Genomic DNA, 55,320 nt, shown 5'->3' on the forward strand with positions numbered 1-55,320 from the left:
TCGCATCCGCTTTCCGGTTGGCCGTCGCCTGGGCAGCATCCGCCGCCTCTTTTGCTGCAACGGCCGCTGCAGCCGCATCGGTGGCTGCCTTATCCGTCACCGCCACCCAGGCACTGCCATTCCAGCGCTTTGGAGTGTTGGCGTTGCTCTTGGTGTCAATCCACAGGTTCTGAGCCAAGCGCTTAGCGGCAGGCGGAGCCGTAGCACTAAAGATCACCTCCCCTTTAGCACCTGCCGCATCGGCTGCCGTCGCCGCTGCCTGCTGAGCTGCCACGGCCTTAGCATCGGCACTGCTTACGCTCGTTTTTAGTTGGGTGATGCTGGTCGCCTGGGCATCGAGCTTACCCTCAGCAGTCTGCACTCGTGTGCTGAGTTGGCTAACCGCCGTCGCCAAACCACGTTGAGCCTCGTCCAGTCCGTCGACTTTACTGGATAAAGTAGTGGTAGCTTCAGACAACGCCAGCAGGCCAGACTCCAGTTGGCCAACCCGAGTGCGCATTGACTGAACAGCAGAGCCCAGAGCTCCCAAACCCGTATTCGGGTCATTGACTTGGCCAGCAACCGTGTTGATCTGTTCAGCATTGGCCCGAATCTTCCCTTCAGCATCGTCAACCCGGCTGATCGTCTCCTGCGACTGTACGGCCAGGGCGGCCAGGCCGTCCGTGATCGAAGCGTAATCCCCGATCAGCTCCCAGTGCTCGGTGCTGGCAATGGGCGTGCCGGCCGGCACATCAATTTTGGCGCGGTACATCTTGCCATCGGCAAAAACCACGGCTCCCTTGGCATAGGCAGCGGAAGGGCTCCATTCGTTCGCATTGAGCAGCTCCGCAACCTGGTCATTCACTTCATCAACACGTTGATTCAGCTCGCCCAGCTCAAGCGTCAGGTCCCCGACCGCATCCTTGATACTCGGAATCTCGCGAATGTTGCCCATCAGGAGCCCGCCAAGTCCGCCTTCAACAATCTCTTGGGTGATGAGGTCGTTATAATCGCCAGCCACCTGGCTGGGCGTACCCCTAACCCCAGAACCAGACTCTGACGGATACCATGGACCGAGGGTGCCGTTCTTATCGATCAGACGAGCCCAGAAAAAGTGCTGCGTCGTGACCGCCAGCCCTACCTGCTCAAATGAGTCTGTAGGGTAAGCAAAGCCGCCTGCAGCGCGAGATTCATTAAAGTCTGGCGTCGAGCTATAACGAATCTCAGTCCGTTCAATAATATTTGGCCCAGAGGGAAACCCCCACTGCACACGAACCCCCCAAGGGATTGAGGCCGTGGCCAAGTGCGTGACCGGCAGCGGCGCTGACACATCCCCATTCAGTTGCGTCAGCGCGGACGTGACCCATAAGCTCGACACGTCCAATACGTTAATGGCGCGCACGCGCACAACGTACCCGCCGGCGTAGATGTTAGGCACCTCTACGCTAGTCGAGCCGGCCCTGGGCATGCTCACCCACTCAGAATTATCGCGGCGCCACTGCACCTCATAGGCCACGGCATTGGCAGCCGCATCCCAAGAGAAGACGGCATTGTGCCGGGCCTGTCCTTGCGCCAAAACGTGGTACGAGGTAATCACCACATTGGCTGGCAGACCCTGCACTGGAGGCGGCACCACGCTGATGGGTGGCGTCTCAACTCGGGTTTCGTAGTCAATAGCCGCATGTTTGCCGTCTACGTACTGCAGCGCTGTGATGGTGTGCTGTAGCCCATCGCCCTCGCTAACAGTCAAAACACGATACTTCTGCGTCGCCAGATCAGGCGAACTGATCGACCAAGCCGACTCTGCCTGCGGGGTTTGACTAAATGGCGGGTCCACAAAGAGAGTTTCGGCCAGCCCATTCGGCCCCTGCACGGTTGATACCAGTCGGCTCTGCGATACGCCACTGGGCAGCACCACGGTCAAGCGGTCGCCGGTAGACACGATCGCAGGCGCATCCAGTGTCACGGCATCGGCGGTGGCCGATTGGATCAACCCGCCAATCCGACGCCCGGCCAGATGAGCATCCGCAACTTCGATCACCTGTCCAGGCTGGGCGAGCGTGCCTGCTAGGCCCACCGCAAACGTCACGCTTTCGGTTTCCATTCGCGACGTAAACAGTGCGCTGCGCCCGATACGTTGCGCTTGGCCCTGCGACGTACAACCGAAGGCGGTCAGTTCAACTTGGCGCACGCCGTAACGAGCGATACCCTCGGGGTCCTCAACCACCTCCACCTTGGCCCGGCCCATGTCCGTCTCGTCGTTCCAGGACACAAGAGCGACGGTGTAGCGGGTTTTCAGGCCTGAGCCAGTGTAATTAAACTGCCCATCCACTACGTTGGCGTTCGAGTAGGTATAGACAGCATCGCGAGGCATATCAGCTACGGCCAGCACCGAACCATGGGCGTAGTAGGCCAAGCCGCGAAAGACGGAAGCCAGATCTTGCAGCACCTTCCAGGCTTCGGCCTTCTCCTGCAGATACACGTTGCACGAAAAACGCGGCTCGGTACCACCTTTGCCATCTGGAACCAGCTCATCACAGTACCGGGCAATCTGATACAGCGCCCAGCGGTCAACCCAGCCGGCGGGCAGCAGCCGGCCTAAGCCGTCGCAGGCGTTCGTAGCGAGATCGTAAAACACCCAGGCAGGGTTATCCGTCCACGACATTTTAAACGTGCCATCCCAAGTACCCGAATAGGTGCGCGTCCAAGCGTCGTAATTGCTGGGCACGCGCACGACGCGCAGGTACAAGTGATAGGCGCGCGTCGGGATCGACTGAAACTGCTTGGCATTGACTCGAATCCCCACGCAGGCAGACATGGGTCGGCTCAGCTTAGCATCTGTCACCTCCGTGATGGAGTCCACATAGGTCACATCACTGATAGTGGAGTTACTACTGCTGGGCGTGATCCGACGTACGCGTACGGACCAGCCAGTGCTCGCGCGCGGCAGGTCGATGCGGTGCGAGCGGGAATACTGCTGGGTGGTTTTGCCATCAAACGCGGCACGCAGCACCTCGGCAAAGGCCGAACCATCGGTGGACAGCTCGATCACGTATTCGACGCGGTAGCCGGTAATGTCGCCAGTCTCCGTCGATTGCTGTTTCAGGCCGCGCACGGACAGCCCAACGCGAACGCCGGAAATGTGAACATTCTGAATGGCCCGAGTAAAAGGTTGATCCGAGCGCAGTTCGACATTCACAGCGGTAGTGGACTCAGCCGCCGGAAAGCCTGGAATGTAGCGCTGGTCCTGAGTGCCAGCGCGAAACTCCAGCTGCACATCCTGAAAGTTCAGGCTGCCATCATCGTTCTGTATAGGCGTGTTGTCCAGATAGACCGAACGCAACGGGTCCGCCTGGTCGACAAACCCATGAATGGGCCCGGCGCTAACCAAATCAATCACAGACGCATAGGCGATGGAATGCAGATTGTCCTGGTCCTCGGTAGGCGTGCGCGTGGACCCGCCACCGCCCTTCCCGCCCTTGTACCCCTGGATGCTGTAGCCACCAGATACAGAAACGGCGCCCTCTGGCGCCGCAATGTTGTAGTCGAGAAGCCGCATTACATCTGATCCTCTGAGTAAATTCCTGCCGACACCACGGCGCTACCAACGATTTTTTTGCCGTAGCCGAGCGGCACGGGGTTGCCCTGGGCGGTCGTATTCACTGGGCCGTTGAAGTTGTAACTCGCGCCGTTCTCAGGTCGGTCGGCCGTGCTCAGGCCCTGCTGAGTGGGGGCCATCATCTGGAACACGCCACCGATTGCCATGCCGGCACCTGCAGCCAAGACGCCCATTGCTATAGCAGTTGACCAGCCTAACGGGTTCCACCAGGCCACGGCCACCAGCGCCACTCCAAGGACGGTCTGGAACAACCCACCACGCTTAGCACCACGAATAACCGGTGCAATCCTAATCTCGTCCTGACCAGCGGGCGCATGCAGGGTTTCCTCGTTGATGTTGGTCTTGGCCAAGAAGCATGCATAGGACACGCCCCGATCGCCCGAGGTCATCATTTCCCGCTCAAACCCGGGAAACAGCACACACAGCGCACGGATAGCCTCCGCTACCGAGTTCACGGCCAGACGGTGTACGCGCCCGAAACGAGCGCCTAACTTCCCGTATAGGCGCACAGTGCGCAGCTCGTCATCAAGATCAGTAGCGACAATCACAACAGCTCCTTGTGTCGAATGATTTTGCGAGTGATTTGGGACCAGTACCCACCGTACGGAATGCGCTCGGACAGGTACCCATAGGCGTGGTGCAGCATGGCGTCAGGCACCGGGTGGGCGTGGGGCGCCTCAGCCAGCGGAACATCGCCCAAAAAGACGGCCGCATGGTTCACGCGATCGCTGCGCAACTGCATCAGGATCACATCGCCCGCCCGCGGCCCATCGTCCACCTCAATAAAGCCCGCTGCGGCGAAGTTCTCCAGGTACAGCTCCTGCTCGCCTTCCCACCAGCCGTCTTCGCGCTCAAAGCTGGGTAGCTCGATGCCGCGCTCGCGCCGGTAGTAGTCCTGCACCAGGGTGTAGCAATCCAGTACGCCGTGGTAGAACTGGCGGCCAATCAGCGGCGCCTGGTAGCTCTCTGGACAGAACGATTCGATACCGGCCACCTGTGGTGCGGCCTCACCAGGCATGACCGACACAATCAGCCACTCCAGCGGTTTGACATGCTCGGCCATGGCTTCACACGCGACCCGGTCCGCTTGGCTGGGGGTGGCAGGCATATTCGGATGGGAGTGCACGAATGCGATGATGTCACCAAGCTGCTCAGCAACTGCCCAATCCTGCGGCCGGGTCTCAAAATAGTCTTCCGGCTTGGCTGCCACGTTCACCCCAGGCATGTACGCCTCACGCCGCCCAGCGGCCACTACAAACCCTACGGCTTCCCGTGGATACTCTGCCAAGGCATGAGCCTTGATCGCCTCAATGGTTTTTTTCTGCATACATCACCCATAAAAAAACCGCCCAAAGGCGGCTTAGATTCTCAGCTCTGACTTATAAAACCCAAGTTGATGAAGGTCTAGCTGCATCAATCCCCACAACACCCGCCCCAGCAAGCACTGGAAGAATGTACGTAATACATCGCACCCCCGAATTTGCGCGCTTTGCTGCCAAACACAATGGCCCTGAATCTGAGTCTGCGTTGGCCGAACGTATCTCACACCTATTGTCCTCACCATGGCCATTGCGTAGAAGGTACTGAACTGCATCGACAAAGGACTCTCGTGCAACTCTAACCTCGGTACCTCCAGCCAACACCTTTATCAAACTATCTGTTTTGTCGAGCACGAGGAATTCACGGCTTCCAGAAGGCGTTCTGTACGTTAAATTCAAATCAATCTTTGACCAAATGCACTCGATTAGCATTTCAGCAGCTTTTTTCATGAAAACTCCTAGAAGAGCTGCGATAGTATCGAATTCCTAAAATCAAAACAATTTCATCGGAGTCGGTCAGCGGCCGGTTCGCCGCCAAAGTTAATTTCCGCCTCCGTCGGCGTACAGCCCTGCTGGGCAGCAAAGCGGAGCTGACAGCTACGCACAAACCCAGGACAGCGGTCCATGGCTGGGTCGCTAACCGGATTGTCGTTCTTATCGAACATTGCATACCCCGTGTAACCGCAGTACGGCCCTCGGTATCCGCCTATTCGGGTCCAGGCGCACTGCGTTGTAATCTGGCGCGCTGGCAACTGCTGACCTTGAAAATCCAAAGGACTGGACAGCTCAAACTCCACAATCTCCGCATTGCTGGAGGTGCGCTGCTCGATCAACCAGACCTCATCTGGAAAGGACTGAGCCGGGTCTGCCGTAGGATTGCCCGCTTCAAAGTTTTCCGCGTCCAAATATTTGGTCAACGTCCGACGTCGGATGAACTTCGCGCCCACTAGGTCTCCGTACATACGGCACATGGCGGAGATCACTCCTGGAATGCGTTTACCTTGAGAATCCAGACCGATGTTTCCTACGCGCACTGTCGGCGCAGGCTGGCGACCTTCTCCATTACGCTGAAAGCCGGTTGCCTCAATCGCCCACGGTCCGTAGCGCTTGCCCTGCCACCAGATAGGCTGGTCCTGCGGATAACCGTGAAAGCGCAGCGTGCCAGCGCCAATATCCTCAGCATCCAGCTCGAAGACCTGAACAATCGCGCCGGGCTCGAGTTTTTGAATTTCGCTGTTGATCGTCATGGCCGAAATCCTCGCTCAAACGTGGCAGACAGTCGCCAGGCCTGACCGCCCCCATGAGGCCGGGAGTAGGCCTTGCACTTGACCACAATGGCCGTACTCTGCCCTGGCGGCGTCCAAAGAAAGGAGCGCCATCCGCCATGGCTGTCTAAAAAATCTTGTATTTCCTTGATCCGCTCCTCGCGCCCGAAAAACGTCAGAGGCCAGGTCGACTCACGGGTATTAAGTCCATCTCCGGCATTCTGTTCATAGCCGTCACCAAACTTTGCAGACAACACACGGAACTGCACCTCCTCGGAGATGTTCTGCTGCTCCGGGGCCCAGGCGAATGTTTCCATCATCGTGAGTACCCATTTCGTTGATTCCACAACAAGCCGCCCTGGCGCATCTCACGCACAAGAGCCTGCTGGACATAACCGCCTACCGCCTCAGCCAATTGCCGCCCCTGCTGTACGCCAGCCCCGTCAACCTGGGTCTGAGCGGTGCCGTCATTGGCGATATTGACCTCGACGTTGATCTGGATTGGCTGGCCGCCGCCCCCAGCGCCTGCCGGCACCGTGTTGGCTTTCTTGAGATAGGAGGTCAGATCACTGTTCTGACGCGGGCTTAGGACCCGCTCGCCCTTGTCCAGAAGCCAGGTGCCCTCGCGCGGGATCTGGTCTATGCCGCTGTGGGCCATGCCGGTTAAAGAGGTTGCAGCCATAACACCCACAGACGCATAGCCCAATCCGCGAATCCACGGGGCCAATGCCTCACCTCCTGGCGTAGTAAGTGCCCGTGTATAAGCAAGTTCAGTATTAACAATTGCTTGGGCGATGCTCGCTGCCTTACTTGCTATAAACATAGCCTTGTAGATTGCTGAGCCCTCCATGCCAAGACCTTTTAGCATCTCTGCAGCATCACCCGTAACTGAAGCAAAGTTGGCTAAGGTGACGGAACGCCAAGCATCGGACAGATTTCTCTGCTGCTCATTGTGTTGCTGACTAATGCTTAGAACTGCATCCGCATAAGCCTGCTCATTAATTTGCTTTGTGCTCAAGTACTCTTGATGCTTCTGTATTTCCTCTGCTCTCCACTGATCAAGCTCAGCTCGGGCCTGGGCGACACGAATTAGCTCACCAGAGGCACCGCCGACACTAGCATCTACTCCATCGAACTTCGGCGCAACACTGATATTGCTCGTGACCAACTTGTTCAGCGAGGCTTGGTATTGCTCTGCGCTTAAGCCCGCTTCGCGCAAAACTTTTATCCTCTCTTTAAATTGATCGTTAGTCCGCTCCTCTTCAGTCCGAAGATCCAGCATCAAAGACTGGTAAGCCTCCTGGGCAGCTTTCGTTTTTTCAAAGGCCTCTTTAGTCGCCAACAAAGAGTCAGCCATTTTTAGCTGCTCTGGTGTCGCGCCAGCGACGCGCAACTGATAGCGCTGCATCTCGCTCTCGGACATACCAAGAACAGCCACTTGATCGCGCAGTGTTTGTAGCAGACGCGCAGACTCCTTAGCCGCGTTTGCGCCGCCTTTAGTGCTGTCGCTAGGATTGGTGTTGGCATAGATATTCTTGATCTGTGCTTCTGCTTCCTTGCTAACAGCTATCGCAGCCTCGGCTTGGGAAAAACCTTGCAGCATGTTCTGCAAAATACCGCTTGCCACATCACCCGATACTTCCCCACGCGCGAAGGCATTTGTTGCAGCGATAAGAGCCTGAGTCTTAATCGCCAGCAGCTCAACCTTCTGCCGCTCAATGTCTAAGGCTCGGATATTATTCTGAGCCGCTTCAATGGCCTTCTTGTCCTTATCATCAATAGCAGACTGAAGTTTTTTGAACGCATCAGTCTGAGCCGTGACGATGCCGGCCATTTCCTGCTGAAGTGAGTTCGCGCCAGCCTGAGCTGCTTCAAAAGCCCCTAACTGCTTGGCGTTCATGCCTATTACGTCACGCGCATCAGTCAGCTTCTTCAGGTATTCATCCCATTTCTCAATGCCCATTGCAGCATTAAGGCTGGTTAGGTTGCTCGCACTCTCCTGAGCTGCTACCCCCAATTCCTCGTATAGTTTTTTTACGGCAGCAAGTTTTTCGGAATCATCATTAGCTTTCTTTTGGACTTCAGCAAAATTCGCGGCCGCCACTAGCCACTTATTTAGCACGCTCTGGGGAATGTCTAACTTACTCCCCATTCCATTGATCACCGCATCAAGCTCTTCCCCTTTTTTCTCCGCTTGATTCAGCGCCTCAATCATCTCAAACAGCCCATCTTTAGCGGTACGGAATTGTGGCAAATCAGAGGTTTCAATACTCCCCAAAAGACTTATAAACGCCCCCTCTGCTTTCTTTGCTGACTCCTCTGCTATCTCTGCGTACTCAACCAGCTTTCCCGCCATCTGGGTTCTGCCAAGCTCTTTAAATTTCCCCACAACATCATCTAGTGGCTGAGCCATTTCCTCTAGAGTCTTTTTTACTCGCTCTGAACTGCCTTGAAAATAAAAAAATGCAGAAGAGGCCAGCCCCGCAGCAAGTGTTATGGCGCCGATTGGACCGCCCACCAAGCCGAGCATAGAGGTCCCTAGCGCCCTATTGGCAGTCGCAACTGACGTAGACGCTGCCGCAAGATTCCTTTCTGCATTTGCCAACAAAGAGGTGGCCACCAATTTTTCTTTTTCACTGACTGCCGCAGCCAGGGTCGCTCTAGCCTGCTCTACACGAGCTGCTGCTACTGAACGGGCTGCAAGGGCGGCAGCACGGTCTGCATTAGCACCGGCAATTCTTGCTACTGTTAGCTTGCCCGTCTCTATTCGAGCCAGACCTGTTTTAACGGAGTACGCGGCTAAAGCAGCCCCGCCCACCACCAAGCCGGCATTCAAAACACCACTTAAGTTTTCACCCAGAAGCCCCAACCCTGACGCTAATGCGGCAGTGGCACCACTGGCCTCATTTTGCCAGCCAATGTACTCCCCAAAGGCAGTATTCAAGTTCGTGAGAGCATCTCGCACCGTAGTAGGCATACCCTCAACCTGCTTGATGACAGGCTCATACGCGGACACTAAGGCCTTAGCCATCATTTCGGCGGAGATCTTTCCTTCAACGCCCATTTGACGGATTTCTGCAGCTGTTTTCCCCGAGCTTTTAGCCAAATGCTCAACAATGGTGTCTGCTGTACTGTAGATCGTCATCCAGGCCTGAGCGTCCACTCGACCGCGCTGGAATGATTTGGCCAACGCTTCCATAGCTGCCTCACCGCGCTCGGCATTAGCCCCGTTTACCACCAGCAGACCTGAGAACGCATCAACGGCGTCGATGCTCTGGTCCAGGCTCAGCCCCATTTCACGCAGCACGGGCGAGAGCTGGATGAAAGCCTCGCGCGTCTCATTGATATCGCGAAATGTCAGTTGAGCCGACTGCGCCATGCGCTGCTGGGCACGGTCGTATTCGTCGGCCGTCTCTGTCGCCATGCGCATGCGGCTGGCGTACTGGCCCCAGTTGTCAGCTACATCAATCACATGCATCGCTGAGAAACCGGCTAGCGCTGCCTTCAGCACACGATTGATCGTGGCTGCCGAAGCTGCGGCCTGACGCTCAGTGTTAGCCAGCTCTTTATTTAGGCCATCTACGCTAGGTATTGCGGCGCGTGCGGCACCGCCAATTCCAACCATCCCGCTACTGGCCCGACGAGACGATCCGACGACACGGATGCCCGCAGCCTCCATCGCGGCTAAAGCCTGTTCCAAATCTTTGGCTTTCTGCTCAGCAGATCGGCTGTCAATGGTGATAGCCAGGCGAGATTCTTGCACCATTCAAATTCTCCAGACGAAAAAAAACCCGCCTAAGCGGGCTACTCTAATATGAGCTTCAATCAAACACTGTACTGCGTTCAAACTTCTTGCACTTACCCAAAGTCTCTCGAATCAAAGATGGCCTAGGCGCGGTCTGTACCCTGATACTAAAAATCTTGAAGGCTCCAGAATGAGGGTATAAAAATAGATTGGCTTCTTTCGCATAAAACCCTTTCTGCTGACCATTCGTTAATTCAGACGAGAAAACGTAGCGGGTAGCGTCACGCGGCTCACCTCCTTCCACCACCTCTACAAAATCTGAGCCAACATCAAGCACAACCCGAAATGGTGCCGAGCGCAACTGCCTCTCCCCGGAAGCCCTAAAGGAATACCATGACAGAGGGAGCTATCTTGACTACGCTCTTTCTGTGATATTAGGTAAAGCTTTAGACTCAGAAGACACTCCTGCAACGAGAAAGTCCGCTACACCGTCCATCCCAGGCGTGAACGCTCCAAAGCGCGGCCTGGGTGCTGCGCCAAAATCAGAGAAACCTAAGCGAGAGCGAGTACAAACGACCAAAAAAAGGATCTTTGTAAAGACAGATAACACCAAGGACGATCATTCTTAATTAGAGCTGGACCGCCCATCAATCCTTAGCTTAAAAAAAAATAGCCGCTTAAAAGCGGCTATTTTTTAAAAACCCGAAGCATTCGTGTCACATTATTTCTTTTTTACAGGTGCAGTCTTTACCGACTTTTTACTTTTCGAGCTTGGATTAAAACCGCTAAATCCCGTAACACTACTACGCACCGATATACGAGGCCCAGACAAAGCTAGTTGGCGAAATTTATTTAAATTCTCAAGACTTATTTCCAAGCCATTTCTTTTGAGATACTCTAAGATTCGTTTCTCATCATCACTCACAAAAATCTCCGCTACCTCAAACTAGAGGACACATAAATCACTAAAAAAAACACTCCAGAAACAAAGCTTAAAACTCCCGCCCAATCAAAAAAAATCAAAGCGAAATCGTGATCACTATGATCTTCACTTAAAAGCATGCGTTTTATATACACTCTATTTCTTTTGAATTCAGCCAAAACTATAAAAATCCCTAAGACAAAAGAAGTCAAGCAACCGTAAATCATCCACCTCTTCTCAGCAACAACCACGAATTCCTGTTGCACCAAAATTGCTATCAGAAGAGCAAGCCCGGCAGAGGAAAAAGCAAGAATTTGCTTACTCGTCTCTTGTCCGTAGTTAAGCCATGCATTTATGGAGGCCGCATAGAACTCTACACTCTTCGCACCTGCGAGCTCATCATCTTCTATTCCGATAATTTTTCTCTTAACATGCTCAAACTCATCGACAGTGAGTAGCCCAGCCTCTTTTAGCTCTGCAAATTTTTTTATTTCCTCTGCATCACTCACATGTCTCTCCACGAAAGGTAGCGCAACGATCATAGCACCGTAACTTTTTTTTGCAAAGCCGGCTAAACTTAGGACGACTTCACTCTCCGTCTAGACCTACCGTCCCATGAATACTCTCTTTAAGTGGCTCAGCCTCGATCACCGCTCTCTCGCCAAACAGCGCCTTTTCTGGATCTTTGTCATTGGGCCTACCATCATCTCTGTACTTCTATTAAGCGTTTGGTTTTCATATCCCTGGGACCTGAGCCCAGACGGCTATTCATATTTTTTTGAGAAAAGCAAACTTCCATTTGGAATTTTAGCCGCCGGCGTCGCTGGCGCAGCATTTATAGCATCTATACACCGATCAATACAAACAGAAAAGCAAATAGAAGAAAGCTCAAAAAAATCAAATTTCGATATTTATTCGTCACACAGAAAAGAATTTCTTGAAGCAGCAAAATCATTAAAGCTAAAAAACGGAATAAAAATTTACAACGAACTCTACCCCAACTCAATAAAAATACTAAGTGTAGTAGACACAAACGAAGAATTCATTAAAAACACGAATAAAAAAATATCCGAAACCAACGATCTAATAAAATCCCTAATTAAGGCAATACACACAGGAATCAACAGAACAGATATATTTTCAAGAGGCGATATAAATTACAAATCAAACCTAAACAAAGCAATCAAAGAATGCAATACAGAAATAAGAAAAATAAATAACAAAACCAAAGAAATAGAAGAAGTAACTGAAGAAATACTAATAAAAGAAATAAAAAACAACGAAGCCGATTTCAAAAATATAGCAGATGAAAAAAATAAAGAAATAGATTATTTTATAAAATCAATAAATGATAAAATTAAAATAATAAATTCAGCAACAAATGCCGACATAAAACTATTAACAAAATAAAACAATAATATTTCGAAAACGAAATTAGTTACCAGCTTGATTTTTTGAATGATCGCTTCGAAACTTTCTCTTGATCACACACCTTAGGATCTAGGCTGGCCATTGAGGCGGAAGATGTCATCTTCTGCCCCTTTTTCATGCCCACCAAACATACCCACTCCTTCGCGGTCACTCCCGCTCTAAACGATCAATCGCAAATACCGCCACATCCAGCTCTCTCCTGGTTAGTGGCGTTCCATATGCCTCGACCACGGCAGTGATGTTTGCTGTGGTGAGGGGCAGCGGCATGGCCCCGGCCGCCCCCACCACCATGCCCCGGCACCGATCAGCCGCGCAGTACACGCTGATGATGTGATCGGTGATAGGGTCGGTAGGCGGCTCATCGGGTACCTCAGCGCCCAAGGCCGAATAGATCAGCTTTCGCTTTTGGCTTTGCCCGGCCCATTCTTTTTCCCATTGGAACCGGGCGACGGCTTTTCCACGGTTTCCTTCACCTCCTTCTGCGCACCAGCTGCCACCTGGGCGGCAGTGGCAATCACCCATACGAACAGGTCCGTGTTGCTGGACAGTAGCTTGGCGGCACCCTCTGGCGAATAAGGGACAGCATCGCCGGCGTCATCCAGGATCTCACCCTTCCAGTCCTTAATGATGTAGCGGCCCAGTAGCTGGCACTGCACATCATGCTCGCGTACATCGTTGCCAGAGACACTGATCGCTGTCAGACGCTGGCCCGCGTCCTCTCGTGCGATCAGGCGGCGAGCACGCTCTAGAGCGATCTGATAGGCCTCGGTGTCCAGGCCCGCGAGCTTAAAAGAGACGTCCTCGTCGTAGTCCTCCCAGCGCTCATTCGTGGCTGCAGGCTCTTGCCGGTTAATTCTCAAAGCCATGAATGCTCCTTATGGTCCTGGCGCCGCAGCTGGCGTGCGCGTGATGGTAGGGGCCTGCTTGGCCACTGTGTAGTTCAGCTGGATCTGCAAAATGTCGGATTTGCCGCCACTGGGCAGCTCGCCGTCGATTTCCACTGCGGGTAGCGAGATCTCGTACTTGTTGCCCAAGCTATCGGTGACTGGAAAAGCAACGGCAATCGGCGTGCGTGTGAACTGATTCTTCCACAGCTCCCACGCCTTCTTGGACCAAGCCAGATTGACGGTACCGGTAATGGCTGCCGTCGTTTCAATCAGGGCCCCCGGCCCCAGGCGCTCGGCACCGAAACAGCGCTGCGTCTGCAGGTTGTTATCAATGTTCAGCGTGAGGCCAGAAACGCAGGCTTGTCCAGCCAGCGAGACACCATTGGCTTTCACGTCGCCTACGCTGATCGAAGACATGAACGGCGTATCCGTGGGCGCTGCCGGCGTGGTCGCAAACGGCGTGTCCTTGTCCTCGTAATCCAGACAGGACATCGAGAACGTGACGGTGGCCTTGCCCTCTTCCGGCACTTCCAGGGCCATAGAGCTGACATGTGCGCCTTTGAACAAGGCATAGACGCCGACGTCGCGGTAGCCCTTGGCCACGCTGAATGTGGTACGCGTCTCGCCCACGGTCAGCTTATTGGCCGCCCAAGCGCCATAGAAGGCGGCAGCCAGCAGGTCATCAAACGTGCCGTACGACAACTCGCCGATGATGTCGCCGGCGATATCCACGCTAGTGGTGATGGAACCCTGACCGATACGCGAATCCGTGATTTCTTCGGATTCCTCGGTGTTGGGCGTGGGGGTCAAGGTGTTGCCGGTGACGCGCAGGGTCTGCCAGCCAGAGCTAGGCGTGACGCCGGGCGTGACCTCCTTGACGATGTGGGTTATGACTTTTGCACCGCTGGACATAGCGTACTCCTATTGATGGCGTAAAAAAACCGGCTCTAGGCCGGGTCAGTTCAGGGTTAGAGATGGCTGGATTTCATGCTCCAGCCGTTCGCTCCGCTTTCGCAACTCTGGGATGGCGCGTTTTCGCTCCAGCATCAAGCGGGAGCCGAAGGATGCCTTCACCTGTGTTTCCACTTCTTCGGCTACCAAAGCCTGAAGCTGCTGATAGAGATTCTGCGCTCGCTGATTCAGTGCATCACGCATGCGATAGAACTCTCGAATCAACCGCACTTTGAAGGCAACCACGTCGTCGCTGTTGCGCATGAGCGAGATCAGTAATGCGGCTTGCTGCTCATTGAGCATTGCGTATTCAGTTGGGGGGCCTCCTCCCTGGGGACGCTTTACCACACGCATTTCAAATGCCAGTGGCCCGAACTCCTGCAAAGTCGTAGCATGCTGGCGCACCAGCTGAATGACGCTCTTGTGTTTGGCTCTCATGCCCTGAGCAATCACTAGGCTGGATGCCAGCGGCTCGCCGCTGACGACAGAAACAAGCGGTTCAAATTGATTCATTTTTTAGATCCCAGAAAAGAAAAGGGCCGCCCGCAATGGGCAGCCCCGGACTTTTCAAAGCTCTTCCACCATCTCAGGCTCGGTATCTACCGATTTAAGGTTGCCAAGAAAACAAGAAACCGGCTCGCGTCCGGCAGTACTTTGATTGATGATTCTTATCCAGCCCTGAACCGGATATTGACGTTGATCTGATAGAAGCCCAGGCCCTGCGGCCGGCCAACAGAGTCCCCGGTGCCAACGTCCACCTGACTGGCCTCCAGGCACTCCAAATCGCCCTGGGACCAATAGGAGAAGTGCTCCTCCAAAGAATCCGCCAAGCGATTGAGCGCGCCCAGGCCGGCGCCGATGCGGTCGAAGCACTGGATGGTCACCATGCCGGGCTTGCGGCTATGTGGTCGGTCGGCCATGCCTGCCATGAAGGCCTGTCCATGCTGGATGCTCAGGCGACACCACAGACCTGACTCGGGCGGCGTGAATGCCGTCAGGGCGTTGGGATAGTCGATACGCACCTGGTCGATACCGGGAAAGACTGACATCCGCGCAGTGATAGCGCGCCGAATCTGTTCAAAGGTCATTTGGTGTGTTTCTCCACAACAGCGGCGTAAGCCACGCCATATACGCCAGCAGGCGCTTGACCGGAATGACCGTGTTCAAGGGCCTCGCCATAGGGGACATTGTTCTGGATGACGGTTTCGCAATATGGACTGGCGGCAGAGCCGATAGCTTCATTGCCAGCTTGTAGCGTCTCAGCTCCCGATGGGTCGATTTTCTCCAGGTCACAGCCCAGATCCACCCCGTCGATGCTGACGCGGTGATTTGCCCGGTAAGCACCAGAGTCCACAGGCGAGCCCGCGACAACGGCGGCCAGGGTTTCTACGGCGACCTGATGCCGCTTCTGCCCGAGACCCTGCTCCACCACCTTGATGAACGCCGTGGGCGGTTTGCTCCAGCCAGTCGCCATGTCACACCTTCCGTAGCTGAAGAGTCCAGGACGCACCGGCCGGATCCTGGCCGACATTCAGCACTTCCATGCCGTTGATCATGTCGCCCACCTTTGGCGTTCCGTCCACATCACCTTGCAGCGCAGTCAATTGGGAATCCGTGGCCAAGATCCGGATACCATCGACCAGTTCCAGCTTGTAGCCCCCGATGACGCCTCGGCCGGTATAGGTGATCTCAACCTCTGGCCAGACCTCATTCACCGGGTCGTAGGCAGGCCCGCGCTCGATGCGCCGGCCAGTGAACTCCGATACCGCATCTGCCAGGTCTGTATCGAAAGCCTCGGCAATATCGGCCATCAATTCGTCACGTAGTCCCATATCAATCCACTCCTTTGCGGCACGGATCCGGCTTCCACGGCATGCGTTTCGCTTTAATGGTTCGCTTACCTTGGGCCAATGCCTTAATGACCCTGTGCCGCCCATCTGCTATCCGGCCGTTCCAATCCAGCAAGATTGGCGCATCCAGATCGGCACGCATGACTTTCTTCACATGCCACGCCAACGAATGCATATTGCTGCCTTGCCAAATCTCCCCAGACAGGTCCAGGGCAGCCAGCGGGCAATCAAAAACCGGCAGGTCATCCGCACCGTCCAGGAGGCGGGCCACCGAATATTCGTTACCCTCACCGTCCGAGTAATAGTCCTGTAGTGGATATGCCTGACTAAACGCGACTTTGGGCGCCTTATTTCCCTTGGCCATACACACTCACGCCCTTTTCAGAAAAACGACACCGCCCCGCCCTATCCAGGGCCTGAGCAGCGCCAGGGCGAACCGTTCGCCCGCCGTCAGTTGCTGATAGTTGGCCGCAAAGGTTTTGCTGGACTCGACCGAGTCGGCCTTCACAGACTTACTGGTTACGCCCACCTCAGTAGCGCGGTAAAGCCGATCGGCAGCCGCTTCTATAGCAACCTCGGCACCAGCCTGCTTCCATTGCTGTGGCATCGGATCTAGGCTGGGCAGACGCTGCCCGCCCATCCAGGCATTGGCCAGCAACACCGCCCGCGCCTTTTTGTCCTCGGCAGCCCATGACTGCCCCATCAGCTCGTCCACCTCTGAAACAGTCACGTATTCCATGACTATTCCGAGACGAGCGCCAGGGCCAGGGCCAGCAGTTCGTCCTTGGTGGCCTTGGGGTCGAAATCAATGCCCAAGCCTTTCAGATACTTGCGCAGGGCCGGCAGCCCCATTTGTGCCGGCTCCAGACCTGCTTCCTGGCGCTCGCCCTCGGGCACAACGTGAACAGGCACATCAAGCGCCTTGTAAGCCGCAACGATCTCGGGGAAGCCCCCCATAACCGCTACTTCTTTGACACCGCTTTCGGGGCCTCGAAAATAAATCGGGTTGCGCACGGCCACGGGCTCGCCCTCAGGCAAAGAAATTGCCGCCTGAGTCGTATACAGGATTCTCATGATTACTCCTTGAAAGCGGGGCCGAAGCCCCGCAGAGGTTTAACCGCCCGACTGATCTGGTGTCAGATCGATCAAGACACCAGCAGTCGCCTTATCGCTAGTCGCGTACTTGCCCCAGTTAGCACCGGCGCCCAGAGCTGCCAGGTTCGGATTCACGCCCGACGCCTCTTTCCAGGAGTAGCCCAGCAGATCCACATTGAACGTGCCTTCAGCGCGGTAACCCAGCGCCAAGTTTTCCTGGGTGTTGATCGGGTAGGAGCGCACGCCGGGGACTTGGGATTCGGTCAGGGTGACCGCGCCCGCCTGCAGGCCGAAGATGCTGTTACCCGGCACTTTGTCCGAGACCAGCACAGGCTTGCCCATGGTGCCGGGTGTGCCGCCATAGATCACGATGCCGGCTTCTTCGTAGATCTTCTGATCGATCGCGTCATCTACCAGGTCGAAATACGTAGCGGAGTCCATGCCAAACAGGGCAATGCGGTTAAAGCGGTCACCGAACTTGCGCATGCCCTTGGTCAGGACCTTCTTGTGATCCGTCGCAAAAGCAGCCTTTGCAACCATATTGGCGTTAAAGCCAATGGCAGCGGCCAAGGATGCAAAGGCGACTTCGATGTAGTAGTCGAGGGCTGCATCGGCCATGTCCTGGCCCACCAGCATGGAGAATTCCTCAGGGCTGCGAGCGCGGCGCTTAAAGGCTTCTTCGGTGGTTTCGTAAGGGCCGTATTTCCAGGGCGTCTTAACCCCGATCATTTCACCAGCGCCAATCTTCTTGCCGGTTGCATCGGCGACAGAATTGACATCGCGGTGCTCAAGCGAGCCGCCGATCTTGTAGAAGGCACGCTTGCGCAGATCGCCTTCGATATTCTCGTTCTGCAGCACCAAGGCGCCGCCGGAGGATTGATTGAAAATGGCCAGCACTTCCTGGAGACGCTCCAGATAGGCTGTTTGCGCCAGATCGTTATAGATGATCAGGTCGCTATTGACTGTGGTAGGCATTGAATGCGCTCCTTATTTGGGTAATTTCAGGTAGGCCTCACGGCCGTGATCTTTGACATACGCGGCGATCTCCGCAGGCGACATTTCGCTGCGTTTTTTGCCGCCCTTACCGCCTTTGTCACCGACAGCACCCGCGCCCTGGGCTCGCGGCCACAGGTGCGGTGCCGACTCGCGCAAGCCCTCGGCCCATTCGAGTGGGGAAAGCGGCGTTTTGCCATCCTTGCCATAAACGATCTCGCCGTCAGACATGGCTACAGCCTGGCCATCTTCGTTGAGTTGAAACACGCTACGCGCACGCAGGATCATGTCCTCGGCCGCCTCGGGCAGCGCACCCGACTTGGCAGATGCCTCACGGATGGAATCGGCTAGGACCTTGTCCTTGAACCGCGCCGCGAATGCATCAGCCTTGTCGGCGCGCTCCTTCTCGGCCAGCAGTTTCTTTTCCTGGTCGGCACGCAGGCGCTCGGTGCGACGCGAGACCACCTCATCCAGCTTGCCCTCGGCAATCAGGCGGGTTTCCTCGTCCTGGTCGGCCTTGCTCAGCAAGCCTTTGACCGCATCGAGGTCCAGGCCGTCAAACTGAGCCTTGAATTGCTCCAGCTCGCCCTTGGCGGTCTTGACTGAGCCCAGCAACTCCTGATTTTTGGTTTTCAGGCCTGTGACAGCCTTATCGATGGCCTCCTGCCCTTTTGCGGCCAGCACCTCTTTGAGAGCGGTGGCCTTATCCTCAGGCAGGTCCAGGCCCAGCCCGGCCAGATCGAGATCTTCGAACATGTGGTTTTCCCCTTGGGAAGATTTCGGCCAGCCTCGCCAGCCATAAAAAGGCCACCCCTCAGGCAGCCCAGAAAAAAAAAACCCGCTCAGAGGCGGGTTATGTGTCGTCTTCCAACTCCTGTCGGCGCATGGAAATGTTGATGTGCATATGCAGCCATAGCTCGGGCCGCTCCAGCAAAGGGCGGCGCTCGACTATGCGGTGTTTCCACCATTCGAGAAACATGAAGTCGCAGGGCTGATGCTCAATCACCGAATATGCTCTTGAAGGTATCCGCGTCACGGCGACGCAGCTCCTGCAAAGTGTACTGACGCCCACGTGGATCAACAAAGCGACTCAAGTCGTAGCCGCCTTCCTGATACAGCTTATATCGAGCTGGCCCTAACCATTCGCGCTGGAACGCAGCATCCTGACCGCGAAACCAACTGCCGTACTTTGTGCTGGCCTGCACCTGTCCGACTTTAAGGCCCGCCTTTTCACGCTGGGCTTTGGTCATATCTCCCACCGGTCGGAAGCTGGCTGGCCGTGGAGCACGTTCACCGTCCTCGCCAATCCGGTAGCCGCCGCGCACCTTGAGCGAGCGCACGAATGGACGGTTGCCCACCAGGTCGCCGTCAAAGCTTGGCGCCAGAACGGTGCGGCAGTTCGGGTGATACGGAGGGCGTGGAAAATCCGAATCCAGCTCATACCGTGTACCATCCATCGCCGCACAATATTTGCTGGTGCGCCCATCCAGCGTTGCCACCACCACCAGATACTTGACGCCCAAGGCGCTGTACGTGTTCTCGTAAGCCACGTTTGATACATGGTTGCGCGCCGTGCGTACGATCCGCTCCACGTCCAACTTGCTGCGATGTATCAGGCCATCCTGGTAGCGCAGCTTGTCGGTACCGCGCAGGCCTCGAATTATGTCGGCGTTGGTTTGCCCCTCTCCGACCCCCTGCCTGATCCCGGCATAGATCCGGGCGCGAGCCTGGATCGGAATATCAGCCAGTAGACCATTCAGCAGTTGACCATCAAATACGGGCCGGTCAGCGGCAGCTTTGAGTGCTTTCGCTGGCGATACCTTGACCTTGGGTAGACCATCAACAGCCTTACCCATCACCTCGGTGATATAGGCAATCTCGTAACCTGCCAAGGCCAGAGCGCTGGCTGACCACTCTGAGCGAATGGCTGCATCCAACGCCTTGGCGGCCTGGTCGATCTCGCCCCTTAAGGCCTTGAGCGCATCCGTCGTGTAACGGCCGGCTAAGAACGCCTCCCGCTCGCCGGGGTTCAACGCCTCCAGCAGTGGCAGCAGTTCCTTGGCCAAGCCAGCACCGATTCGGTCTAATTCCAGCCAAAGACGGTTCACGACCTGCGACGATGCCCGGTAACCGTAGGACGAGTGCTGGACCAGCGCCGCCACAATCGCCCGCTGGGCATCACTCAGACTCGCCATGCTCTACGCCTCCAGGGTTTTCAATATGCAGCGCTTCTTCGTTATACGAACGCTCAGGCAGCTTACCCAAGATCAGGTACTGCCAGTAGGCATCCGCGCTGATCTTGCCGGCCATGACCGCCTGCAGCAATTGCTGGGCAATGGCAGGATCAATGACTGGCGTGCTGAACTCAGGTTTGACCGTGAATTTCACGCCCTTCGGATTCTCGCCGATCCACTCAGCGATGTAGCGCAGGCCTTGCTCTATGGCCTCGGCCACCGTCACGACAATGGTGTGCAGCGTCGCATGCTGGTCATCCTGCCGCGCCTTGCGGGCCTCGCCCGATTCGGTGCCGGCTACATCCATAACCTTGGCGCCTGCCTCCAGCGCTGCCCCCTTCTGATCCTGCATCGCTCGGCGCACGGCATCGATACCGGCGCCCTGGAACTCCAGATAGCCACACGTGCCGTTATCTCCCAGATCCCAGGCTGCCGATGGACCGGTCACCGAAAGAGGCTTATCCGCTTCCAGCCCCGAAACCCAAGGCTGCGGATGGCTGGTGTAATGCAGGCTGGTGAAGTAATCGGCGCTGAGTTGATAGCTCTTGATAGCCGCACGCGCCATCGTCAATAGTGGCACTTCGTCTACAGCAGGAGCATTATCGGTCGAGCCGCAGTAGATAACCGGCAGGAACTCAAGCCCTTTTGCCACCTGCCCACCGGTCGCCACCGTACCCAGCGGCCGGCGCACTTCGATAATCTGCCCGTCGCCGCCCTGTACCTCAGTGAAACAAACTCCATCATCCAGCACATAGACGCGGTAAACAGCCTCAGTGTCGTGCGAAAAGACGTCATCACCCTTCTCACGGAACTCCCGGAAAACTGCCAACACCAAGTCCTGACGCCCTTCTACAGTTGCCTCCTTCCAATTGGTGGCATTCGTGGCTCGGTAGGTAGCGAAGTACGGCTGCCCTTGCTCATCGATATTCACCACAGTAGGCACACGACCATGGGAGACAGCCTGGCGCACCATACGCAGGAACAACTGCTTGAGGCTGAACCCATCGTCTGTGGCGTTTTGCTCCATATCCCTCATACGTGCAGGCAGCTCAATCTCAGGCTGCAGCCGCGAGACCAGACCCATCATCGAACGCAGGCTGTCACGTACCCAGTGCTCGTACTGGGCGCGATCTCGATACCCTTCATACAAGTAGCGGTTTTCACCGCTGAGCTTCTCCGCCTCGACCATACCGGCTGGCTTGGGCAGATAGTTTTCCTTGGCCTTGATCGCTCGCTCCCCTTCCAGGGCATCGTCCATCATTTCCCATTCAGGCAGGTGTGCATCGTAGTCGGGATGCGTGGTTGTGACTGACATTACGCCAAGCCTCCTATCTGGCGCTGTCCGGCGCTCGGTTTCTTAATCGGGTAGCGGTGGACCAAAAAGTAGCCCTGCGCATCGTTCGCATGATCATGACCACTGCTTTTGTCCGGCTCTCCATTCTTGTCATAGGCCTGTTGCTCCAGCGCTTCGGTCAGCACCGGGCAGCGATCCGTGTTCACTTTCCAGCGTCGCTGGTCCATATCATTGAGAAGCATGGCGTTCACCGCGTTGACCCGGTCACGCACGGCTGGATTGCGGCTGTTCGCACGCACGGTAAAGCCGGCCTGCCGCAGAATGCTCAGGTCAGATTCGCTTGCGTTCTTGCTGCTGGTGTTCTGGCCGCTGGCATCGGGATAGACGATCACGGCATGCCCTCGGTCCTTGAACCGGTCTTTAAGCAGCTTGGCCATGGCCGGCGTGTCTCGCACCTCGGTCAGCTCAGCCACTGTGATCGGCAAGTCATCGCGTATCACGTTAATAGTGGCCGTCATGTTCAGCACGTTAAAGTCCATGCCTACATGCAGCGTCTCGTTCGGTCGCTCGACCTCGGCGCTGTGATTGCGCCGTCGGCAGAAGGACGGATACACGCTGCCGCTGTTCAAGTTCACGAAGCGGCCTTGCAGGTACGCCTCAATCAGTTGCGCCGGGTAGGACTCGCGCAAGGAGTCCACATAATCGTCCGGTAGAAACGGATTGCTTGAGGTGGCCGCCTGGACCATCACATAGCCCGGCTTGGGCTTGCGGGCCCAAGTCTCATAAGCAAACCGGAACCCCTCGGGCGTCGAATAGGCGCTCACCCGGTTGAACGGCTTGTCCACGCCTTTAGGCTTTTGACGGTTCCGGGCAATGATCTTGCGCCAGGCCGCCTCCGCCTGCACCTTCTTCAGCGTGTCGATCTCATCTACATGTGCCCGGTAGGATTCGTACCCCACGATGCGCGCCGGGTTCTCCAGCGTGCGCAGGATGAAGTCGCCGCAGTTGGGCGCGCTGGTGTAGATGATGTTTTCCTGCTTGTTGTACTTGTACCGGATGCCTAGGTCGGATAGTTTCTCTTCCATCCGTGGTGCCAGGATCAACCGAACCAGGTCGTAGGTGGGCTCATACAGAGCAATCAAGGCATCCGAGGATTCCAGCGCATCACGGAAAGCGCAGTTGGCCAGGGTCTCTGTCTTGCCGCTTCCAAAGCCGCCAATAAAAGCCGGGTACTTGGCCTCAGTCTGAAAGAACCGCGCTTGCGGCTCTGTCATCTGTAGGCGCAGGGTTCGGCTTTGCATTCACAATCTCGATTTGGATCTTGCCTACCGGCGTTTCATCTGGCGGCGAGTTCTTGGCCAGCTCGGCCCGTGTTCGTTCCAGGCTCTCAATGCGAGCCGTCAACTTGTCGATCAGGCCCGTGTAGTCCCGCACCTTGCTGGTAGTGGTGATCTGTTCAGCACCGGCAACCACGACACCGTCGATGGTGACCGGCTCTCGCTTCTCGCTATCCAGCTCCAGGGTGTTGCCGTACTCGGCTTCCCGAGCCAATGCGCGCATCAGCCGTATCCGCGTCAGGCGCAGCTCTTCATCGACCTTGCCCAGTTCGATCTGGGCGGCTAGGTCTTTCTCTTCTTCGGTGAAATATCGGGAGTAGATGCTCCCGGGGGTGGCTGCGTTCCGGTTGCCCGTCGGGGCACCGGTCGATTTGCCGCCGTGCATTCGGCAGCGGCCGTTCTGCATCGCCCTGTTGCGACACGTCTGGCCACTGCGGGTCTTGGCTCCGCATGTGGCCATAGTTTCTTACCTCACAGAGTTTGCATGGGGTTGTTTTACTCTTTGTGAAGTCCTTCAACACAAAACCCCGAATTTCAACACCTTGTATACTTGATGATGAGTTCCATTATCTTATCAGACTGACAAAAAACTAAAATTCGTAAATAGCATTTGCTGCTGTTTGCATCTCCGAAATCACTATAAACAAGATACAGAACCATGCAGAACAACACATGCAAATTATGCCTGCTAAGCTGCAACGACTTTGCAAAATCACACATAATCCCAAAATGGGCATTTAGATCAATATCAAATAACCTAAAAAGCCTCACAAGAAATGGCTATGTAAAAAGAGCACCCATGGGGGTCTACGATCAAAATATTCTTTGTCACTGCTGTGAGATAAAATTTGGTCCATTTGATAGCTATGCAGCAGACGTGTTACGACCGCTCCCTTATAGTGACCCTGAGAGCATATGCAGTACAAGCATTGAAGTACCCAGTCCGGCGCGCCTTACGATCTTTTTCCTTAGCGTGTTGTGGAGAGCACACGTCAGCTCTATGTCTGAATTTGAAAAGGTAGACCTTGGCATAAAACACTCTCAAAACATCAAAGAAATAATTCTGAACCCAGAATCATTTAAAGCAATCGACTACCCTATCATCTTAGGCCAAATAAATTGGGGACAATATGGAAAAGGCATAATACCTCCTCCCATGAGACGGGAAATGAGGACTCTGCAAGGAAACTTAAATGGTTATACAGTTTGGATAGGAGATTTCATAGCATATCTATTCATAGACTCAAGAATGAGATCTATAAACTCACCTACCTTTACTCATAACTTAGCTCCAACTATCTCACTACCTCAAATCGATTTCAGTAAAACCTTAGAGGCTAGAGCGCTAATTGATATTATGGGCACTACCAAAAACCACTTTTAGAATATATAAAATCCAAAGCAAGATCCTCATCTTAAAGATTCACGAAATCGGCTGATAACTCGATGAATCGTTAAAAACCAACAATCTTTCGATAGGCGGGCCATCGTCTGCCAGGATGTTCCGCTACACCCACTCACCGATCTCTGGCGCGGGCCGAAGCGTTAGAAATAGCAACGCATCCTCGCCGACCATATCAGCAGGTGGGCATGGTCTCGCTGGCAGGGTCATTTCTTTCATCCATAAAAAAAACCCGCCCGGAGGCGGATAACCTAGTCTCATTCACACTTATTAAGGCTCAACCCACTAACCACACCCCATTAGGTATGATCTGGCCTATCAGCTCGTGCCCGTTCGGCCGGCGCTCAAAGAGAAGATCAATGAAATTAATTATTGGCCTAGCTATACAGATCCTTATGTTCGGCCCTGCCATATATATGGCCAGACACCTAACAAGAACCTACGGCAGCCTTGATCTCGCTCCAGGCGGGCTCCAACTAATCGCGATCTTGCTACTCGTTGCCCCTATCGCCATCGGCGCCTGGGCTCACTCTCTTTATAAAAAGAATAAACGCCTAAAAGAATCCTTATCGAGCTATCGTGAAGATCAGCGGCATCGATAAGGCTTTTAGACTGCATCCAAAGAAAAACCCGCCGATCTTCCGATGGGCGGGCCTGTTCAAAACCTATAGGCACAGTTGTGCTGCTGATAATGTAATGGTTCTTGAAATGGTTTTCCAGAGCCTGATGTTATGCTTTGTGCCCACCACCAATCTGCGTGGGCACCATTCCCTACTTCGCTGCGGTTCGATCGGATATGCCCTGTAGACTCCAAGTCGCGTAACACACGCCACACTCCGGTGCGAATTACTGCCCGCCGTTTCTGATCGGCATTGCCGCCTATGTAATTGATGATCTGCCTCATCTTGAAACTACGCCCCGGATACGCCGCCAGCAGATCAATCACCTCCGACGCGTACTTCACAGCAATACCTCCTTTTCTACCTTGGCCCTGAATCCTTCCAGGTGCCGTTTGTAATCCTCATCCCGCAAGATGGCTCCGGTGATCTGGCGAATCCACCGGCGCGCTACCACCAGGCGCTCAGATGCCGACAAATCCCGGAAGTGCGAGTTCTTCCGCGTGTACTCAGCCTGCAGCACCATCGCCTGATAGCGCGGCAGGCGCTGGTACAGAGCATCCACAGCCAGGGCGTGGTCTTGGTTGATCGGGCGGTAATCGTCCTCCCACGGCACATACCGCTCCATGTTACCCACCGTTTCCCCGGACCAGCACCAGCGGGCCCAGTTCCACAGTAAGTCATCGCCGCTCAGTTTTTGCATGGCTGCCCTCCCCGAATAACGCTTTAAGCCCTTCTCGTGCCCGTTCCCGCTTTGCTTCGGGCTGCCGCTCCTGATGTTCTTGCCGCTTCTGACGCACGAAATCAACATGCTTCGATGGGTCTTGGTACATCCAACTTGGGTATGACATGGCTATACCTCCTGAATCCGCAGAATCACTGCACCACCGCGCACAGGCTCTTTCATGCTCACTACCAACGGATCGAACGCACTGTCATCCACCCCCAGGGCATCACACACGCCATCAATCCCCGACTTCATCGACGCCAGCAAATTGTCCCGGTCCCGTCTGCGCTTGTCTGGCGGCATGAACTCCAGCACCAGGGCCGGGCTATCCGGCACCGGCTGTTTATGCTGGCTGGCCAACAGACGACATTGCTGCCGGTACGCGGCTTTCAGCTTTGCCAGCGCCATGTGGTGCAGGCGTGCATTCGGGCTTAGGCCTTTGTTCGGCCATGGCAACCGGATTTCGATCATGCGGCCTCTCCCTGAGCTGCGCGAGCCATATTCAACACTGTCAAAGTGCGGCCCTTGGGGGCTCGCAGGATCTTTCCGGCCCAAGCCTTTTGGTCTTTCCCCGTCTGGCTGACAGCCTGCTGCGTCAGATCTCGCACTTTCTTCTGTCCCTCTGCGCGGACTTCTTTGGAGTCCGCAGGCGACGGCAAGGCCAGCGTCGGGGCTGGAATATCGGCCCAAGTGCCCAAGGTAAGCTGACTGGCCAGCGCTTTGTTCCAGCGGTTCTCCAGTTGTTGGTAAGCCTGGTTCATCATGTCGTACTGCCCGACAGCAATGGCAGCGTGAAAGATCGCCGGGTGTGACCAGATGCCTACTTCGCCCTTTGCTCGGGCCTGCATTCCACGCACAGCCTCGAAGAACGCCACATCAGCCTCCAGATGCGGCCGGCATGCGCGCAGGAACTCGGGCAGGCTTGGCGGCCAGTCGAACATGCGACGGCAGTTTTTGATTCCTAGGGCTACGTCCTGCGGAACAATGCCCTCTTCGTCAAACGCTTCAGCCCAGGCGTCTTTCCAGTCTTGGATGGCCTGAATATCCTTGAAGTTCGAGCGGAACTTGTTCGGGTAAATGCCATTCAAGCGGTTGAACAGATGGTCCATCAGGCTGATTCCTTCCAGCTTTGGGTGGGCCATCAGCCATTGGTTTGGCGATTCACACGTCGATAACATGCGCTTCCTCCTGACGAATACGGCCCTGGTTCACGTAGGCAAGTGGGTCAAATTTCTCCTGGCCAGCAGGCTTACGGCTATCACGGTCTTCTAGCCAACTGGCCTTTCCTCCCCGCCAGCCGCGCAGCATGCACTCGGCCAAGAAGTCGTCAACGCTGTAGCCCATGGCCATGGCCCGCTGTGCTTCTGTCCCAAGCCGGTTTGCAGCAGTCTGCGTCAGCGGGGCTTTGATTTCTTTTCGGTGGCGCAGGTAGTCGGCCACCACTTCGGGACTCGGTTCAGCAGGCCAGCTCGAAAAATCGACGTCAGGCGCGGCAGCGCGTGTGCGCGGTTTTATCTTTTCTTCTTTATCTGTTTCTTTATCTTTATCTGTATCTATATCTAGCGGCGTTATGTCTCCGTTACGTAACGCGTTACTGTCTCCGTTACTCTGTTCATCTTCTTGTTTTGGCTCTGCCGCTTCCTCGTCCTGTTTGCGTTTGCGGTACCGGCGCTGGCGCTCTGCATTGGTAGGGTCAGTGTCGCTACTCATCTGGCGGCTATCCCAGTTCAAAGGCTGCAGCGTCTCTTGATCGATCAGGCCCACTTCGGCCAGGCGACGCGCCACATCTTCCAGCGTGCGCGCATCAATACCCAGCTTGACGGCGACCTTACGCATCATCAGCGGATCGTCATTGTTCAGAACGCCCTGCCCCTTCAAGCACAGCAAGGCCACGAAATGCCAGCGATCCTCAAAAGCCAGCAAGCGCAGCTTCTCGTCGTCAACCATCTCCGTGTAAGCACGGAACCACGGCAGCTTTTTCATACCGCCTCCACAATCAAATTTGCCGCCCTCAGCGCGCCATCAGGAACAACGGCGCCACGGTCCAGCAGTGTTTGTATGCACAGGCGCAGCAAATTGCGCTGTGGGCTGTAAATCGACTCAAACTTGTTCTTCCTGGGATGGACGGCAACCAGTCCAGGCGCGCCCGTTCCGTCCTGGTGGTGGCCAGCGCACAGCGGCAACACCAGCCAATGAGCATCAGGCTTGGTGCGGCCGTCAATGTGGTGAATGCTCACGACTGGCTGATAGTGCTTGTCCAAATTGCAGGCAATGCACCCGAGCGAGGCCATCATGCTGTGGAATCGCTTCTGGTCTACAGTGGCTGCCGCGCCCAGCATGCCGCGTGACTTGATTGCCTTGGGCTTGGCTGGCTTCCATGCGCTGCGCTGCATGGGCTTTGTTGGGGCTTTGAATGTGCTGTTCCAGGCCATCTTCATTTGCCAGCCTCCGGGAACTCAAGAAACACGCCGCGCTCTCGGAAATCAGCCTGCACAGCCTCGGCATAAGCGCTCAGTTGCTTTCGATTCATGAGCGATGTCACTGGCATGTACTTCATTACCAGCAGCTTTTTTTCGTAGGTCCGGCCTTTGATGATCGAGTCGTACATGCCCTGGAACTCGGCATCTTCGGCCCGCAGAATCGGCACGCCGTGATGCAGCTTGCAGTAGCAGCGCCAGCCCAGCGCATCATCCTCGGGCAGCTCTCGCGCTATCTGGCCGTACCAGACATGGGTAATGTCGTTCTGGGGCTGCGTACGGGCCTTGCCAGTCTTGATTGAAATTCGCAGGTAGCGATGCGCCTGGTACTGACTGCGCACATCGCCAAAAAAGCGCTGCAAGGACTCATCGCTGTTCACAATCTGCATCTCAGTGCTCCTTCTCAACAGCGCGCAGAGCGTTGCGCTCCATTCGATGCAGAATGACGCGGGCATCACGAAACAGCGGAACCAACTGATCTGCCTCAGCCTGGGTTATCACCCCGTCAGCAACTGTCTCAGCCGTCACGGCTGCAATCTTCCCGATCTTGGTAGAGATCAAAAGAAACTTGTCTTGGAGAGCCCTGCTTTCATCGGCCCAACCACCAACAGGTGGAGGCGGCACTAAATCAACATGGATTCCACGCTGCGCATTCATCACCAGTAGCCAATCCCAAGCGTATTCAGAGCCGCCCGCCTTCTCTTCCATCCACTCGCTGAGCATTTCAGCCATGGATATGCTTATCTCGTCACCATTCACAGCGCGCAGCTTTGCTCTAAGGCTTTCGGGGTGGATGCCGCGACCGCGCCGCTCCGTTAGAAACAACGCCGCATCCACCACCCCGCCTGGAGTTTTGCGAACGCTGTTATAGAGAACGTCCAACCAATCTGTGTTTGAGTATTTGCAGGTCATTACCTTGAAACCCTCGTAATTTCAGCGTTTCGCTTGTTCTGAGCCCTGGCTACGATGCTTGGTGGAACTACGTATCAGGAACTACGAATGGAAACTAAGAATCAAACGCCGGACACTACCGGCATGGATGAAGAAATCGACTTTGAACGCCTGGAACTGCTGGACCGTGCCACGGAGCTGGCCAGGCAAATGTTTGAGTACCCAACAGAAGCCCACGTAGAGGGCGTGCTGGATCGGCTGCTGTGGAATGAGCTTCACGGCTTAGGCGAGGCCGGGGCCTCTACCCTTCACTAAATATCTGTGGGGCCGATGGGTATCGGCTCTCGCTTTTCTGGATCACACATTGATGCTCTCCTTTATCGCCTTCCAGGCAGCAGGCCAATGCTTTGGGTTCTGTCGGGCAACTGCCGCGATTACTCGATCTGCGATTCGCGGAGGCAGGTCTTCCGGCCATTGGGTTACTGCCTGAGGCATGATCCCGATAGCAGAAGCGGCGGAACTCACAGAGCCGCCTAGTAGCTGGATGGCATGTTGTTTCTTCATACGCAAATGTTAGCGTGCTTACGCAATCATTGCAAGCACGCTTTTCTAAAAATAGAGTGTAATTGCGCTTACATATGAGCGAACTAAAAGACAGAATCGAAAAATTGAAGGCTGTAATGGCCTGGAATGACACCCAGATGGCTAAAGCGGCTGGGGTGAGTCGTTCCGCCGTTTCTCAGTGGGCCGGGAAAGGGAGCAAAATCATTCACACCATTGGCGATGTGGAGGTTGCTCTTAATCTAGAGCGAGAGACGGGCTACAGCGCGCTCTGGATAGCCAAGGGCGTTGGCCCAGAGACGGCCAAGGACCGCGAATCAGCGGATTCTTGGCCCTTCGCTTCTATCGACAATCAAAAGGTTCGCGCTCTAGACCCAGACAGGGAACGCATGCAGCTTGAAACCGCCATACTCCTGTCCGCCGCCCAGCTCGGCCTGGACGTAAAAAAGGACGAAGGTTGAAACGATGAAACGTCACACTGGCCGAGTTACTGAGTTGATTGTTGGGTTCTAAACGTATAGAGGGATATGGGGTCTATAAGGCCCCATATTTTTTATTTGCAAAGTAACCAGAAATTTTAAATATTATTGTTTTGTGAGTGAGGCAATGGAACGGTTTATACAGCGAGTCAGTTCACACATCGAACATGTGAACAAAGTTGGTGTCCACTGCATATCGGAAGAAACGACCAAGCAAGCCTTGATCCTTCCGATGCTTGATATTCTCGGCTTTAGTCCATACGACCCAACTAAAGTTCAGGCAGAGTATGGCTCTGACTTCCCAGGGGTGAAAGCCACTGAGCGAGTTGATTACGCGCTATTCAGTAATGGGACGCCAGTGCTTTTTATTGAAGCCAAGGCATACGCCCAAGACCTGACGAACCACTGCCCCCAACTATCCAGGTACTACAACGCGACGCCAGAGGTGGCGGTTGCTGCAATAACAAACGGCAGGGAATGGCGGTTTTTCACCGACCTAGTCAACAGAAACATAATGGACAAAGATCCGTTCTTAACTGTCGACTTTGAGGCTCCACAGGAAGATGCCGCGGAGCAGTTGTTCCGTTTCCATCACGATAAGCTGGAGGCAGGCGCTCTACGCGCTATGGCGGAAGAGAATATCTACCTTTCATCATTCCGAGAGGCCATCACCTCCTCCCTGCGCGAATGCGATGTGGATTTTGTGCGCTATGTTGCGACACGCGCATCCATCCAACGACAGCTTAATGCGCGATTCCTAGAAAGCATTCAGCCCTTGGTGGTTCAAGCAGTAGCTCAATCAGTAAGCTCAATGGTCGCCACCAGCCTTTCACGGCCGCAGAAAACCGAGGAAGCGCCGCCAGTGGTCGTACTGTCCGACGAAGATGCACCAATCATTGACCCTGATAACGAAAAGATAATCACGACACCAGAAGAACAGAAGCTCTACCAGATCTGCCAAGAAATTCTTCCAGGCGAAGATTTGTCCATGCGAGACACTGAGACATACTTCTCTGTGGTTTCTGGTGGGAAATCGAATAGATGGCTCTTCCGCTTCTGGGGTGACAAGCGACGCCCTGCGATTCAGTTCATTGAGCCAATGACCGAAATCCACAATATGGAAGCTCAACGGGCCGGGTTAGAGATTGGCAAAAATGGTCGAATCATCTTGAACAAGCCGGAAGACCTGTACCGACTCGCTGGCATCTTACGAGACGCCTTGATGTACTGCCAAAATGACGAGAACTTCCGTCGCTCCTCTCGTAGAGTCGAGTCAGAGGAAGAGTGAACATGGGCTCCATAATCGTTACCCAGCCCAGGGAGGCTGTACGTAAGAAGGACTGAGCAGGGAGAGACAAGGAGCCATAGGCTCCTTATTTTTTAACCATGAAGTAACTAAATTTATTTTTATGTAAGGAAGTAGACGTGGCTTACACATACAAGATGGTTCAAGTTCCACCAAACATTTCTGTTGATGCGAAGAAGCACAAGGGCAGCGAAGCAGCACACTACCTAGAGCAAGTGGTGAACCAGCATGCAAAACAAGGATGGGAGTTTCAGCGCATCGATAGCATCGGCGTTGAAACAACGGTGGGCTGCCTGGCATCTCTGTTCGGGCAAAAAGGAACATTCTCCCACTACCACGTCATCACATTTCGCCGTCAAGAGAATGCCTAGTCTTACGCGACTAGTAGTGACAGTTTATCGACGGCTAGCACCTCAAAGGGTTCGTCAGTCATGCAGGTTCGAGCCGAGCTGCTCAGAGTACTGCTTGCTTGCCGTCGATAAATATGGCTTCTGGAGCGGTTGGGCAAAAACTCTGAACCGTCTCAAACGATGCCGCCCTCCTTATGGCGGCAATGATTATCCATAAACGCCCTACATCTAGCCCACGACATAACAAATAAAGGAATGAGTTTCCCCGGCATGGTAGAGCGCTATCCCTGCCAAGCTCTATACAAATCAGACGACCATCTGATCTCACTATGTCGATGGCTAGCGAACCATCTACTGAAGAATAACCTAGGAGCTAGGCCCAAAGATGACCGACAAACACGTAAAACTGGAAACTACCGAAGACGCATTAGTCTATCTAGAGCAGTTAGCAGCCGCTGGAGATGCTGGGAACATCGAGGACTTTGAGCTAGGTACTGCTCTAAAGGAACTTCAAATCATCATTTATGGTCCAAATTACAACGGGCAGCTAACCGGAGAAATTGCTAAAGCTCTAGGGCAATATCAGGACGCTATCTATTCATTCGCTAAAATTGTAATATTCGACCAGCCTAACGCCAGACTTACCGTCGAACAGAAGAAAGAGCTTGAGCTACTGATCGATGTAAACGAAGGAAGTCTCGATCTGAAGGTTAACTTCGGTAAGTTGTTTGATGCACTGAAGGAGCCGTTAAGCAAAATGTCACCAGAGTCAGCTAGAACTCTTCTTATTTCCTTGGCCTTAATCGCAACGTTAGGAATCACTGCTTACACGTTGGGGACACGTGCGCTTGAAAATAAGGATCGCGCGGACCAGCGAGAGCATGTTGCAGAAGTTCTGAAGACAACACTCGAGTCAAATAATCAGACCATTGATACAGCACTTAACTTTCTGGACGCACAGCTTTCCAGAGAGTCTGAGCAGGTAGCTCGTAGTGCTCGCTCGTCTATCGCCGCATTGTCGAAAGCCCAAACAGTGGGATTAACTGAAGTAGCTAAGGCATCCCCAGACGCAACCGAGTTGGCCTTTGGCACATCCGTCCTCGACCAGGACGCAATTCAAACAATGAGCCAACGCTCCCCTCGTGCGCTTGCCGATCGTTTCGATGCCGAAGGGGAGTATCAAGTACTAGCAGAAACCTTACCTGGGGGCATTACTAAAGTAACTTTCCATGGGAAGGATTTGCCAGGCGAGATAACAGTAGACTTTTCAGAGGATGAATTTACCAAAGCTCAATCTGATGCTCTATGGGACGCCATTCGTGACAGAACTTCAGTTTATGTAAAGCTTCAGGCAACGCTTATCAGAGGCAGCGTAAAGGGTGGTGTGTTAGTGGATATCGTTGCTGATTAAGCAGCGCATAACACTCGGGCATACCCCTTACCGCTAAGCATATTATCGTGTTGGAACCAAGAAGCCCCTCCCGGGGCTTTTTTGTTGTCTGCTATAGGCGTCGTATCATACAGATCGCTGTCCCCGCCTAATGTTCCCCTTCGATGAGGTCACGCTGGCACTTGGTTGTTCTGGCTCATCGGGGGCCGGGCTTGTTGGTTGGGCGTTGCTAGACTCTTCTTCCTTGATTCCAAGATGGTTGGCTATCTTGGCAACTGCGTTTCTGGTGGTCTCCACATAAAAAAACATAGCCACAAACGCAAGCGAATAAAAGCTCGCCGAAACAGCAGAAATAATCAGCGGCCAATTTCGTACCGCACTGGTCGAGACTGATAGCCCATATCGGCCTGGCTCCACGATAGTTATCTCACCATAGGTATAGATCGCCACTACAGAAGCCAAAATGGTAATTAACGCAAATAGCATTGCGACCATTCCAAATGCGCCCGATGTTTGTTTGTACACGCCCCTCTCCCAAGTAACGAATAAAGACAGGATCGTACCAGAATAAGAGAACAAGACCTTTTCATGCAGTCTATTATTTGGACTTTTAAAGTATTGCTCCCATAAACATCAAAGCCCCTCCCGGGGCTTTTTTTGTCTTGCTATCTAGGCCATCACTCAATCTTAATCAAAATCCTTTTCTCGCCTTCCTTTAGATTGCATCTTTTTCGGATGATTTCGTTGGAGCTGGAGTAACGATACTGAGGACTCTCTTCCCAAACTGCGGAATAGCTCGGCATTGCCATAAATCGTTTTTTCCCTGTATATCCACCAAGCCGATTTTTAGCGTTCACATACCCGCATATCACGGTCTTTTCATTCGGATTGTCAGTCTTCGCTGCATACAGCCCCGTAAATTTAGCGGAATCGGGATCTATAAGTTCATTTCTCGTGTACTCGAGCGCTTGTTTTACGTATTCATCATCTATCTGTGTGGCTAACGCTGTTGGAACAAACGGTGCAGGCTGTGGCGGCCGAGCAGTTGCCATGCATCCACCAAGAGCCATAACGGAAACGAACAGCATAATCCTCTGCATTACCCCTCTCCCTAAAGTTACAGTCAGACACTAGATGCTAGCAGATTGAGTCGGCATGGGCTTAAGCAGCATCACAAGTGAGCAAACTGCATCTTCATTTAGCCGCACTATCTTGACCTAAAATGCTGTATATATATACAGTATTCATATCCCCTGCCCCGCCATATTGATGCGCTCCACGTAGCTCCCACGAATCAGAGCGCATATCTAAAACGCCCACTTGCAAGAGAAGAGCATTGAGATATGACGAGTAACCAGAACATCAAGCCCCCGGCCGACCTCTCAGCTTTATTGCGGGCTGCAGCAGAAAGGCTCGAAGAAAGCTGTGCTGTCATTGACGCTGCGGAGGCTGCCTGGCTATCACCAGCACTACAAGACGATGCAAAGCTCCGCATCATTACCAGTCTTCGCCGCACCTTAATTGACGTAATCCTTGGCATTGAGAGCGGAACACCGATCGACTGAGCGCCTTACCTCCAACCCCTGCTCGCCAATGCGAGCTTTTTTTCCAACCCTCGCGTAAGCATTCTTACGACATGAACGTTAGCACGCTTGACAATATATGTTAGCACTCTTACACTTCATTCCAACGCTTCACCAAAACCGCAGAACACCTTTAGGCAAAGCCACGGTAAGTAACGGTTCAGAGAGCGCCAGCAGCAAAGGCTGCGCCCGCCACGGCGGAGGCTCTTTAAAAACCAGCAAAGCGATAAATAGGCCAATGGTGCGACAACGCACGGCTAGGCCCAGGGCGCATCCCCACACCCCCTGATAAAGAGTGAGACGGACAACCCGTGACGTGGGGATTTAGAACGTTGCGCTACCTGGAGCCAGCTTGGCTGGGAGTAGCCAGGAGCGCAGCGGTTATCCACCAGCATCTTGACTCAGGGTGCTGACGGATAAATAGGAGATAGACATGCAACAGCAGGACAAACCCATGCGCTGGCCCAGCGACTTTCCGGGAAAGCATGACAAACAGGAGAAAGCATGAGCAAGGTAACGATGCCGGAGCCGTTCGGATGGCTTTCAGACTCATTGATGAATGGCGGACTGGCGTTCAGTAAGACTGATCCCCACACAAACAGCACATTTATCACCAACTCCATATGCGCTGTATACCGTGACTACCAAATGACACGCTACACGGAAGCTGTGCGGCGTGAAACGCTTGAAGCGGTCCAGCGTATTTTGACTGGCATGTACACCGAGGCCCTGAAGGCTCGGGTTCCAGAAGACGATGACGATGATGGCCATAACCAAGGCTGCCTTGAACGAGCCCTGGCCCTGACTGATGCATCGCTTCAAGTGCGAGGCTTAATCGAATCAACGCCTTCATGACTCGCGGCAAGAGGTAGCGAGGTCCAGGCAGCCCTTCTTATGAGGGGCATCACATAGGCGGGCGTCAGTAAAGACGCTTCGGTCAACGGTAACCACGCGACTGGCTGATCACCAGACCGAGCCATCCGCCTGTAGAACCAGGGGCAGCGCGGCAAGCTGGTATCAAGCCCAGCCCGCCTATGTGATGGGTAATCTGCGGCCGCACCCGATATCGTCATAACGATATCGGTTAAATATCAACAGGTTATCCCTGTATTTTCAATACTGAAGGCAAATACTCCAACGCAGCTTTGTCCCTCTCCTGGAAATACCCTTCCGCCCTATGGGGCAGCCAAACCGTTGAAAAATGCTGGCGGAATTCGGCCAACAGCTCGTTGGGGTAGAGCCGCGCGTCGACAACTCGACCATCTAGAAAAGTATGTTTATAGGTGGGAAAGCTTTTAGGTTCGATATTTTTCTCACTTCTCAACCAATTGGAGAACATTTTTCCTTGTGAGGCATCTGGGATCATTTTATCGGGCAACGTATAGCCTGCACTTTCCAAGGGGGCGATTAACAGCAAGGTTAACTCATTCAGAATTGAAAAATGCGTGTGAGGAATTTTATCTCTATTTATTAGGTACCTTTGTATATGACCAGGAAGAGTCGGTTCTCGAGAAACATCTCCCGAAATCCAATCATGGACCCATTTAGTTACCTGTACCGCAAATCTAGGAGATAGCCATTGAGCCAAGTGTATGGCCACCTGAGGATGGACCCAAGTCCCTTGGTAGTTGGGATTTCCTCCCTTGATAATTTGAACTAACTGAGGAACTGGGAGCCTGTTTTCCTTGGAAAGCTCCTCCAAAAACTCCCTAGTATTTTTAACCTCAAAGTAATGACCAATCTTTTTTCCCGCGGCTACGCACATGGCAGTCGCGTTTATATATCCATCAGAGGCTCTCTGATGAATCAAACTCCCATCAACTTTACGGGAAATCACAGGTAAATCAAGCTGATCCATAACGCCTCAGATAAAAAGGTGGAATTCAATCTTACTAAAAGTATAAACCCTGCAAACAATTTCTCGCTGAGCCTTCCTATTAGTAACTCTCACTCTTATCTATTTCCACTCATAGCAGGCATAAGCATCTAGGCTTCATTACACCTATCCCCGTGAAATCATTGCTACGCATACTGTAGCGGTAATTAGCGGCACCCTCTAGCCGCAGCATTCCCACTCCCTCAACTATTTCAATATCAAAACCGCCCACGCCATGGGCGATCGGGAGTGCTGCGACTAGAGGGCATAGAACCCCGGAACCCGCCAATACCGAGTTGCGCGCGCAAATCGTGACGGCGGCAGACGCAGGCTAAACCTCTTCCCTTTCAATGGCGCCGGACGCGGCGCAATCCCCACGGAGCTAACCATGAACGCTTTTGCTATGCGTGAGATAGACGCGTACGAGCTGGCGGAGCGCCGCCGCGCCTATATCGCGGAGCAGATCCGCAACTGCCTGTACGGCAAAACACTGTACGTGAACATCGCCTGGACCCTGCAATCGATTCCTCAAAAGGTAAGCCGCATAGGGCTGATCGAGGAAATAGAGAATGCGCTTCTGGCGTCCAGTTCGGCAGGCTTCGACTATTCAGCCAAGCTGCTGGCTGCGCTTGATGATGAAAGCCTGCGCCCTGCTCTGCGCGCCGACCGCGAGCGAATCATCGGCGACTGGGCAGACACCACGCATAACTGCATGACCCGGCAAGAACTGGAGGCGCTGCCGTGCTGATCGAGTATTTCATCTTTGCGACGCTCTTTTGCTGCGCCGCTTTCTTTATCGCACTCGGGATTGAGGGCGTTCTCAGTATCTGGAGGCAGCCATGACAGACCAAAACCCCGGCTTCCCCCGCACTCGCCGCCGTAACCCATTCGATGGTCAGGGATGCTACGCACCAAATAGCAGCACCCCGCCCTGGGGCTGGCCCCTGACCCTACTCATTGCCATAGCAGTCTGCGGACTGCTTTTTTTCGGCCCGACCTTGGCGGCCCGAGCGATTGGAGCATGACATGAGCACAGCACTAGACACCATTAGCAACTATGTCTACGGCGCCGAAGACGCTTTTTCTTCTGTGCTGGTGGACCGCTCACTGAACTTCGAGCGCGAGGCTGGCTTTGCCATCCAGACGTTGACAGCCAATGACTACGCCATGGGCATAGCCGTCAAAAACAAGCAGTCAGTCACCAATGCCGTGACAAACATCGCGGCCATTGGAATCAGCCTGAACCCAGCCAAGCGGCAAGCGTATCTAGTCCCACGAGACGGCAAGATCTGCCTCGATATCAGCTACATGGGTCTGATGGATCTGGCGATGTCTACAGGGTCAATCCTTTGGGCTCAGGCTGAGCTTGTTTACGACCAGGATGCCTTTGCTTTGAACGGCTTTGATAAGCCACCCACCCACCAGTACAACCCATTCTCAAAAGAGCGTGGGCCCATCGTAGGCGTGTATGTGGTAGTTAAAACCGCCGACGGGGACTATCTGACTGACTGCATGAACAAGGACGAGATTGACTCCATCATGAATCGCTCCCAATCGGTGAAGTCTGGCAAGTCATCGCCATGGAAAACCGACTATGGCGAGATGGCGAAAAAGACGGTGGTGAAGCGAGCCTACAAGTATTGGCCTAAGACTGACCGGCTGGACAAGGCCATTCACCATCTCAATGCCGATAGCGGCGAAGGTTTGGCACAGATGGCGGCAGAACAACGCCATGACGACTACATCGACCCGACGCCAATCATCGACGGGCTGCGTTCAACCGAAGCGATTGAGCAGATGAAAGCCTACTGGGCAGAGAAAAACGGCCTGCTGGCCAATCAGCCTAAGGACCATCAGGCATTAAAGGACGCCTACCTCGCTCATTTAAAGCGCCTCAGAGCGGCACAAACAGTTGAAATGGAGGAAGCATGATTTTCGTTAACTGCACTCAAGGAACCCCCGAATGGTTTGCTGCCAGAGCAGGCGTAATCACCGCAAGCAAATTCTCTGACGCCGTTTCTACCCTCAAAAGCGGGGACTTCTCCCAAGCCAGCAAAGACTATGCGTACAAGGTGGCCATTGAGCGGATTTATGGCGAAACGACTGAGGACACGTACGTCACATGGGAGATGCGCCGCGGTACCGAGTTAGAGCCCTTAGCCCGAATTGCGTATGAGGCCAAAACGGGCAACTTAGCCGAGGAATCCGGCATTGTCCTGACAGATGATCGCGTCTTTGGCTACTCCACAGACGGCTTCGTTGACGATGACGGGCTTATAGAAATCAAGTGCCCGAACTCTGCCCGCAAGCTGGTAGAGATGTGGGAAACCGGTGACCTCTCTGAATACGAACATCAGATCCAGGGGGGAATGTGGATCACTGGCCGAAAGTGGTGCGACTTCATCATGTATGCCCCCCAGCTTGAGCCAGTGGATAAGCACTTATTCATCAAGAGAGTCGAGCGAAACGACGACTTTATTGAAGCTATGGAAGAGAAGCTGCAGCACTTCGCCGGCCGAGTCGAATCGCACATCCGAAATCTTAAGCAGAAGGTGGCTTAAATGGCTGGGCTCACAACTCTGGCTAAATCAGGCGATGCGGCTCGCCTTACTCACCTGCTGGAGCGTTGCATTAAAACTGCCACTGGATGCCTGGAATACCAAGGCTGTGTGCAGGCCAACGGTTACGCCCGAGCGACAATCAGGCGCAAGGCCGACCATGCCCACCGACACGCCTACCGTTTAGCAAACCGTATGGACATTCCTAAAGGAATGGATGTTTGTCATTCGTGTGACAACCGTCGCTGCATCAACCCAGATCACCTATTCCTAGGAACAAGGAAAGAGAATATGCAAGACGCGGTCTCAAAGGGGCGGCAAGCCAAAGGGTTCGCTCTGCCGCAAACAAAAATATCAGCCTATGTTGAAGCTGAAATAGTGGCAATGGCAAAGCAGGGAATTCCTTACAAGGACATTGCATCAGCTTTCGGAATTTGCCGCCAGCACGCTGGGCATATCGCAATTCAGAACGGAGTAAGACGAGATGGCGTCAGTAAATAAATGGATCGGGATTGGCAACCTAGGCAGAGATCCGGAGGTTAGATACTCAGCCGAGGGAGTGGCGATATGCAATATCTCCATCGCGTGCACTGAAACGTGGAGGGACAAAGCTACAGGCGAACGCAAGGAGGAAACCGAGTGGGTGCGTGTGGTGTTCTACAACCGTCTGGCTGAAATCGCGGGGGAGTACCTGCGCAAAGGCCGTCCCGTCTACGTAGAAGGTCGTCTGCGCACCCGTAAATGGAAGGGCCAGGATGATCAGGAGCATTTCACGACCGAGATCATTGCCGAGCAAATGCAAATGCTGGGCGGTCGTGACGGGGAAGCGCAGCAACCCAACTCACCGCCACAGGGCCAGCAGCGCAACAACTACGCTGATGCCACTGGGCGTGATCAGCAGCGACAGGCGCCACCGCCCTCGTCCGGCAACCTGGCAGATATGGACGATGACATTCCATTCGCCCCTCTACTTTCTAGGAATGCTTACTGCATTTAAGACAAAATATGTTCGGATCCTCGTATTTGATTAATCCTCAAGATCCGCATAATCATAATCAGGTTCCGGCAGCAACTTCACATCAATCAACACTTGATCGGCCTTCTCCAATAACTCATCTAGTTTTTGTTTTGTATCCCCAGAGACATAACTCAATTCCCGTGAAATACACCTCATATTATTAACTATACCCTCGTATGCCTTAACTTCATTAACATTATCATAGCCATATCTTTTACTACAAACGCCTACCATCTCTCTTCTAATTTTTTTTATATTTGAATCACGGCCTTCCATTTCCTTTAATTCCTCAAAAGAAAAACAATCCCTACTATCCAACTCAATAATTAAATCTGGCCAATTTTTGTCATTTTTAAGTAAACCAAGTATATCCAACATGGTTTTTTTCTCACCACCCCAATTATCAAACCGCCCTCCCCATACTTCTATTAAATCAAAAATACCAAACATCCCTAGAGCAAGGTCTTCTTGTAAATTCTTAATTTTATGAACTGTATATTTTCTTGTACTCTCTTTTTTCTTATATTGGTCTCTATAGGCTAGCCACGCAATAGATGTTGCCGCTACCCCGGTCACCCATGTACCAACGACGCCAATCAAGCCTTGCTTATCTGTACTGTAATATACAAAGCCAGCAAAACTGCCGACCAAGATACCGACCAAGAAGCCACCTAAGAAGCCAACTAAGAAATCAACTAAGAAGCCAACCAAGGATTTAACCCAGTTTTCCTTAAACCAAGGCTCATTCCATATTTTAAATTTTCCAAAATCCACTACTAAACCCTCCGTCTTATAGAATCAAAAGTGTAACGCTTAGCGAGCTACTTTTACGTACACAAACTATAAAATAGAACACCTTTAAAATCTGCCGTTCCACAACCCCGTTTGATTCGCTCAACGGGGTTTTTCTTTTCTAGGATCAACCCATGACCACCAAGCAGTTTTTGTTGCCCATCGCCTCGGAGATCACGGTCGATCTTTTCGCTGGCGGCGGTGGCGCATCCACCGGATTAGAACAGGCCCTGGGACGGCACGTTGATATTGCCGTCAACCATGACCCGGAGGCCATTGCCCTACACACCATCAACCATCCTCAGACCGAGCACTATGTCAGTGATGTGTTTGAGATCAATCCACACGTTGCCACTCGCGGGCGGCCAGTCGGCCTGCTGTGGGCCAGCCCTGACTGCAAGCATTTCAGCAAAGCGAAGGGCGGCAAGCCGGTGTCCAAGCGCATCCGTGGCTTGGCCTGGGTCGTCGTCAAGTGGGCCAAGGCGGTCCGCCCCCGCGTGATCATTCTTGAGAACGTGGAGGAGTTTCAGACCTGGGGCCCGCTGACTGATGACGGCATGCCCTGCCCTGAGCGCAAAGGCCAGACATTCCAACTCTGGAAGGAACAGCTTCGCGCCCTTGGATACCGCTTGGAATACAAGGAGCTGCGGGCTTGCGACTACGGCGCTCCGACTATTCGCAAGCGTTTCTTCATGGTGGCTCGGTGTGATGGCCTGCCTATCATCTGGCCGCAGCAAACCCACTTTGCAAAACCGGCCAAAGGCCAGCTCGCCTGGCGCCCAGCATCGAACATCATCGACTGGTCCATCCCATTTCCATCCATCTTTGAGCGCAAGCGCCCCCTTGCTGATGCGACATGCCGACGCATTGCGAAGGGAGTGATGCGGTACGTGATAGAGGCAGAGGACCCATTCATCGTGCCGGGTGGCGTCAGCTTCATCACAAAGTTTCGCTCTGGCTCGGTGGGCACAGGCCTGGATGTGCCGCTGCACACTGTTACGGCCGGTGGTGAGACAAAACGGATGAGCACAGGGAACGTGATGGGAATGGTGACGGCTTTCATGGCAGCCACAAGTGGCCCTACTTACAGTCAGAAGCCGCGCCAAGCTGATACACCACTGAATACGATCACCACGGATAGCCGCGCCTCCATCGTGACTGCATTCCTAGCCAAGCACTATACCGGCGTGGTAGGCAGCGACCTGCGAGACCCTATTGGTACGGTTACCAGCGTGGATCACCACAGTCTGATTACGGCCAACCTGATCCATATGGGGCATGGTGAAGGCAAGGCAGGCGGCAAACGGTTTAGCCACGGCATCCGCGATGTTGAGCAACCATTGAACACCGTTACGGCGTCCGGTTGCCCTGCAGGTTTGGTGACAAGCCACTTGGTGAAGCTGCGCAATAACCAGTTTGGCCAAAGCCAGGAAGATCCCATGCCGACACTGACAGCCGGCGGTGGCCATGTGGGCGAAGTACGCGCCTTCCTGCTCAAGTATTACGGCACAGACCAAGACCCTCAAATGGGTGAGCCCCTGCACACCGTGACCACCAAAGACCGCTTCGGGCTGGTGACTGTCCATGGCGTCGATTACCAGATCGTGGACATTGGCCTACGCATGCTGACCCCACGCGAGCTCTACCGCGCCCAAGGCTTTCCTGACTCGTACATCATCGACCGCAAGCCTGACGGCAGCCCACTTACTAAGACGGCTCAGGTCCGCATGTGCGGGAACAGCGTCTGCCCACCCTTGGCGCATGCTCTGGTGCGGGCCAACTACTCCGATCAGCAGTTTTCTCCTCGGGAGAAAGTTGCATAAAAATATAGCTGCAAATTTACTCGTTAGAGCAACCTAACCATTTCACTCATCACAACCGATATCAATTAATACATTTACTCTTAGGGAAACCATTAGCCACTTCAATCAATAAATCACAATAACATTTGCTATTCGCATCCAATTCCGAAGAGTGAAAAACTGAAGCAGTGTAAATTTTATTAATAAGTTTTTGTAATTTTTCTGAATAATACGGGCTATCCTTCAATTCACCCTCCCTCAAACCATGCTGATAAAGACCAATTTCATATGTACTTATAAAATTAATGTGATAACAAATCTGAAGCCCCAAAATCGCCTCCCACACATTTGAATTACTAATCTTCAGTATTTCCTCAGCCGTATACAAAAACTGTCCGACATAAAACTCATAAGCAACTTCATCCTTAACTTCTATATCGTCAGGATACCTACCTCGAGCCTTCATCGATGGCTTTGCAAATTCTTTATGCTCTAAAGCCAAATTTAAATAATCCTTATACATTTCCTTAGCGCTGCTCTCCTCGACTCCTTTGAAGGTGCTATACGCCACAACAACAGCAATTACTGATACACAAACTCCCAAAAAGGCACTTATGGCTTGGATTTGACTAGACCAGCCCTCAGCCTGGTGCATATTTATGAGCGCTAGATACAACACTACGCAGAAAACAACGGCGATAGACCCAAGCACCCAAGATTGAGCAAAAAAAAGCGTAATGACTGCTAGCCCGATCACCACACCAAGCAATAAGCCAGCTATTAAGGCCCCAAGCATGTCTCTATCACATCTGCACTTTTCCCGACCCACCCATGACCTCCAGATGACTTTGTTACTAATGACTTCAGAGATCATAGTCGATCCGGTTCGTCTCGGGCATAGGACATCCCTCCTATGAAGCATCACGAATACAGCAACACCCCATAACCCCGCTTGATTTACTCAACCGGGGTTTTTCTTTTCCCACACTCAACCAACCTTAATGGAGGCCGGCAACCGCGCCGGTGTGTCTATGCGCTTCTTGAGCGTCTGCTCGGGCATTGAAGCAGCTTCTGTTGCCTGGAATCCGCTGGGCTGGAAGGCAGTCGCTTTCAGTGAAATAGAGCCCTTCCCTTGCGCCGTGCTGGCCCACCACTACCCCGATACCCCTAACTGGGGCGACATGACCAAATTTCAGCAGTGGCCCGATGAGCCAATTGACCTTCTTTGCGGAGGAACCCCTTGTCAGTCATTCAGCGTCGCCGGATTGCGAAAAGGACTGGATGATCCACGTGGCAACCTCATGCTCACCTTTGGTGCCATTGCTGCAAAATATCGCCCCAAATGGCTGGTATGGGAGAACGTCCCCGGCGTCTTGTCCAGTAACGGAGGACGGGATTTTGCTAGCTTCTTGGATATGCTCGAAGAACTTGGGTACGTTTTCGATATTGAAATACTTGATGCACAATTCTTTGGTGTACCACAAAGAAGACGACGGGTATTTGTATGCGGCCAACACAGAGACGATTTACTGAAACAGAAGACGGATTCATCCGCGTTAACTATCGCTCAATGCTTGCAAGAGATATTGCACAGCATCTTGATAGAGGCATCCAGCAGATTCGGAAAAGAGCTGGGAAACTCGGGCTTAGCGTCCCTCTCAAGAGATGGACTCAAGAGGAGGATGCGGTTATTCGGGATTCTTGGGGATCAAGAGAACTGGCCTCTGTTGCGCAACAACTTGGCAGAAGCGTTTCTGAGACATCAAGCAGGGCAAAACGCATCGGATGCGTCCCATGGAGAAAGCGAAAAGGAACGCACGCCGGAAGGCCAATTGATGGTTTCGCCAATGGAAAGCCCGTTTACTCTCACAGAACAGTCGTTGAAAAAAGTCTTGGACGACGCTTATCAAGTGATGAAATCGTTCATCACATCGACGCCAACAAATTCAACAACTCAAGCGCAAATCTTTACGTGTTCAAGAGCCGCGCTGCTCATCGGAAGGCTCACTCTTCTTTTGAGTCAATCATCCCCGCCCTTTTGGAGCGCGGCGTCATCGTGTTTGATCGCGATAGAGGAATTTATAGATTATGCGAGACACACAAGTAGCGACCTTTTTGGAGACGTGGAGCGGGTTCAGGCGTGGCTTGATTTCATCGTCGAAGCCGATGGATTGTGTGAATCTATCGGAGATATTGGTGACTGCCGGCGAAGTGCCGCAGCGGTTCTTTTTGAGCAAGAGAGCTTTAAAGGGGATAGCTCAGCGCGATGGGGTCCGCGGACAGTTCACCCTTGTCTCACGGCAAAAGGGGCACGCGCTTTCGATGACCGAACGGGCTATGTGCTGGAAGAGCAAGGCATCCGCACAACAACCCCACTTGAGCATGAGCGACTGATGGGGTTTCCAGACGGCTACACCCTTCTCCCAGGTAAACGAAGCGCCGACACGCCTCGCTTTCGTGCACTAGGCAACTCTTGGTGCGTCCCGGTCGTACGCTGGATCGGCGAACGAATAAACATAGTAGAGAGCAGATCAGACCAATAGGAATGAAGCTGGTACGAGCCCCAGACTAAACCCGACCCAACTTCCCGATTTCCCGTGACATTCAGGCCAGTTCCCACGGCAAATCTCTCCTACCGTTGACTGGCTTTAAAACACCTGAATTCCTAAGATCCTGTGCAGCCCAACGCACATCGTATTGCCACGTATACAGCATGTCTCCAGAACGCATTAGCTCGTTCTTGTAGTTTTCCCATATGTACCTGGCAACGTCTTTAGGAAATGCTTTCTTTTCCTCATTGGCTTGAAGCGCCAATACAACCCATGCTCGCATTAACTCCCTAGTCACCATTCATTTCCCCCGAGAAATAAGCACACCAAGTGTAGCTCTCTATGCTTTTGACAGCGCCCAAATAGATCCAGCACTTACTGCTGAATCATTACTATGAAAGGAAAGTCATGCTCCACTGCTAATCGCGGCTTCCCCCTAAGCAAGAGTCGCCCACCTTACCTCATTAATAACATAGGCACGCCACGCTTTAGGGGCCATTGGCTGCTCAGCTCTATGTCTTTCGTTGTTGCAGTGCAGACATGCGGCAACGATGTTCCCAACTATGCGGCCGCCGTCACGGCGAGCCTGGAGATGCTCTGCAGTGCACTTTGTAAGGGGGGATTGGTTCATGCGCTGCCCACAATAAAAGCAGCAACCATTTTGAAGTTTGAATGCTCGTTCACGAGCTCTTTGAAGTGGTGTCTTAGCCATAGCGGCTCCTAATCAATTAAGAAAAGGCGCCAGCCATCAAGGCTATGTCTCATCAGTTTCCCGTCTGAGGCATGGGTCCGTGCAGACGCACATTGACCAGGAACGTGGCAGAGATCGCCGCTCCCCCACGGAGCATTCCCGTGGCGGTCTTGATTATAGGGTGAAGCAGATGCACTGGCTTAAAAGCTGCGGCTGAAACACAACAACAAGCCATTTCAACCTGTACGAATAAGGAATGATTCCAGCCGGCCTTGCGCCGGTTTTTTAATGGAGAACACAACCATGCCACAACCCAACAACTCGATGGCAGCGGCTCACAAAAGCGCCCCCACCATCCACCCCGAAGGCCTGTACCGGTGGGACGAGTTCGCTGACCGCATCCCGTTTAGCCGCGAGACCTGGCGAAAACGAATCATCAACGGCCGTGCACCAGCGGGCGAAGCCTTGAGCTCGTCTTGCACGGTATGGCGTGGCCGAGACATTCTTGCCTGGCTGAGCAGCCCCACCACCTACTCTAAAGAGGTAAATAAACCGTAATGGCCAAGATCATTCCTCCCTTGACCGATTCGCAATGCAAATCCGCCAAGTACAGTCCCGACGGCAAAAATCGCTTATTCGATGGAGGTGGCTTGTACTTGGAGCTGTTACCCAGCGGTGCCAAGCGCTGGCGCCTGAAGTATCGCCGCCCTCAATCGAAAGCAGAAAGCCGGCTGACCTTTGGCTCTTATCCCGAGGTCAGCTTGGCCAAAGCTCGCCAGATGCGCGAAGAAGCGAAAACGGAATTGGCGGAGAGCGTGGACCCAGGTCTGACTGCCATCGCCACCGCGGCGCACCTGCCCCCCTCTTTCGAGATTGTCGCCAATGAATGGCTGGAGGTTCGCAAAAAGAGTTGGAGCATTGGATACTTCCAGCGGATACGCAACGCACTCCAGGCGAACGTGTACCCCGTCATCGGTAAGATGCCGATTGAGGCAGTCACTGGAAAAGCCGTGTTGAAGATCATTCAGACGGTAGAGCATCGCGGCGCACTCGAAATGGCATCACGAGTACTGGAAGCCGTCGGTATGGTCTTTCGCTATGCGTGCGGAGTCGGGTTAGCCAACAATGATGTCACGCACGGGCTACGCCAATTCCTGCAGGAGCGGCCACCGGTGCAGCATTACCCACACGTTGATGAAGACGCCCTGCCACTACTCTTACAGCGGATAAGGCAATATCACGGCCGCCCAGAAACCCGCTACGCCTTGCTTCTGATGATGCGCACCTTCCCACGCACGAACGAGCTGCGATGGGCGCGCTGGGAAGAGTTTGATATGGCCAATGCGCTATGGACCATCCCTGCTGAGCGCATGAAAGGCCGTCTGATCCAAAAACAAAGCGCCGCAAATCACCTGGTGCCCCTATCGAGCCAAAGCATTCAAATCCTGGAGTCACTGAGGGCTTTATCCGGACGCCACTCTTTTCTGTTCCCCGGCGTTCATAACCCTCGCTCTACGCCTATCAGCAGTGAGACGATGAACCGGGCATTAAAGATTATGGGATTTGGCGGCCTGCAGACGGGCCATGGCTTTCGTGGCTTGGCTTCCACCATCATGAACGAGCAAAGCGGTTTTCGCTCAGAGGTAATTGAACGGCAGCTAGCACACCGTGATCGCAACAAGGTGCGCCGTGCCTACAACCATGCCCAGTACATGGCAGAGCGCCATGAACTAATGCAGTGGTGGTCGGATTACCTGGACGCGCAGTTGGAGAAAGCACCAAAATAGCCATGCCCCCATTCGTTTCGTCCGTGCCCCCATTCATGCCCCCAAAATACCTTGGCGGGGCTTGGCGCAGCTTGGAACGCTGGGCAACAAAAAAGCCCCAAAGCATTGATCTTTGGGGCTTTTCTTGGCACAGCTTGGAGCTGTGTGCATGTATTCTGGTAGGCAGTACTGGATTCGAACCAGCGACCTCTACGATGTCAACGTAGCGCTCTAACCAACTGAGCTAACCGCCTGCGGTGAAGAAATGAAATAATAGATCTTCCCTATGGGGCTGTCAACACTATTTTGCATTTTTCTATAAAAAAGAGGATGTTTTTTTTCTTGTTGATGTGCCGGAACCAGGTAAAAACGCGAAAAACAGACCTAATCCTTTGATTTATAAATAAAACCTAAAAAATCATCCGATTTCTAGAATTTCACCTCCGTACGGCTCTCACAGGACAGAGAAACATATAGATACATTCAATCTGTCTCTCGGCTGCATCACGCCGCCCTGCTTACACACGATTTTTCTATTCAAGTTCTCCGCGCAAAAATAAAATAATTGCTTTACGCTTGCAGATTGCCTGCTTCGTCTAAAGCAGGTCTGCAGCAACCACGGGACACCTACCCAATGACTGGTTCTACTCTCCCGCCTACCCTTGCTCAATTAGTAGATCTACCTGGCGTTCAGGAAACGGCGCTGGAGGCGGTGCTTTACACGCCGCCCAATGATGAAATCTTCGATGAGAACCCCTGTTTGAGCTGCGGGGTGTGCTGCTCACACTTTCGGGTGTCTTTTTATAGTGGCGAATTAAGTGGTGAAACAGGGGGCACTGTGCCAGTCGAGTTAACCACCAAAATTGGTCCGCTGCGCGCCTGCATGAAGGGTACGGAGCAAGGCGAAGGCCGCTGTACGGCTTTGCGCGGCACCTTAGGTCAGCCTGGTATTCATTGCGCGATCTATCCTGATCGCCCCACGCCCTGCCGTGACTATCAAATCTGGGAGCTGGATGGCAGCCCGAATGTAGACTGCCAGCGTTTGCGGACCAAGCATGGTTTGTCGCTCCTGCCCAATCGGCCTACACCTGCCCCACCCGCACTGCCTGAACACAACGAAGCGGCATAAGGCGTTCACTTCAACACGCCTTTCTTCCAACAAAGCCTTTGCAAGTTTTTTGCAGAGGCTTTTTTATTTCCCGTAAGTTCATGCCTGAAGATTTTTTATGAAATAGCATTAGCGCATACGTCTTGCTAGTCTTTTTTATCTATACGTATATCTCTTACTGTGTTTCCCCCTATAGAAACGCTGCTTTTATCGCAGTAGTCTAGAGGCTCCAAATGCGACCTACCTCCTCGCTTTAATGGGCTGGGAAGGTCGCCAACAATATGGAAACTTAGTTATAACAATATTGGAGCAAAGAGATATGCGTTTCACCCTCTCGCGTTTGGCGATCGCGTCCTTAACGGGCATGGCAGCACTGGGCGCTGGCAGCTCACTCGCGCTGGCCGCCTCCCCTGCGGCAGACCTGCTGCTGGTGAACGGACGTATTTATACGCAAAACCCGAATCAGGCCTGGGTAGAGGCTATCGCCATCCGCGACGGAAAAATTGCAGCACTAGGCAATACGGCAGACCTACAAGTTGCCCGTGGCGAACATACCCAAGTCATTGACCTGGGCGGCAAAATGGCTATGCCCGGCATTAATGAGGCCCATTCCCACCCTGTGTGGGGAGGGTTGAAACATCTGTTCCAGTGCAATTTTCCTTTCACGGTCAGCCCTGATGTGCTGGCAGAAACGCTCAAAGCCTGCGTGGCGCGTAGTGAAACGCTATGGATTCAAGGTGGCCAGTGGGATAGCGATTTCTTTAAAACCCATAATATTGAGTCTCCGCGCCAGTGGCTTGATGCGGTATCAGGCGACAAGGCAATCGTCTTGACTGACGACACCGGCCACAATGCCTGGGTCAATTCCAAAGCACTCGGCCTGCTGCATATTGATGCCAGCTTCACCCCGCCCAGCGGGATGACGGTGAAACACGAGGCAGGTAACCGCGAACCCAATGGGGTTCTTGTAGAGGCCAACAGCTACATTCGTTCCTTTGTCCCTGACTGGACGGACGAGCAATATCTGAAGGCGGCACGCTATGCCATCAAAGAGTCCAATCAGTTTGGTATCACAGGGTTGAAGGATGCTGATGCCAGCGAAGCCGTGGTGCGCGCCTACTTTAATCTGGATCAACAGGAAGGCTTGAATGCGCATGTAGCTACAGCAATCCGAATCTCCGGCAAGGAAAGCAAACATATTTTTGATTTTGCGGAAATTGATCGGATCAGCAAGCAATATGCCCGACCAGACTTGAAAACCAATTACGTCAAAATCTACACCGATGGCGTACCCACTTCTGCTCATACCGCAGCCATGCTGGAGCCGTATGTGGATACACATCACGATGACCCGCTGGCTTTGGGCGCGCTGGTTGTTCCTGAAAAAGAGCTGGACCGTGTGGTGACTCATCTGGATGGCGCCGGGTATGGTCTGAAGATGCACACAGCCGGAGACCGCGCCATTCGGGTGGCCTTGAATGCGATTGAAAAAGCGCGCAAAGCTAATGGCTCCAACGGTGTAATGCACGAACTGGCCCATTCGGAATTCGTGAATGATCAGGACAAGTCCCGTTTCAAGGGTTTGAACGTAGCGGCCGACTTCTCCCCCTATATCTGGTATCCATCCGGGCTGACAGATGCGATTGGCTCCGTGGTAGGTGAACGCGGCAAAACCATGTTCCAGGCCCGTTCTTTATTGGATCAAAAAGTGGCGATTATTGCCGGTTCGGATTGGCCATCAGGAGTGAAAGACAACAACCCCTGGCCCGCTATCGAAGCCCTGATAACTCGCGCCAATCCTTACGGACAACGCCCCGGCGAGCAGTTAGGAGCCGACCAAGCACTGGACCTGAGCGAAGCGCTGCAAATCTTTACGCAGGCCGGAGCGAAAGCCTTGGGCCGAGAAACAGAAACCGGCTCGCTGGAGGCTGGCAAATCCGCGGATCTGATTGTATTGGACAGGCCCTTGTTTGAGATAGCCCCTTCAGAAATTAGCGACACCAAAGTGCTGATGACCCTGTTCAAAGGCCGAATGGTCTACAACGCAGACCAAGAAGCTCTCCGGAAAGCGAACTAAATACGCTACCATGCACGCTTTGTAGGGCCGCCCGGCCCTGCGCTTTCGGGAGTCGAAGCAAATGAAATACCGCAAGCTGGGCAATACCGACCTGGACGTCAGCCTGATTGGTTTAGGGACCATGACGTTTGGGGAGCAGAACAGCGAAGCCGATGCGCACGCTCAACTGGATCTTGCCCTTGAGTTGGGCGTGAATCTGGTTGATACGGCCGAGATGTACCCTGTGCCCCCTATGGCCAGCACTCAGGGATTGACCGAGCAATATATCGGCACCTGGTTGGCTAAAACGGGCCGCCGCAAGGACATCGTGCTGGCCAGCAAAATTGCCGGTCCACAACGCGACCCAAAGCGTCCTGGCCATATCCGTAACGGCACTACCAGCCTGGATCGAAAAAATCTGGAACAGGCCCTGCATGACAGCCTGCGCCGGCTGCAAACAGACTATCTGGATCTGTACCAGCTGCATTGGCCAGACCGCAGCACGATCACCTTCGGGCAGCGCAGCTACCCTTGGAAAGAAGAAGACACCGTACCCATTGAGGAAACCTTGGCGGTTTTGGACGATTTTGTGCGTCAAGGCAAGATCCGCCATATTGGTGTTTCCAATGAAACCCCTTGGGGCGTGTCTCGTTTTCTGGAGCTGGCCCGCACGCGCTCATTGCCACTGATTGCCACCATTCAGAATCCCTATAACCTGCTAAACCGTGTATTCGAAGAAGGTTTGTCCGAGTTCTGCCGCTACGAGGGTCTGGGTCTGCTGGCTTACTCCCCATTAGCCATGGGTGTGCTGACGGGCAAATACGACCACGGCGCCAGCCCGGAAAAAGGTCGTCTGACGCTGTACGAGCGCTTTACCCGTTATGACGCCCCCCGCGCCCGCGAAGCCGCACTGGCCTATAACGAACTGGCCCGTGAGCATGGTTTGACGCCCACACAGCTGGCTTTGGCCTGGGTAAACCAGCAAGCCTTCACCAGCAGTAATTTGATTGGTGCCACCACGCTGGAGCAACTTCGCGAGAACATTGCCAGTGTGGATGTGCAACTGAGCGATGAGCTGATCGCCAAGATCAACACCATCCATAGCCACACCCCCAATCCCGCGCCCTAACTGGCCTTTCCCCTGCTTTGTCAGCGTGCTTTCAAAGCAGGGCACCCCTCTTTAGCTACCCCCGGTATTTGTTTTTCTGCTTGCAGCACGCCGTTTTTTTATTTATGCTCAAAAAAAGCATAATAAAAGAGACACGTAAAGAGACACCTGACTCACCCATTGAAAAATTGCATTTCCCACTTTTTTTATCTTATTTATGCTCAAAATGAGCATCAAGGACAATCATGACTCAGCGTTATCCTATTGACGTCTGCCAGCCCAATGGTCAAGACGTGCTGAACCGGCAAATCACGTGGCACGAAGTCCCCTCTAAACCCATCCACGCAAGCGATAAAGCGGCCCTGAAACACGCTTTGGCCGCACAGTTGCAAGCCCAAGATGCTGTTCTGGTGGCGCATTACTACACCGATCCCGACATTCAAGACCTGGCGTTGGAAACCGGGGGCTGCGTGGGAGACTCTTTGGAGATGGCGCGTTTTGGCCAGGAACATGCTGCCAGCACCGTGCTGGTGGCAGGGGTAGGCTTTATGGCGGAGTCCGCCAAGATACTCAGTCCTGAAAAACGAGTTTTGGCCGTACACGATGAGGCTACTTGCTCCCTGGATCTGGGCTGCGCCCCCGAAGACTTCAAACAGTTTTGCGATGCACATCCTGACCGGGAGATTGTGGTCTACGCCAATACCAGCGCAGCCGTCAAAGCTCAGGCGGATTGGGTGGTCACGTCCTCCATCGCTCTGGACATCGTGAGCCATCTGCATGCTCAGGGCAAAAAAATCCTGTGGGCCCCGGACCGTCACCTAGGTGCTTATATTCAAAAACAAACAGGTGCAGACATGCTGCTGTGGCAAGGCTCCTGTCTGGTTCATGACGAGTTCAAGGCAGATGGTTTGAAAGCGCTGCTTCAGGACTACCCGGACGCCCAAGTGCTGGTGCACCCCGAATCCCCCGCCTGCGTGGTTGCTCTGGCCGATGTGGTGGGCTCGACCACACAGTTGCTTCGAGCCGCGATCAATCATCCTGCCAACACTTTTATTGTGGCAACCGATCAAGGGATTTTGCATGCCATGCGTCAGCAGGCGCCGGGCAAAACCTTTTTGGCTGCGCCCACAGCAGGTGAAAGTGCCACCTGCAAAAGCTGCGCCTATTGCCCTTGGATGGCCTTGAACAGCCTGGAGGCCTTATCTGAACGCTTGAATCAACCCGGCCCCGGCATTCAGATTGATCCAGCTTTACGAGAAGGCGCGCGACGTTCCCTGCAACGCATGATGGATTTTGCGGCTGCGCAACAAAGCAGCTTGCGTGTGGGAGCCGATCTGGCAGAACACGACTCTCTTTTTCAAAACGTGGGAGCAGCCTGATGCATAGCGATGTGTTGATCATCGGCAGTGGCCTGGCAGGATCGAGTTTGGCCTTGTCCCTACCCACCACGATGAGCGTCACCATGCTCAGCACTGCGCCTGCCCCTTGCGGGGCCAGCCCTATGGCCTTGGGCGGTCTAGCTGCGGTGCTCGGTGCCGAAGACAGCCTGGAGCAACACATTGCGGACACCTTGGAGGCCGGAGCCCATCATGCCGATCCCGACAAGCTGCGAGAGATACTGGCCGCTGCTCCCCAGGCTGTGCAGTGGCTACTGCAGCATCAAGTACCACTTGATAGAACGGTTGACGGCCAACTGCATCTGACGCGTGAAGGTGGGCATAGTCAGCGGCGCATTGTGCATGCTGCCGATGCCAGCGGTCAGGCGATTATGCAAGCCCTGACCACTTCATTAAAGCAGTCTGCGCATATACGTCAGCGTCCGTACTGCCAAGCCTTGGCTCTACGTCAGAACGAACAAGGCAGGGTCGCGGGGGTGGATATTTATGACCAGCAAAACCGCTCCTACGAAACCCTGAGCGCCGACCATGTGGTGCTGGCCACCGGCGGACTAGGCAGCCTGTATGCACAAAGCAGTAACCCGGCCAGCGCCCTGGGCGAAGGCGTGGCTTTAGCTTGGCGTGTTGACGCTCAACTGCGCGATCTGGAGTTCATCCAATTTCATCCCACCTGCTTGCATACCCAGGGGCCTGGTTTTTTACTGACTGAAGCCCTGCGCGGGGAAGGCGGCTATTTACTGGATGCCCAAGGACGCCGCTTTATGCCCGACTACGACTCGCGCGCGGAACTGGCACCTCGCGATATCGTGTCCCGCGCCATTGCCTCGCAAATGCGCCTTGATGGCAGTGATCATGTCTGGCTGGACGTCCGCCATCTGGGTGCCGAAACCTTGCAACATCATTTCCCGCGTGCTCTTGAAGAAGGGCTGAGTCGAGGGCTGGATCTGCGCCACGATTGGGTCCCTGTTGCTCCGGCCGCCCATTACAGTTGCGGCGGCATTCAAACCGATCTGTTGGGACGCAGCTTAGTGCCTGGCTTGTATGCCGTGGGTGAAGTTGCCTGCACCGGTTTGCATGGCGCGAATCGTCTGGCCAGCAACTCTTTGTTGGAATGCGTGGTCATGGGGCGTGCAGCGGCGCAAACCATCGCTTCCTGCGAGCCCACTACGCATGTAAATCTGATTCCGCCACCCCAGGCCAAGCCCGCAAACAAAACTGCCCTTCCTACCCTGTCCGCCCTGCGTGCCTTGATGCAAGAGCATGTCGGCCTGCTGCGCAATCATGCGGGACTTAGCCACGCTTTAGAAACCTTGGAAGGCTGGCGCGACGCGATCGGCCCTGCTCACCCCACAAATCCCAAACAGCAGGCCTTTAGCCTACAACTGGACACCGCCTGGCTTGTCATCCAAGCGGCCTTGGCGCGCCCTCTTAGCCTGGGAGCCCATTTCCGCATGAACTAAAACCGGGTACGTCGATGGGCTAGAATAAAAAAATCATAGAAAGAGGCCCCTCTACGTGCAGGAGCCCATCGGATGGAGACAATATGCGATTACTCATGGTCGAAGACAACGAGGACCTGGGAGAAGCCATCGCCAGCCGGCTAAGCGCCGGTGGACATAGTGTGGAATGGGTCATGAACGGCAAACAGGCCCTGCGCTATCTGGAAATGGACCATTGGGACGTTCTACTGCTGGATATCATGCTGCCCGATCAGGATGGCTTCAGCATCCTGCGCCATCTGCGCCGCCAAACCCCCAGCTTGCCCGTTCTGGTCATGACGGCCCGGTCCGAAATCGAGGACCGCGTATCCATGCTGGACCTAGGGGCGGACGATTATCTGGTCAAACCTTTCGATCTGCGCGAACTAGAGGCCAGGTTACGTGCCTTGATGCGCC

At 53.8% G+C, this 55,320-nt stretch carries 63 protein-coding genes and 1 tRNA gene (2 of these 64 running past the window's edge); 25 read left to right on the plus strand and 39 right to left on the minus strand.

Features of this window, described 5'->3' with window-relative positions:
* From AC1RSM_RS05805 to AC1RSM_RS05845, 9 genes are all read right to left on the minus strand, one after another.
* A protein-coding gene (locus AC1RSM_RS05805; RefSeq protein WP_492930355.1) for a TipJ family phage tail tip protein crosses the window boundary here: on the minus strand, positions 1-3,538 show its 5' portion. 1,427 nt of this gene lie to the left of the window's left edge; the window shows 3,538 of its 4,965 coding nt (coding positions 1-3,538); its start codon is at positions 3,536-3,538; its stop codon lies off the left edge, out of view.
* The gene (locus AC1RSM_RS05810; RefSeq protein ID WP_492931473.1) at positions 3,538-4,116 is read right to left on the minus strand and encodes a tail assembly protein; all 579 of its coding nucleotides are present in this window, start codon (positions 4,114-4,116) and stop codon (positions 3,538-3,540) included. The genes AC1RSM_RS05805 and AC1RSM_RS05810 overlap by 1 nt, the downstream gene beginning before the upstream one ends.
* Before the next feature lie 26 nt (positions 4,117-4,142).
* Positions 4,143-4,925 carry a C40 family peptidase gene (locus AC1RSM_RS05815; protein WP_492930357.1) on the minus strand — a complete coding sequence of 261 codons (783 nt, stop codon included), beginning with the start codon at positions 4,923-4,925 and terminating at the stop codon, positions 4,143-4,145.
* A 52-nt stretch (positions 4,926-4,977) separates the two neighbouring features.
* Positions 4,978-5,367 carry a hypothetical protein gene (locus AC1RSM_RS05820; protein ID WP_492930359.1) on the minus strand — a complete coding sequence of 130 codons (390 nt, stop codon included), beginning with the start codon at positions 5,365-5,367 and terminating at the stop codon, positions 4,978-4,980.
* Between the two features lie 53 nt (positions 5,368-5,420).
* Positions 5,421-6,164, minus strand: coding sequence for a phage minor tail protein L (locus AC1RSM_RS05825; RefSeq protein ID WP_492930361.1), 744 nt, complete (start codon positions 6,162-6,164; stop codon positions 5,421-5,423).
* Positions 6,161-6,502, minus strand: coding sequence for a phage tail protein (locus tag AC1RSM_RS05830; RefSeq protein WP_492930363.1), 342 nt, complete (start codon positions 6,500-6,502; stop codon positions 6,161-6,163). Before AC1RSM_RS05830 ends, AC1RSM_RS05825 begins: the two co-directional genes overlap by 4 nt.
* On the minus strand, positions 6,499-9,948 hold the full coding sequence (locus AC1RSM_RS05835; RefSeq protein ID WP_492930365.1) for a tape measure protein: 3,450 nt from the start codon (positions 9,946-9,948) through the stop codon (positions 6,499-6,501). Before AC1RSM_RS05835 ends, AC1RSM_RS05830 begins: the two co-directional genes overlap by 4 nt.
* A 700-nt stretch (positions 9,949-10,648) precedes the next feature.
* Positions 10,649-10,852, minus strand: a complete 204-nt coding sequence (locus AC1RSM_RS05840) for a hypothetical protein (protein WP_492930367.1) — start codon at positions 10,850-10,852, stop codon at positions 10,649-10,651.
* Between the two features lie 11 nt (positions 10,853-10,863).
* A complete protein-coding gene (locus AC1RSM_RS05845) occupies positions 10,864-11,358 on the minus strand; it encodes a hypothetical protein (protein WP_492930369.1) in 495 nt (164 codons plus the stop codon).
* Between the two features lie 106 nt (positions 11,359-11,464).
* Here AC1RSM_RS05845 and AC1RSM_RS05850 point away from each other — a divergent pair, with 106 nt between their 5' ends.
* The gene (locus AC1RSM_RS05850) at positions 11,465-12,259 is read left to right on the plus strand and encodes a hypothetical protein (protein WP_492930371.1); all 795 of its coding nucleotides are present in this window, start codon (positions 11,465-11,467) and stop codon (positions 12,257-12,259) included.
* A 413-nt stretch (positions 12,260-12,672) separates the two neighbouring features.
* Here AC1RSM_RS05850 and AC1RSM_RS05855 read toward each other — a convergent pair whose 3' ends face one another.
* From AC1RSM_RS05855 to AC1RSM_RS05930, 16 genes are all read right to left on the minus strand, one after another.
* On the minus strand, positions 12,673-13,146 hold the full coding sequence (locus AC1RSM_RS05855; protein WP_492930373.1) for a phage-derived protein YdaY family protein: 474 nt from the start codon (positions 13,144-13,146) through the stop codon (positions 12,673-12,675).
* 9 nt (positions 13,147-13,155) lie between these two features.
* The gene (locus AC1RSM_RS05860; protein ID WP_492930375.1) at positions 13,156-14,079 is read right to left on the minus strand and encodes a phage tail tube protein; all 924 of its coding nucleotides are present in this window, start codon (positions 14,077-14,079) and stop codon (positions 13,156-13,158) included.
* A 45-nt stretch (positions 14,080-14,124) separates the two neighbouring features.
* Positions 14,125-14,631 (minus strand): Rha family transcriptional regulator, encoded by a 507-nt coding sequence (locus AC1RSM_RS05865; protein WP_492930377.1) that lies wholly within the window; start codon positions 14,629-14,631, stop codon positions 14,125-14,127.
* 155 nt (positions 14,632-14,786) lie between these two features.
* Positions 14,787-15,206, minus strand: coding sequence for a hypothetical protein (locus AC1RSM_RS05870; protein ID WP_492930379.1), 420 nt, complete (start codon positions 15,204-15,206; stop codon positions 14,787-14,789).
* On the minus strand, positions 15,203-15,592 hold the full coding sequence (locus tag AC1RSM_RS05875; protein ID WP_492930381.1) for a hypothetical protein: 390 nt from the start codon (positions 15,590-15,592) through the stop codon (positions 15,203-15,205). The genes AC1RSM_RS05870 and AC1RSM_RS05875 overlap by 4 nt, the downstream gene beginning before the upstream one ends.
* A 1-nt stretch (position 15,593) precedes the next feature.
* Complete coding sequence (locus AC1RSM_RS05880) at positions 15,594-15,950, minus strand: hypothetical protein (RefSeq protein WP_492930383.1); 357 nt, start codon at positions 15,948-15,950, stop codon at positions 15,594-15,596.
* A gap of 1 nt (position 15,951) precedes the next feature.
* Positions 15,952-16,332 carry a hypothetical protein gene (locus tag AC1RSM_RS05885; protein ID WP_492930385.1) on the minus strand — a complete coding sequence of 127 codons (381 nt, stop codon included), beginning with the start codon at positions 16,330-16,332 and terminating at the stop codon, positions 15,952-15,954.
* Positions 16,333-16,338: 6 nt separating this feature from the next.
* Entirely contained in the window at positions 16,339-16,707 is a 369-nt protein-coding gene (locus AC1RSM_RS05890; protein WP_492930387.1) for a hypothetical protein, read from the minus strand.
* 2 nt (positions 16,708-16,709) lie between these two features.
* Positions 16,710-17,042 carry a hypothetical protein gene (locus AC1RSM_RS05895; protein ID WP_492930389.1) on the minus strand — a complete coding sequence of 111 codons (333 nt, stop codon included), beginning with the start codon at positions 17,040-17,042 and terminating at the stop codon, positions 16,710-16,712.
* A 39-nt stretch (positions 17,043-17,081) separates the two neighbouring features.
* A complete protein-coding gene (locus tag AC1RSM_RS05900) occupies positions 17,082-18,038 on the minus strand; it encodes a major capsid protein (protein ID WP_492930391.1) in 957 nt (318 codons plus the stop codon).
* Between the two features lie 12 nt (positions 18,039-18,050).
* Positions 18,051-18,812, minus strand: coding sequence for a hypothetical protein (locus AC1RSM_RS05905; protein ID WP_492930393.1), 762 nt, complete (start codon positions 18,810-18,812; stop codon positions 18,051-18,053).
* A 97-nt stretch (positions 18,813-18,909) separates the two neighbouring features.
* On the minus strand, positions 18,910-19,035 hold the full coding sequence (locus AC1RSM_RS05910) for a hypothetical protein (protein WP_268378279.1): 126 nt from the start codon (positions 19,033-19,035) through the stop codon (positions 18,910-18,912).
* 19 nt (positions 19,036-19,054) lie between these two features.
* Positions 19,055-20,251, minus strand: a complete 1,197-nt coding sequence (locus AC1RSM_RS05915; RefSeq protein WP_492930395.1) for a minor capsid protein — start codon at positions 20,249-20,251, stop codon at positions 19,055-19,057.
* Positions 20,235-21,605, minus strand: coding sequence for a DUF4055 domain-containing protein (locus AC1RSM_RS05920; RefSeq protein ID WP_492930397.1), 1,371 nt, complete (start codon positions 21,603-21,605; stop codon positions 20,235-20,237). The genes AC1RSM_RS05915 and AC1RSM_RS05920 overlap by 17 nt, the downstream gene beginning before the upstream one ends.
* The gene (locus AC1RSM_RS05925; protein WP_492930399.1) at positions 21,605-22,885 is read right to left on the minus strand and encodes a phage terminase large subunit family protein; all 1,281 of its coding nucleotides are present in this window, start codon (positions 22,883-22,885) and stop codon (positions 21,605-21,607) included. The genes AC1RSM_RS05920 and AC1RSM_RS05925 overlap by 1 nt, the downstream gene beginning before the upstream one ends.
* Complete coding sequence (locus tag AC1RSM_RS05930; protein ID WP_492930401.1) at positions 22,824-23,381, minus strand: HGGxSTG domain-containing protein; 558 nt, start codon at positions 23,379-23,381, stop codon at positions 22,824-22,826. The genes AC1RSM_RS05925 and AC1RSM_RS05930 overlap by 62 nt, the downstream gene beginning before the upstream one ends.
* A 540-nt stretch (positions 23,382-23,921) precedes the next feature.
* On the opposite strand from AC1RSM_RS05930, the gene AC1RSM_RS05935 reads away from it, so the two are divergent.
* Positions 23,922-24,305, plus strand: a complete 384-nt coding sequence (locus AC1RSM_RS05935) for a hypothetical protein (RefSeq protein ID WP_492930403.1) — start codon at positions 23,922-23,924, stop codon at positions 24,303-24,305.
* Between the two features lie 978 nt (positions 24,306-25,283).
* Here the strand turns inward: AC1RSM_RS05935 and AC1RSM_RS05940 are convergent.
* From AC1RSM_RS05940 to AC1RSM_RS05970, 7 genes are all read right to left on the minus strand, one after another.
* On the minus strand, positions 25,284-25,643 hold the full coding sequence (locus AC1RSM_RS05940; protein WP_492930405.1) for a hypothetical protein: 360 nt from the start codon (positions 25,641-25,643) through the stop codon (positions 25,284-25,286).
* Between the two features lie 150 nt (positions 25,644-25,793).
* Positions 25,794-26,138: a RusA family crossover junction endodeoxyribonuclease gene (locus AC1RSM_RS05945; protein WP_125304137.1), complete on the minus strand. Its 345-nt coding sequence runs from the start codon at positions 26,136-26,138 to the stop codon at positions 25,794-25,796.
* Positions 26,135-26,845: a replication protein P gene (locus AC1RSM_RS05950; protein ID WP_492930407.1), complete on the minus strand. Its 711-nt coding sequence runs from the start codon at positions 26,843-26,845 to the stop codon at positions 26,135-26,137. Before AC1RSM_RS05950 ends, AC1RSM_RS05945 begins: the two co-directional genes overlap by 4 nt.
* Positions 26,829-27,650: a phage replication initiator YdaU family protein gene (locus AC1RSM_RS05955; protein WP_492930409.1), complete on the minus strand. Its 822-nt coding sequence runs from the start codon at positions 27,648-27,650 to the stop codon at positions 26,829-26,831. The genes AC1RSM_RS05950 and AC1RSM_RS05955 overlap by 17 nt, the downstream gene beginning before the upstream one ends.
* The gene (locus tag AC1RSM_RS05960; protein ID WP_492930411.1) at positions 27,647-28,105 is read right to left on the minus strand and encodes a Ref family recombination enhancement nuclease; all 459 of its coding nucleotides are present in this window, start codon (positions 28,103-28,105) and stop codon (positions 27,647-27,649) included. Before AC1RSM_RS05960 ends, AC1RSM_RS05955 begins: the two co-directional genes overlap by 4 nt.
* A complete protein-coding gene (locus AC1RSM_RS05965) occupies positions 28,102-28,533 on the minus strand; it encodes a hypothetical protein (RefSeq protein WP_492930413.1) in 432 nt (143 codons plus the stop codon). Before AC1RSM_RS05965 ends, AC1RSM_RS05960 begins: the two co-directional genes overlap by 4 nt.
* A 1-nt stretch (position 28,534) precedes the next feature.
* Positions 28,535-29,056, minus strand: a complete 522-nt coding sequence (locus AC1RSM_RS05970; RefSeq protein ID WP_492930415.1) for a phage regulatory CII family protein — start codon at positions 29,054-29,056, stop codon at positions 28,535-28,537.
* Positions 29,057-29,143: 87 nt separating this feature from the next.
* Between AC1RSM_RS05970 and AC1RSM_RS05975 the strand changes: the two genes are divergently transcribed.
* From AC1RSM_RS05975 to AC1RSM_RS06000, 6 genes are all read left to right on the plus strand, one after another.
* Positions 29,144-29,350, plus strand: coding sequence for a hypothetical protein (locus tag AC1RSM_RS05975; RefSeq protein ID WP_492930417.1), 207 nt, complete (start codon positions 29,144-29,146; stop codon positions 29,348-29,350).
* Positions 29,351-29,673: 323 nt separating this feature from the next.
* The gene (locus AC1RSM_RS05980) at positions 29,674-30,057 is read left to right on the plus strand and encodes a hypothetical protein (RefSeq protein WP_492930419.1); all 384 of its coding nucleotides are present in this window, start codon (positions 29,674-29,676) and stop codon (positions 30,055-30,057) included.
* Positions 30,058-30,202: 145 nt separating this feature from the next.
* Entirely contained in the window at positions 30,203-31,363 is a 1,161-nt protein-coding gene (locus tag AC1RSM_RS05985; RefSeq protein WP_492930421.1) for a type I restriction endonuclease, read from the plus strand.
* A gap of 137 nt (positions 31,364-31,500) precedes the next feature.
* Positions 31,501-31,752 carry a DUF4177 domain-containing protein gene (locus AC1RSM_RS05990; protein ID WP_492930423.1) on the plus strand — a complete coding sequence of 84 codons (252 nt, stop codon included), beginning with the start codon at positions 31,501-31,503 and terminating at the stop codon, positions 31,750-31,752.
* A complete protein-coding gene (gene yidD / locus AC1RSM_RS05995) occupies positions 31,745-31,948 on the plus strand; it encodes a membrane protein insertion efficiency factor YidD (protein WP_492930425.1) in 204 nt (67 codons plus the stop codon). Before AC1RSM_RS05990 ends, yidD begins: the two co-directional genes overlap by 8 nt.
* Positions 31,949-32,116: 168 nt before the next feature.
* Complete coding sequence (locus AC1RSM_RS06000) at positions 32,117-33,142, plus strand: hypothetical protein (RefSeq protein WP_492930427.1); 1,026 nt, start codon at positions 32,117-32,119, stop codon at positions 33,140-33,142.
* Between the two features lie 105 nt (positions 33,143-33,247).
* Here AC1RSM_RS06000 and AC1RSM_RS06005 read toward each other — a convergent pair whose 3' ends face one another.
* Both AC1RSM_RS06005 and AC1RSM_RS06010 read right to left on the minus strand, forming a co-directional pair.
* Positions 33,248-33,646, minus strand: a complete 399-nt coding sequence (locus tag AC1RSM_RS06005) for a hypothetical protein (RefSeq protein WP_492930429.1) — start codon at positions 33,644-33,646, stop codon at positions 33,248-33,250.
* Between the two features lie 152 nt (positions 33,647-33,798).
* On the minus strand, positions 33,799-34,209 hold the full coding sequence (locus AC1RSM_RS06010; RefSeq protein WP_492930431.1) for a hypothetical protein: 411 nt from the start codon (positions 34,207-34,209) through the stop codon (positions 33,799-33,801).
* 255 nt (positions 34,210-34,464) lie between these two features.
* Between AC1RSM_RS06010 and AC1RSM_RS06015 the strand changes: the two genes are divergently transcribed.
* Both AC1RSM_RS06015 and AC1RSM_RS06020 read left to right on the plus strand, forming a co-directional pair.
* Positions 34,465-34,686, plus strand: coding sequence for a hypothetical protein (locus AC1RSM_RS06015; RefSeq protein ID WP_492930433.1), 222 nt, complete (start codon positions 34,465-34,467; stop codon positions 34,684-34,686).
* A gap of 522 nt (positions 34,687-35,208) precedes the next feature.
* Positions 35,209-35,559, plus strand: coding sequence for a hypothetical protein (locus tag AC1RSM_RS06020; protein WP_492930435.1), 351 nt, complete (start codon positions 35,209-35,211; stop codon positions 35,557-35,559).
* A 244-nt stretch (positions 35,560-35,803) separates the two neighbouring features.
* On the opposite strand, the gene AC1RSM_RS06025 is transcribed toward AC1RSM_RS06020, so the two are convergent.
* Positions 35,804-36,562: a KilA-N domain-containing protein gene (locus AC1RSM_RS06025; protein ID WP_492930437.1), complete on the minus strand. Its 759-nt coding sequence runs from the start codon at positions 36,560-36,562 to the stop codon at positions 35,804-35,806.
* 406 nt (positions 36,563-36,968) lie between these two features.
* Between AC1RSM_RS06025 and AC1RSM_RS06030 the strand changes: the two genes are divergently transcribed.
* The 5 genes from AC1RSM_RS06030 (at position 36,969) to ssb (ending at position 40,135) form a co-directional block, all read left to right on the plus strand.
* Positions 36,969-37,328, plus strand: coding sequence for a hypothetical protein (locus AC1RSM_RS06030; RefSeq protein ID WP_492930439.1), 360 nt, complete (start codon positions 36,969-36,971; stop codon positions 37,326-37,328).
* Positions 37,329-37,606: 278 nt separating this feature from the next.
* Positions 37,607-38,512 carry a recombinase RecT gene (locus tag AC1RSM_RS06035; RefSeq protein ID WP_492930441.1) on the plus strand — a complete coding sequence of 302 codons (906 nt, stop codon included), beginning with the start codon at positions 37,607-37,609 and terminating at the stop codon, positions 38,510-38,512.
* Positions 38,509-39,141 (plus strand): lambda exonuclease family protein, encoded by a 633-nt coding sequence (locus AC1RSM_RS06040; RefSeq protein WP_492930443.1) that lies wholly within the window; start codon positions 38,509-38,511, stop codon positions 39,139-39,141. The genes AC1RSM_RS06035 and AC1RSM_RS06040 overlap by 4 nt, the downstream gene beginning before the upstream one ends.
* Positions 39,142-39,639: an HNH endonuclease signature motif containing protein gene (locus AC1RSM_RS06045; RefSeq protein WP_492930445.1), complete on the plus strand. Its 498-nt coding sequence runs from the start codon at positions 39,142-39,144 to the stop codon at positions 39,637-39,639.
* Positions 39,623-40,135, plus strand: coding sequence for a single-stranded DNA-binding protein (ssb, locus tag AC1RSM_RS06050; protein WP_492930447.1), 513 nt, complete (start codon positions 39,623-39,625; stop codon positions 40,133-40,135). Before AC1RSM_RS06045 ends, ssb begins: the two co-directional genes overlap by 17 nt.
* A 30-nt stretch (positions 40,136-40,165) precedes the next feature.
* On the opposite strand, the gene AC1RSM_RS06055 is transcribed toward ssb, so the two are convergent.
* Entirely contained in the window at positions 40,166-40,930 is a 765-nt protein-coding gene (locus AC1RSM_RS06055) for a hypothetical protein (protein WP_492930449.1), read from the minus strand.
* Positions 40,931-41,082: 152 nt separating this feature from the next.
* Here AC1RSM_RS06055 and AC1RSM_RS06060 point away from each other — a divergent pair, with 152 nt between their 5' ends.
* Positions 41,083-42,771 (plus strand): DNA cytosine methyltransferase, encoded by a 1,689-nt coding sequence (locus tag AC1RSM_RS06060; protein WP_492930451.1) that lies wholly within the window; start codon positions 41,083-41,085, stop codon positions 42,769-42,771.
* 61 nt (positions 42,772-42,832) lie between these two features.
* Here AC1RSM_RS06060 and AC1RSM_RS06065 read toward each other — a convergent pair whose 3' ends face one another.
* Entirely contained in the window at positions 42,833-43,624 is a 792-nt protein-coding gene (locus tag AC1RSM_RS06065; protein ID WP_492930453.1) for a hypothetical protein, read from the minus strand.
* A 157-nt stretch (positions 43,625-43,781) separates the two neighbouring features.
* Here AC1RSM_RS06065 and AC1RSM_RS06070 point away from each other — a divergent pair, with 157 nt between their 5' ends.
* Positions 43,782-45,293, plus strand: coding sequence for a DNA cytosine methyltransferase (locus AC1RSM_RS06070; RefSeq protein WP_492930455.1), 1,512 nt, complete (start codon positions 43,782-43,784; stop codon positions 45,291-45,293).
* Between the two features lie 442 nt (positions 45,294-45,735).
* On the opposite strand, the gene AC1RSM_RS06075 is transcribed toward AC1RSM_RS06070, so the two are convergent.
* Entirely contained in the window at positions 45,736-46,011 is a 276-nt protein-coding gene (locus AC1RSM_RS06075) for an HNH endonuclease (RefSeq protein WP_492930457.1), read from the minus strand.
* A 282-nt stretch (positions 46,012-46,293) separates the two neighbouring features.
* Between AC1RSM_RS06075 and AC1RSM_RS06080 the strand changes: the two genes are divergently transcribed.
* Both AC1RSM_RS06080 and AC1RSM_RS06085 read left to right on the plus strand, forming a co-directional pair.
* A complete protein-coding gene (locus AC1RSM_RS06080) occupies positions 46,294-46,548 on the plus strand; it encodes a helix-turn-helix transcriptional regulator (protein WP_492930459.1) in 255 nt (84 codons plus the stop codon).
* Entirely contained in the window at positions 46,548-47,777 is a 1,230-nt protein-coding gene (locus AC1RSM_RS06085; RefSeq protein WP_492930461.1) for a tyrosine-type recombinase/integrase, read from the plus strand. Before AC1RSM_RS06080 ends, AC1RSM_RS06085 begins: the two co-directional genes overlap by 1 nt.
* A 156-nt stretch (positions 47,778-47,933) precedes the next feature.
* On the opposite strand, the gene AC1RSM_RS06090 is transcribed toward AC1RSM_RS06085, so the two are convergent.
* A tRNA-Val gene (locus AC1RSM_RS06090) sits at positions 47,934-48,010 on the minus strand.
* A 458-nt stretch (positions 48,011-48,468) separates the two neighbouring features.
* Between AC1RSM_RS06090 and AC1RSM_RS06095 the strand changes: the two genes are divergently transcribed.
* The 6 genes from AC1RSM_RS06095 to AC1RSM_RS06120 all read left to right on the plus strand — a co-directional run.
* Complete coding sequence (locus AC1RSM_RS06095) at positions 48,469-48,885, plus strand: YkgJ family cysteine cluster protein (RefSeq protein ID WP_492931475.1); 417 nt, start codon at positions 48,469-48,471, stop codon at positions 48,883-48,885.
* Positions 48,886-49,183: 298 nt separating this feature from the next.
* Positions 49,184-50,941 carry an amidohydrolase gene (locus tag AC1RSM_RS06100; protein ID WP_492930463.1) on the plus strand — a complete coding sequence of 586 codons (1,758 nt, stop codon included), beginning with the start codon at positions 49,184-49,186 and terminating at the stop codon, positions 50,939-50,941.
* Positions 50,942-51,002: 61 nt separating this feature from the next.
* Positions 51,003-52,049 carry an NADP(H)-dependent aldo-keto reductase gene (locus AC1RSM_RS06105; RefSeq protein ID WP_492930465.1) on the plus strand — a complete coding sequence of 349 codons (1,047 nt, stop codon included), beginning with the start codon at positions 51,003-51,005 and terminating at the stop codon, positions 52,047-52,049.
* 224 nt (positions 52,050-52,273) lie between these two features.
* The gene (gene nadA, locus AC1RSM_RS06110) at positions 52,274-53,407 is read left to right on the plus strand and encodes a quinolinate synthase NadA (protein ID WP_492930467.1); all 1,134 of its coding nucleotides are present in this window, start codon (positions 52,274-52,276) and stop codon (positions 53,405-53,407) included.
* Entirely contained in the window at positions 53,407-54,885 is a 1,479-nt protein-coding gene (nadB, locus tag AC1RSM_RS06115; RefSeq protein ID WP_492930469.1) for an L-aspartate oxidase, read from the plus strand. The genes nadA and nadB overlap by 1 nt, the downstream gene beginning before the upstream one ends.
* Positions 54,886-54,968: 83 nt before the next feature.
* On the plus strand, positions 54,969-55,320 hold the 5' portion of the coding sequence (locus AC1RSM_RS06120) for a response regulator transcription factor (RefSeq protein WP_492930471.1). Its footprint extends 323 nt past the window's final position; only the first 352 of its 675 coding nucleotides appear in the window; its start codon is at positions 54,969-54,971; its stop codon lies beyond the right edge, outside the window.

Source organism: Alcaligenes sp. GW821-FHT11D07, assembly GCF_058808495.1.

What these genes read in the sequence shown, in the direction of transcription:
- AC1RSM_RS05815 (WP_492930357.1), bottom strand. Translation starts at nt 4,925, where the DNA reads ATGCAGAAAAAAACCATTGAGGCGATCAAGGCTCATGCCTTGGCAGAG.
- AC1RSM_RS05820 (WP_492930359.1), bottom strand. Translation starts at nt 5,367, where the DNA reads ATGAAAAAAGCTGCTGAAATGCTAATCGAGTGCATTTGGTCAAAGATT.
- AC1RSM_RS05825 (WP_492930361.1), bottom strand. Translation starts at nt 6,164, where the DNA reads ATGACGATCAACAGCGAAATTCAAAAACTCGAGCCCGGCGCGATTGTT.
- AC1RSM_RS05830 (WP_492930363.1), bottom strand. Translation starts at nt 6,502, where the DNA reads ATGATGGAAACATTCGCCTGGGCCCCGGAGCAGCAGAACATCTCCGAG.
- AC1RSM_RS05835 (WP_492930365.1), bottom strand. Translation starts at nt 9,948, where the DNA reads ATGGTGCAAGAATCTCGCCTGGCTATCACCATTGACAGCCGATCTGCT.
- AC1RSM_RS05850 (WP_492930371.1), top strand. Translation starts at nt 11,465, where the DNA reads ATGAATACTCTCTTTAAGTGGCTCAGCCTCGATCACCGCTCTCTCGCC.
- AC1RSM_RS05855 (WP_492930373.1), bottom strand. Translation starts at nt 13,146, where the DNA reads ATGGCTTTGAGAATTAACCGGCAAGAGCCTGCAGCCACGAATGAGCGC.
- AC1RSM_RS05860 (WP_492930375.1), bottom strand. Translation starts at nt 14,079, where the DNA reads ATGTCCAGCGGTGCAAAAGTCATAACCCACATCGTCAAGGAGGTCACG.
- AC1RSM_RS05865 (WP_492930377.1), bottom strand. Translation starts at nt 14,631, where the DNA reads ATGAATCAATTTGAACCGCTTGTTTCTGTCGTCAGCGGCGAGCCGCTG.
- AC1RSM_RS05870 (WP_492930379.1), bottom strand. Translation starts at nt 15,206, where the DNA reads ATGACCTTTGAACAGATTCGGCGCGCTATCACTGCGCGGATGTCAGTC.
- AC1RSM_RS05875 (WP_492930381.1), bottom strand. Translation starts at nt 15,592, where the DNA reads ATGGCGACTGGCTGGAGCAAACCGCCCACGGCGTTCATCAAGGTGGTG.
- AC1RSM_RS05880 (WP_492930383.1), bottom strand. Translation starts at nt 15,950, where the DNA reads ATGGGACTACGTGACGAATTGATGGCCGATATTGCCGAGGCTTTCGAT.
- AC1RSM_RS05885 (WP_492930385.1), bottom strand. Translation starts at nt 16,332, where the DNA reads ATGGCCAAGGGAAATAAGGCGCCCAAAGTCGCGTTTAGTCAGGCATAT.
- AC1RSM_RS05890 (WP_492930387.1), bottom strand. Translation starts at nt 16,707, where the DNA reads ATGGAATACGTGACTGTTTCAGAGGTGGACGAGCTGATGGGGCAGTCA.
- AC1RSM_RS05895 (WP_492930389.1), bottom strand. Translation starts at nt 17,042, where the DNA reads ATGAGAATCCTGTATACGACTCAGGCGGCAATTTCTTTGCCTGAGGGC.
- AC1RSM_RS05900 (WP_492930391.1), bottom strand. Translation starts at nt 18,038, where the DNA reads ATGCCTACCACAGTCAATAGCGACCTGATCATCTATAACGATCTGGCG.
- AC1RSM_RS05905 (WP_492930393.1), bottom strand. Translation starts at nt 18,812, where the DNA reads ATGTTCGAAGATCTCGATCTGGCCGGGCTGGGCCTGGACCTGCCTGAG.
- AC1RSM_RS05910 (WP_268378279.1), bottom strand. Translation starts at nt 19,035, where the DNA reads ATGTTTCTCGAATGGTGGAAACACCGCATAGTCGAGCGCCGCCCTTTG.
- AC1RSM_RS05915 (WP_492930395.1), bottom strand. Translation starts at nt 20,251, where the DNA reads ATGGCGAGTCTGAGTGATGCCCAGCGGGCGATTGTGGCGGCGCTGGTC.
- AC1RSM_RS05920 (WP_492930397.1), bottom strand. Translation starts at nt 21,605, where the DNA reads ATGTCAGTCACAACCACGCATCCCGACTACGATGCACACCTGCCTGAA.
- AC1RSM_RS05925 (WP_492930399.1), bottom strand. Translation starts at nt 22,885, where the DNA reads ATGCAAAGCCGAACCCTGCGCCTACAGATGACAGAGCCGCAAGCGCGG.
- AC1RSM_RS05930 (WP_492930401.1), bottom strand. Translation starts at nt 23,381, where the DNA reads ATGGCCACATGCGGAGCCAAGACCCGCAGTGGCCAGACGTGTCGCAAC.
- AC1RSM_RS05935 (WP_492930403.1), top strand. Translation starts at nt 23,922, where the DNA reads ATGTCTGAATTTGAAAAGGTAGACCTTGGCATAAAACACTCTCAAAAC.
- AC1RSM_RS05940 (WP_492930405.1), bottom strand. Translation starts at nt 25,643, where the DNA reads ATGCAAAAACTGAGCGGCGATGACTTACTGTGGAACTGGGCCCGCTGG.
- AC1RSM_RS05945 (WP_125304137.1), bottom strand. Translation starts at nt 26,138, where the DNA reads ATGATCGAAATCCGGTTGCCATGGCCGAACAAAGGCCTAAGCCCGAAT.
- AC1RSM_RS05950 (WP_492930407.1), bottom strand. Translation starts at nt 26,845, where the DNA reads ATGTTATCGACGTGTGAATCGCCAAACCAATGGCTGATGGCCCACCCA.
- AC1RSM_RS05955 (WP_492930409.1), bottom strand. Translation starts at nt 27,650, where the DNA reads ATGAAAAAGCTGCCGTGGTTCCGTGCTTACACGGAGATGGTTGACGAC.
- AC1RSM_RS05960 (WP_492930411.1), bottom strand. Translation starts at nt 28,105, where the DNA reads ATGAAGATGGCCTGGAACAGCACATTCAAAGCCCCAACAAAGCCCATG.
- AC1RSM_RS05965 (WP_492930413.1), bottom strand. Translation starts at nt 28,533, where the DNA reads ATGCAGATTGTGAACAGCGATGAGTCCTTGCAGCGCTTTTTTGGCGAT.
- AC1RSM_RS05970 (WP_492930415.1), bottom strand. Translation starts at nt 29,056, where the DNA reads ATGACCTGCAAATACTCAAACACAGATTGGTTGGACGTTCTCTATAAC.
- AC1RSM_RS05975 (WP_492930417.1), top strand. Translation starts at nt 29,144, where the DNA reads ATGGAAACTAAGAATCAAACGCCGGACACTACCGGCATGGATGAAGAA.
- AC1RSM_RS05980 (WP_492930419.1), top strand. Translation starts at nt 29,674, where the DNA reads ATGAGCGAACTAAAAGACAGAATCGAAAAATTGAAGGCTGTAATGGCC.
- AC1RSM_RS05985 (WP_492930421.1), top strand. Translation starts at nt 30,203, where the DNA reads ATGGAACGGTTTATACAGCGAGTCAGTTCACACATCGAACATGTGAAC.
- yidD (WP_492930425.1), top strand. Translation starts at nt 31,745, where the DNA reads ATGCCTAGTCTTACGCGACTAGTAGTGACAGTTTATCGACGGCTAGCA.
- AC1RSM_RS06000 (WP_492930427.1), top strand. Translation starts at nt 32,117, where the DNA reads ATGACCGACAAACACGTAAAACTGGAAACTACCGAAGACGCATTAGTC.
- AC1RSM_RS06010 (WP_492930431.1), bottom strand. Translation starts at nt 34,209, where the DNA reads ATGCTGTTCGTTTCCGTTATGGCTCTTGGTGGATGCATGGCAACTGCT.
- AC1RSM_RS06015 (WP_492930433.1), top strand. Translation starts at nt 34,465, where the DNA reads ATGACGAGTAACCAGAACATCAAGCCCCCGGCCGACCTCTCAGCTTTA.
- AC1RSM_RS06020 (WP_492930435.1), top strand. Translation starts at nt 35,209, where the DNA reads ATGAGCAAGGTAACGATGCCGGAGCCGTTCGGATGGCTTTCAGACTCA.
- AC1RSM_RS06025 (WP_492930437.1), bottom strand. Translation starts at nt 36,562, where the DNA reads ATGGATCAGCTTGATTTACCTGTGATTTCCCGTAAAGTTGATGGGAGT.
- AC1RSM_RS06030 (WP_492930439.1), top strand. Translation starts at nt 36,969, where the DNA reads ATGAACGCTTTTGCTATGCGTGAGATAGACGCGTACGAGCTGGCGGAG.
- AC1RSM_RS06035 (WP_492930441.1), top strand. Translation starts at nt 37,607, where the DNA reads ATGAGCACAGCACTAGACACCATTAGCAACTATGTCTACGGCGCCGAA.
- AC1RSM_RS06040 (WP_492930443.1), top strand. Translation starts at nt 38,509, where the DNA reads ATGATTTTCGTTAACTGCACTCAAGGAACCCCCGAATGGTTTGCTGCC.
- AC1RSM_RS06045 (WP_492930445.1), top strand. Translation starts at nt 39,142, where the DNA reads ATGGCTGGGCTCACAACTCTGGCTAAATCAGGCGATGCGGCTCGCCTT.
- ssb (WP_492930447.1), top strand. Translation starts at nt 39,623, where the DNA reads ATGGCGTCAGTAAATAAATGGATCGGGATTGGCAACCTAGGCAGAGAT.
- AC1RSM_RS06060 (WP_492930451.1), top strand. Translation starts at nt 41,083, where the DNA reads ATGACCACCAAGCAGTTTTTGTTGCCCATCGCCTCGGAGATCACGGTC.
- AC1RSM_RS06065 (WP_492930453.1), bottom strand. Translation starts at nt 43,624, where the DNA reads ATGATCTCTGAAGTCATTAGTAACAAAGTCATCTGGAGGTCATGGGTG.
- AC1RSM_RS06070 (WP_492930455.1), top strand. Translation starts at nt 43,782, where the DNA reads ATGCGCTTCTTGAGCGTCTGCTCGGGCATTGAAGCAGCTTCTGTTGCC.
- AC1RSM_RS06075 (WP_492930457.1), bottom strand. Translation starts at nt 46,011, where the DNA reads ATGGCTAAGACACCACTTCAAAGAGCTCGTGAACGAGCATTCAAACTT.
- AC1RSM_RS06080 (WP_492930459.1), top strand. Translation starts at nt 46,294, where the DNA reads ATGCCACAACCCAACAACTCGATGGCAGCGGCTCACAAAAGCGCCCCC.
- AC1RSM_RS06085 (WP_492930461.1), top strand. Translation starts at nt 46,548, where the DNA reads ATGGCCAAGATCATTCCTCCCTTGACCGATTCGCAATGCAAATCCGCC.
- AC1RSM_RS06100 (WP_492930463.1), top strand. Translation starts at nt 49,184, where the DNA reads ATGCGTTTCACCCTCTCGCGTTTGGCGATCGCGTCCTTAACGGGCATG.
- AC1RSM_RS06105 (WP_492930465.1), top strand. Translation starts at nt 51,003, where the DNA reads ATGAAATACCGCAAGCTGGGCAATACCGACCTGGACGTCAGCCTGATT.
- nadA (WP_492930467.1), top strand. Translation starts at nt 52,274, where the DNA reads ATGACTCAGCGTTATCCTATTGACGTCTGCCAGCCCAATGGTCAAGAC.
- nadB (WP_492930469.1), top strand. Translation starts at nt 53,407, where the DNA reads ATGCATAGCGATGTGTTGATCATCGGCAGTGGCCTGGCAGGATCGAGT.